49 protein-coding genes and 2 pseudogenes (1 of these 51 only partly in view) are annotated in these 57,671 nt (G+C 64.2%); 20 read left to right on the forward strand and 31 right to left on the reverse strand.

The genetic code is table 11. From position 1 onward, the window contains the following. Nucleotides 1-36 precede the first annotated feature (36 nt). Together AC788_RS13055 and AC788_RS13060 are read left to right on the forward strand one after the other, a co-directional pair. Entirely contained in the window at nt 37-507 is a 471-nt protein-coding gene (locus tag AC788_RS13055) for a MarR family winged helix-turn-helix transcriptional regulator (protein ID WP_049861021.1), read from the forward strand. A gap of 72 nt (nt 508-579) precedes the next feature. After that, a complete protein-coding gene (locus tag AC788_RS13060; protein WP_049861022.1) occupies nt 580-1,302 on the forward strand; it encodes a FadR/GntR family transcriptional regulator in 723 nt (240 codons plus the stop codon). Here the strand turns inward: AC788_RS13060 and AC788_RS13065 are convergent. From AC788_RS13065 to AC788_RS13075, 3 genes and pseudogenes are all read right to left on the reverse strand, one after another. After that, nucleotides 1,268-3,631: an efflux RND transporter permease subunit gene (locus tag AC788_RS13065; RefSeq protein WP_049861134.1), complete on the reverse strand. Its 2,364-nt coding sequence runs from the start codon at nt 3,629-3,631 to the stop codon at nt 1,268-1,270. The two genes, AC788_RS13060 and AC788_RS13065, sit on opposite strands and share 35 nt — an antisense overlap. A 17-nt stretch (nt 3,632-3,648) precedes the next feature. Continuing rightward, nucleotides 3,649-4,662: a WD40/YVTN/BNR-like repeat-containing protein gene (locus AC788_RS13070; RefSeq protein WP_442965542.1), complete on the reverse strand. Its 1,014-nt coding sequence runs from the start codon at nt 4,660-4,662 to the stop codon at nt 3,649-3,651. An 8-nt stretch (nt 4,663-4,670) separates the two neighbouring features. Next, nucleotides 4,671-5,975, reverse strand: a pseudogene (locus tag AC788_RS13075) (MFS transporter); the annotation flags it as partial. 257 nt (nt 5,976-6,232) lie between these two features. On the opposite strand from AC788_RS13075, the gene AC788_RS13080 reads away from it, so the two are divergent. After that, nucleotides 6,233-9,703, forward strand: a complete 3,471-nt coding sequence (locus AC788_RS13080) for a hybrid sensor histidine kinase/response regulator (protein WP_049861023.1) — start codon at nt 6,233-6,235, stop codon at nt 9,701-9,703. Here the strand turns inward: AC788_RS13080 and rmuC are convergent. The 13 genes from rmuC to AC788_RS13145 all read right to left on the reverse strand — a co-directional run bounded on the left by rmuC (nt 9,674) and on the right by AC788_RS13145 (nt 22,268). Further along, complete coding sequence (gene rmuC / locus AC788_RS13085; RefSeq protein WP_177327970.1) at nt 9,674-11,080, reverse strand: DNA recombination protein RmuC; 1,407 nt, start codon at nt 11,078-11,080, stop codon at nt 9,674-9,676. The genes AC788_RS13080 and rmuC overlap by 30 nt on opposite strands. A gap of 182 nt (nt 11,081-11,262) precedes the next feature. Next, nucleotides 11,263-11,556: a hypothetical protein gene (locus AC788_RS13090; protein WP_049861025.1), complete on the reverse strand. Its 294-nt coding sequence runs from the start codon at nt 11,554-11,556 to the stop codon at nt 11,263-11,265. A 223-nt stretch (nt 11,557-11,779) separates the two neighbouring features. After that, nucleotides 11,780-13,216, reverse strand: a complete 1,437-nt coding sequence (gene hydA, locus AC788_RS13095) for a dihydropyrimidinase (RefSeq protein ID WP_049861026.1) — start codon at nt 13,214-13,216, stop codon at nt 11,780-11,782. Between the two features lie 210 nt (nt 13,217-13,426). Beyond that, nucleotides 13,427-14,335, reverse strand: a complete 909-nt coding sequence (locus tag AC788_RS13100; RefSeq protein WP_049861136.1) for an allantoinase PuuE — start codon at nt 14,333-14,335, stop codon at nt 13,427-13,429. A gap of 45 nt (nt 14,336-14,380) precedes the next feature. Continuing rightward, the gene (locus tag AC788_RS13105; protein ID WP_049861027.1) at nt 14,381-15,238 is read right to left on the reverse strand and encodes a MurR/RpiR family transcriptional regulator; all 858 of its coding nucleotides are present in this window, start codon (nt 15,236-15,238) and stop codon (nt 14,381-14,383) included. Between the two features lie 37 nt (nt 15,239-15,275). Beyond that, nucleotides 15,276-16,523 (reverse strand): cysteine desulfurase-like protein, encoded by a 1,248-nt coding sequence (locus tag AC788_RS13110; RefSeq protein ID WP_049861028.1) that lies wholly within the window; start codon nt 16,521-16,523, stop codon nt 15,276-15,278. Nucleotides 16,524-16,560: 37 nt separating this feature from the next. Beyond that, nucleotides 16,561-17,295: an amino acid ABC transporter ATP-binding protein gene (locus AC788_RS13115; RefSeq protein ID WP_049861029.1), complete on the reverse strand. Its 735-nt coding sequence runs from the start codon at nt 17,293-17,295 to the stop codon at nt 16,561-16,563. After that, the gene (locus AC788_RS13120) at nt 17,292-17,969 is read right to left on the reverse strand and encodes an amino acid ABC transporter permease (RefSeq protein WP_049861030.1); all 678 of its coding nucleotides are present in this window, start codon (nt 17,967-17,969) and stop codon (nt 17,292-17,294) included. The genes AC788_RS13115 and AC788_RS13120 overlap by 4 nt, the downstream gene beginning before the upstream one ends. A 51-nt stretch (nt 17,970-18,020) precedes the next feature. After that, nucleotides 18,021-18,797: a transporter substrate-binding domain-containing protein gene (locus AC788_RS13125; protein WP_049861031.1), complete on the reverse strand. Its 777-nt coding sequence runs from the start codon at nt 18,795-18,797 to the stop codon at nt 18,021-18,023. A gap of 382 nt (nt 18,798-19,179) precedes the next feature. Beyond that, a complete protein-coding gene (scpB, locus tag AC788_RS13130) occupies nt 19,180-19,935 on the reverse strand; it encodes an SMC-Scp complex subunit ScpB (RefSeq protein ID WP_049861032.1) in 756 nt (251 codons plus the stop codon). Further along, nucleotides 19,932-20,633: a segregation and condensation protein A gene (locus AC788_RS13135; protein WP_161804301.1), complete on the reverse strand. Its 702-nt coding sequence runs from the start codon at nt 20,631-20,633 to the stop codon at nt 19,932-19,934. The genes scpB and AC788_RS13135 overlap by 4 nt, the downstream gene beginning before the upstream one ends. Before the next feature lie 131 nt (nt 20,634-20,764). Beyond that, nucleotides 20,765-21,394, reverse strand: a complete 630-nt coding sequence (locus tag AC788_RS13140) for an L-threonylcarbamoyladenylate synthase (protein WP_049861033.1) — start codon at nt 21,392-21,394, stop codon at nt 20,765-20,767. A gap of 13 nt (nt 21,395-21,407) precedes the next feature. Next, nucleotides 21,408-22,268, reverse strand: a complete 861-nt coding sequence (locus AC788_RS13145) for a PHP domain-containing protein (RefSeq protein WP_049861034.1) — start codon at nt 22,266-22,268, stop codon at nt 21,408-21,410. A 65-nt stretch (nt 22,269-22,333) separates the two neighbouring features. Between AC788_RS13145 and AC788_RS13150 the strand changes: the two genes are divergently transcribed. From AC788_RS13150 to AC788_RS13170, 5 genes are all read left to right on the forward strand, one after another. Beyond that, nucleotides 22,334-22,930, forward strand: a complete 597-nt coding sequence (locus AC788_RS13150) for a septation protein A (RefSeq protein ID WP_049861035.1) — start codon at nt 22,334-22,336, stop codon at nt 22,928-22,930. A gap of 1 nt (nt 22,931) precedes the next feature. After that, nucleotides 22,932-23,240 (forward strand): YciI family protein, encoded by a 309-nt coding sequence (locus AC788_RS13155; RefSeq protein WP_049861036.1) that lies wholly within the window; start codon nt 22,932-22,934, stop codon nt 23,238-23,240. An 8-nt stretch (nt 23,241-23,248) separates the two neighbouring features. Continuing rightward, nucleotides 23,249-23,926, forward strand: coding sequence for a response regulator transcription factor (locus AC788_RS13160; RefSeq protein WP_049861037.1), 678 nt, complete (start codon nt 23,249-23,251; stop codon nt 23,924-23,926). 180 nt (nt 23,927-24,106) lie between these two features. Further along, on the forward strand, nt 24,107-24,544 hold the full coding sequence (locus AC788_RS13165; protein WP_049861038.1) for a Spy/CpxP family protein refolding chaperone: 438 nt from the start codon (nt 24,107-24,109) through the stop codon (nt 24,542-24,544). Between the two features lie 66 nt (nt 24,545-24,610). Then, nucleotides 24,611-25,945, forward strand: a complete 1,335-nt coding sequence (locus tag AC788_RS13170; RefSeq protein ID WP_049861039.1) for a sensor histidine kinase — start codon at nt 24,611-24,613, stop codon at nt 25,943-25,945. Nucleotides 25,946-25,955: 10 nt separating this feature from the next. Here the strand turns inward: AC788_RS13170 and AC788_RS13175 are convergent, their stop codons facing one another. Further along, the gene (locus tag AC788_RS13175; protein ID WP_049861040.1) at nt 25,956-26,513 is read right to left on the reverse strand and encodes an NAD(P)H nitroreductase; all 558 of its coding nucleotides are present in this window, start codon (nt 26,511-26,513) and stop codon (nt 25,956-25,958) included. Nucleotides 26,514-26,637: 124 nt separating this feature from the next. On the opposite strand from AC788_RS13175, the gene AC788_RS13180 reads away from it, so the two are divergent. After that, on the forward strand, nt 26,638-28,092 hold the full coding sequence (locus AC788_RS13180) for a TrkH family potassium uptake protein (RefSeq protein WP_049861041.1): 1,455 nt from the start codon (nt 26,638-26,640) through the stop codon (nt 28,090-28,092). Nucleotides 28,093-28,113: 21 nt separating this feature from the next. On the opposite strand, the gene AC788_RS13185 is transcribed toward AC788_RS13180, so the two are convergent. From AC788_RS13185 to recQ, 4 genes are all read right to left on the reverse strand, one after another. After that, a complete protein-coding gene (locus tag AC788_RS13185) occupies nt 28,114-28,419 on the reverse strand; it encodes a SelT/SelW/SelH family protein (RefSeq protein ID WP_049861042.1) in 306 nt (101 codons plus the stop codon). Beyond that, on the reverse strand, nt 28,416-30,542 hold the full coding sequence (locus AC788_RS21635; RefSeq protein ID WP_236690520.1) for a FimV/HubP family polar landmark protein: 2,127 nt from the start codon (nt 30,540-30,542) through the stop codon (nt 28,416-28,418). Before AC788_RS21635 ends, AC788_RS13185 begins: the two co-directional genes overlap by 4 nt. An 82-nt stretch (nt 30,543-30,624) precedes the next feature. Further along, a complete protein-coding gene (locus AC788_RS13195; protein ID WP_049861044.1) occupies nt 30,625-31,062 on the reverse strand; it encodes a MarR family transcriptional regulator in 438 nt (145 codons plus the stop codon). A gap of 122 nt (nt 31,063-31,184) precedes the next feature. Further along, nucleotides 31,185-33,326, reverse strand: coding sequence for a DNA helicase RecQ (gene recQ, locus AC788_RS13200; RefSeq protein ID WP_049861045.1), 2,142 nt, complete (start codon nt 33,324-33,326; stop codon nt 31,185-31,187). Between the two features lie 258 nt (nt 33,327-33,584). Here recQ and AC788_RS13205 point away from each other — a divergent pair, with 258 nt between their 5' ends. From AC788_RS13205 to AC788_RS13215, 3 genes are all read left to right on the forward strand, one after another. Then, nucleotides 33,585-34,172, forward strand: coding sequence for a UPF0149 family protein (locus tag AC788_RS13205; protein WP_049861046.1), 588 nt, complete (start codon nt 33,585-33,587; stop codon nt 34,170-34,172). A gap of 9 nt (nt 34,173-34,181) precedes the next feature. Further along, a complete protein-coding gene (locus tag AC788_RS13210) occupies nt 34,182-34,562 on the forward strand; it encodes a YbaN family protein (protein ID WP_049861047.1) in 381 nt (126 codons plus the stop codon). 435 nt (nt 34,563-34,997) lie between these two features. Continuing rightward, entirely contained in the window at nt 34,998-36,356 is a 1,359-nt protein-coding gene (locus tag AC788_RS13215; protein WP_049861048.1) for a TolC family outer membrane protein, read from the forward strand. A 73-nt stretch (nt 36,357-36,429) separates the two neighbouring features. On the opposite strand, the gene AC788_RS13220 is transcribed toward AC788_RS13215, so the two are convergent. Next, on the reverse strand, nt 36,430-37,392 hold the full coding sequence (locus AC788_RS13220; protein WP_049861049.1) for a zinc-binding dehydrogenase: 963 nt from the start codon (nt 37,390-37,392) through the stop codon (nt 36,430-36,432). 139 nt (nt 37,393-37,531) lie between these two features. Between AC788_RS13220 and AC788_RS13225 the strand changes: the two genes are divergently transcribed. Continuing rightward, nucleotides 37,532-39,613, forward strand: coding sequence for a carboxy terminal-processing peptidase (locus tag AC788_RS13225; RefSeq protein ID WP_177327969.1), 2,082 nt, complete (start codon nt 37,532-37,534; stop codon nt 39,611-39,613). A gap of 170 nt (nt 39,614-39,783) precedes the next feature. After that, nucleotides 39,784-40,965: pseudogene (locus AC788_RS13230) on the forward strand (EAL domain-containing protein); the annotation flags it as partial. A gap of 8 nt (nt 40,966-40,973) precedes the next feature. Here the strand turns inward: AC788_RS13230 and AC788_RS13235 are convergent. The 8 genes from AC788_RS13235 to AC788_RS13270 all read right to left on the reverse strand — a co-directional run bounded on the left by AC788_RS13235 (nt 40,974) and on the right by AC788_RS13270 (nt 51,579). Continuing rightward, on the reverse strand, nt 40,974-41,345 hold the full coding sequence (locus AC788_RS13235) for a hypothetical protein (protein ID WP_049861051.1): 372 nt from the start codon (nt 41,343-41,345) through the stop codon (nt 40,974-40,976). Further along, nucleotides 41,342-41,695, reverse strand: coding sequence for a helix-turn-helix domain-containing protein (locus AC788_RS13240; protein WP_049861052.1), 354 nt, complete (start codon nt 41,693-41,695; stop codon nt 41,342-41,344). Before AC788_RS13240 ends, AC788_RS13235 begins: the two co-directional genes overlap by 4 nt. A 115-nt stretch (nt 41,696-41,810) precedes the next feature. Further along, the gene (locus AC788_RS13245) at nt 41,811-42,257 is read right to left on the reverse strand and encodes a YkvA family protein (protein ID WP_049861053.1); all 447 of its coding nucleotides are present in this window, start codon (nt 42,255-42,257) and stop codon (nt 41,811-41,813) included. A 285-nt stretch (nt 42,258-42,542) separates the two neighbouring features. Beyond that, nucleotides 42,543-43,304, reverse strand: a complete 762-nt coding sequence (locus tag AC788_RS13250; protein ID WP_049861054.1) for an FKBP-type peptidyl-prolyl cis-trans isomerase — start codon at nt 43,302-43,304, stop codon at nt 42,543-42,545. Between the two features lie 158 nt (nt 43,305-43,462). After that, nucleotides 43,463-44,398, reverse strand: coding sequence for a pca operon transcription factor PcaQ (gene pcaQ / locus AC788_RS13255; RefSeq protein ID WP_049861055.1), 936 nt, complete (start codon nt 44,396-44,398; stop codon nt 43,463-43,465). 161 nt (nt 44,399-44,559) lie between these two features. Next, a complete protein-coding gene (gene nirD / locus AC788_RS13260) occupies nt 44,560-44,922 on the reverse strand; it encodes a nitrite reductase small subunit NirD (RefSeq protein ID WP_049861056.1) in 363 nt (120 codons plus the stop codon). Beyond that, nucleotides 44,922-47,483, reverse strand: coding sequence for a nitrite reductase large subunit NirB (gene nirB, locus AC788_RS13265; RefSeq protein WP_049861057.1), 2,562 nt, complete (start codon nt 47,481-47,483; stop codon nt 44,922-44,924). The genes nirD and nirB overlap by 1 nt, the downstream gene beginning before the upstream one ends. Before the next feature lie 304 nt (nt 47,484-47,787). Further along, on the reverse strand, nt 47,788-51,579 hold the full coding sequence (locus AC788_RS13270) for a bifunctional nitrate reductase/sulfite reductase flavoprotein subunit alpha (protein ID WP_082223671.1): 3,792 nt from the start codon (nt 51,577-51,579) through the stop codon (nt 47,788-47,790). A 364-nt stretch (nt 51,580-51,943) separates the two neighbouring features. Between AC788_RS13270 and AC788_RS13275 the strand changes: the two genes are divergently transcribed. Beyond that, nucleotides 51,944-53,743, forward strand: a complete 1,800-nt coding sequence (locus tag AC788_RS13275) for a di-heme-cytochrome C peroxidase (RefSeq protein ID WP_049861058.1) — start codon at nt 51,944-51,946, stop codon at nt 53,741-53,743. Further along, the gene (locus AC788_RS13280; protein ID WP_049861059.1) at nt 53,740-54,915 is read left to right on the forward strand and encodes a catalase family protein; all 1,176 of its coding nucleotides are present in this window, start codon (nt 53,740-53,742) and stop codon (nt 54,913-54,915) included. Before AC788_RS13275 ends, AC788_RS13280 begins: the two co-directional genes overlap by 4 nt. Before the next feature lie 20 nt (nt 54,916-54,935). On the opposite strand, the gene AC788_RS13285 is transcribed toward AC788_RS13280, so the two are convergent. Further along, complete coding sequence (locus AC788_RS13285) at nt 54,936-55,421, reverse strand: TlpA disulfide reductase family protein (RefSeq protein ID WP_049861060.1); 486 nt, start codon at nt 55,419-55,421, stop codon at nt 54,936-54,938. 101 nt (nt 55,422-55,522) lie between these two features. On the opposite strand from AC788_RS13285, the gene arsC reads away from it, so the two are divergent. The 4 genes in view from arsC to AC788_RS13305 are tightly spaced (at most 39 nt apart) and all read left to right on the forward strand, a layout consistent with a single transcriptional unit that may run on beyond the window. Further along, nucleotides 55,523-55,876, forward strand: coding sequence for an arsenate reductase (glutaredoxin) (arsC, locus tag AC788_RS13290; RefSeq protein ID WP_049861061.1), 354 nt, complete (start codon nt 55,523-55,525; stop codon nt 55,874-55,876). After that, nucleotides 55,873-56,478: an NAD(P)H:quinone oxidoreductase gene (gene wrbA / locus AC788_RS13295; RefSeq protein ID WP_049861062.1), complete on the forward strand. Its 606-nt coding sequence runs from the start codon at nt 55,873-55,875 to the stop codon at nt 56,476-56,478. Before arsC ends, wrbA begins: the two co-directional genes overlap by 4 nt. 39 nt (nt 56,479-56,517) lie before the next feature. Beyond that, nucleotides 56,518-57,258, forward strand: coding sequence for a type I pantothenate kinase (locus tag AC788_RS13300; protein WP_049861063.1), 741 nt, complete (start codon nt 56,518-56,520; stop codon nt 57,256-57,258). A gap of 13 nt (nt 57,259-57,271) precedes the next feature. Beyond that, nucleotides 57,272-57,671: the 5' portion of a DNA-3-methyladenine glycosylase I gene (locus AC788_RS13305; RefSeq protein WP_049861064.1), read on the forward strand. 272 nt of this gene lie beyond the right edge of the window; the window shows 400 of its 672 coding nt (coding positions 1-400); the start codon lies at nt 57,272-57,274; the stop codon falls past the right edge of the window.

Below are 57,671 nucleotides of genomic sequence, written 5' to 3' on the forward strand. Positions count from 1 at the left end.
GCGCAATGCTCTCGCACTATTGGAAAAAGGATCAGCATGAACACCGAATCCACTCATGACAGGGCAGTCACCGCGGACGACAGCCTGCTGCTGGATAATCAGCTGTGCTTCTCGTTGTACTCGACATCGCTGTTGATGACCAAGGTGTACAAACCCCTGCTGCAAGCGCTTGGCCTGACCTACCCGCAGTACCTGACCATGATGGTGTTGTGGGAACGAGACGGCATGACCGTGGGCGAAATCAGTACGCGGCTGCTGACCGACCCCGGCTCGCTGACGCCCCTGCTCAAACGCCTGGAAGCCGAAGGCCTGCTCAGCCGTACCCGCAGCAAGGATGACGAGCGCGTGGTCATCGTCGAGCTCACGCCCCAGGGCCGGGCCCTGCGCGACCAGGCCGAGTCCGTGCCACTGAACATCGTCAAAGCCAGTTGCCACAGCAGTGCGGAGCTGCGTGCCTTGCAGGCCAGCCTGCTGTCGTTGCGCAAGAACCTGCAACAAGGGCTCTGACAGCCCGCCCGAATACTTGGTGCGCAGGTGCTATCATCGCGCATTACCTGCCCCAAGGACCGAACGCGCCCCATGGATTATCGCAAGCCTTCAGATCGCAAAAGCATGCACTCGCGGATCGTCCAGGAACTGGGGATGCAAATCGTCTCCGGTCGCTTCAAGCCCGACGACCGCCTGCCCGCCGAAGCCCTGCTGTGTGAAGAGTATGCGGTCAGCCGCCCGGTGCTGCGCGAAGCCACCCGAGTCCTGGTGGCCAAGGGTCTGGTGTACTCCAAGCCGCGGGTGGGCTCGGTGGTCAAGCCGCGCCGTGAATGGCACATGCTCGACCCGGACGTGTTGCATTGGGTCATGCAAAGCACGCCGCAGAACGAATTCTTCGCCCTGTTGACCAGCGTGCGCACCATCATCGAACCGGCGGCAGCGGCGCTGGCGGCCCAGCATGCCACCGACGCCGAAGTCGCATCGATCGGCGAGGCCTACCAGCGCATGGAAGCGGCCGGATCGGTCGATGACGTGCTGCAGCCCGATCTGGATTTCCACAGCCGAATCGCCGACGCCACCCACAACGACCTGCTCGCGCACCTGTGTAACATGCTGTCGCTGGCGCTGCGCGAGGCCCTGCGTCATTCCAACCAGCGGCCCAACCTGCACGAGCTGGCGCTGCCGCGGCACAAGGCGATCCTCACCGCCATCGAGAACCGCGACGCCCTGGGGGCCCGGCATGCCACGCTGGTCCAGCTGGACGACGCACGCAATGCACTCAGTGTGGTGCTGGGGCGGGCCGAAGCGCTGTAGGCCGGACCAGCAGCCACGCCAGTGCCGGTAACAACCACAAGGCGCCAAGCATGTTCCACAGCAGCAGGAAGGTCAGCATCAGGCCCATGTCGGCCTGGAACTTGATGTCCGAGAACACCCAGGTCACCACCCCGCATGCCAGGCACAACCCGGTGAACAGGACCGCTCGCCCGGTGGATCGCAACGTCTGGTAGTAGGCCTGCTGCAACGGCAGTCCGTCGCGCAGGTGGCTGGCCAGACGACTGTAGAGGTAGATGCCGTAGTCCACGCCGATGCCCACGCCCAGGGCGATCACCGGCAAGGTGGCGACTTTCACGCCGATCCCCATGAACGCCATCAACGCGTTGCCCAGCACCGAGGTCAGCATCAGCGGCAGAACGATGCACAGGGTCGCGGCAAAGGAACGAAAGATCAGCAGGCACATGACCGCGACGCACAGGTAGACCAGCATCAGGACCTGCGGCTCACGGGCCTGGATCACCTGATTGGTCGCCGCTTCGACTCCGGCATTGCCGGCGCCCAGCAGGAACTGCAGGTCGTCGCGATCATGTTGCGCGGCGAACGCCTGGACCGCGTCCACCACGCGGTCCAGGGTGAGGGCCTTGTGATCGTCGAGATAGATCAGGATCGGCGCCAGCGAACAGTCGGCGTTGTACAGACCCTCTGCCCGTGCGACGGCACTGTTGAGCACGGCCGCGTTGCGGCTCAGGGTTTCCCACTTGAGGTTGCCCTCGTTCATGCCCTTGATCGTCTGCCGCGCCACACTGACCAGGGAAACCGTCGACTGAACCCCAGGGGTGTTGTCCAGGCTCCACATCAGGTCGTCGATGGCCGCCATCGTCGGGTAGGTCGAGCAGCCTTCGACGGGCGTCTTGACCATCACCACCAGCACGTCGGCGCGGGTAGCGTAGTGCTCGATGATGAACCGGTTGTCGGTGTTGTAGCGTGAATCGGGACGCAGTTCGGGCGCGCCCTGATCGAGATCGCCGATCTGCAGGTTCTGGCCGTACCACAGGCCTGCGGCGGCCGCCAGCACTGCCATGACGATCGAGACCGCTGCCACGCGCGGGCTGGCCACGCGTGAAAAGGCGCGCCAGAAAGTTTGCTCGCGCGCACTGTCGGCCACTACGTGTGGCCGAATACCGATGTAGGAAATCACCACGGGCAGCAGGATCAGGTTGGTGAAGACGATCACCGCAACGCCTATCGAGGCACCGATCGCCAGCTCGCGGATGACGCCGATGTCGATGACCAGCAAGGCGATGAAACCCACGGCGTCGGCCAGGATGGCGACCATGCCGGGCAGGAACAGCTGCCGAAAGGTCCGTCGCGCGGCCGTCAGCGCGCCATCGGCAGTGCTCGCGTGCAGGGCGATGCCGTTGATCTTCTGCACCCCGTGGGAGATGCCGATGGCGAAGATCAGAAACGGTACCAGCATCGAATACGGATCGATCCCGAAACCGATCGCGCGCATCAGGCCCAATTGCCAGACCACGGCCACCAGGGTCGCGATCAACACGGCCAAGGTGCTGCGCACGCAGCGGGTGAATGCGTAGAGCAGCAGCGTCGTGATGAGCACGGCCACGGCGAAGAACGCGGCCACTTTCATCAGGCCATCGATCAGATCACCGACCTTCTTGGCAAAGCCGACGATGTGCACCTTGACCTGCGGATTGCGCGCCTGGAACTGCTCGCGAATGCGGTCTTCGAGCTGATGGGAAAACTGCTGGTAATCGAGCGCCAGCAACCTGCCGGGACGTTGCGGATCAGGATAGCGTTCAAGCAGCGGCACCTCGATGATGCTCGAACGAAAATCGTTGGCCACCAGGCGGCCGACCTGCCCCGAGCGCAGCACGTTGCTGCGCAGCGCCTCCAGACTCGCCGCCGTGCCGTCGTAGCGTTGCGGGATCACCTCACCGCCGGCGAAGCCCTCCTCTGTGACCTCGGTCCACCGCACGCTGGGGCTCCAGAGCGACTTCAAGCCAGCACGGTCCACACCTGGCAGGTAGAACACCTCGTCGTGGAGCTGGCGCAGGGTTTCCATGTAGGCCGCGCTGAAAATGTCCCCTTCGGTGGCCTGCACAGCGATGCGCACGCTGTTGCCCAGGTGGGCGAGATCGTCGCGGTGGGCAAGCATGTTCTCGATGAACGGGTGCTGCAGCGGAATCATCTTTTCGAAGCTGGTGGCCGGGCGGATCAATATGGCCTGCCAGCACAGCACGAGACTGATCAGCAGGCACAGGGCAATGACGGCGGGACGGTGATCGAAGATCAGCCGTTCGAGCCACGCCCCCTGCTGCTCGGCGATCGCAGGCCGAGGCTGAAGCACATCACCTTGGGAGCCCGTCACGGTGCCACCGGCGCGCCGTCGCCGTCGACGCGTTCCAACCCGCCCTGCCCGGCCAGTACCCAGCGATCCGGTCCGGCCGCTGTCACGCCTGCCAAGGCGCGACGGTCGGCTCGGCGGTAGAGGCTGAAACGGTGGCCCTGGTCACGACTGCGCAGGACGCTGCCAGCGTTGCCCACCAGCAGGATTTCGCCACTGTCCAGCCGCGCCGCCCCGGCCAGGCCGGACGCCAGCACGCCCTGGGCGTCGCTCACCTCCACCGGTTGCCAGCTGTCGCCGAAATCCTCGGAGCGATACAGGCTGCCGCGTAGGCCGTAGATCAGCAGGGTGCGCGGCTGTCCGGTGTCGATCACGCCGAACCAGGAGCCGGTGTAGGGACTGGGCACCGCGGTCCAGGTCGCGCCAGCATCGGCGGAGCGGTACAGACTGCCCTGCTCGCCGACCACGAACAGACCGCCGTCCGAAATCATGGCGATGCCGTTGAGGTGGTACTGATCGTCGTTGGGCAGGCGCTCGCTGACCTCTTTCCAGGTCTGCCCGCCATCGCGGGTCTGAAGAACCAGGCCATAGGCACCGATGGCGAAGCCGTCGTGGACATCCTGGAACCACACATCCAGCAGGGGTGCTTCACGGCCCGGATCCTCGTGCTGTTTGCGCCAGCTTAGTCCGCCGTCGGAGGTGGCCAGGATCACCGCGTCATGACCCACCGCCCAGCCATGCTGGCCGTCGACGAAGTACAGCGCGGTGAGCAGTTGTCGGGTCGGCACGCGAGCTTGCTGCCAGGTCAGGCCCCGGTCTGCCGAATGCAGGATGTGCCCACGCTCACCCACGGCAACCAACCGCTGACTGGCCTGGACGACGTCGAGCATCAGGCCGTGTTCGGCGCGGCTCGATGCGATGGCGTAGTCGTCTGCGGCGCACACCGGCTGTACGCCCTGCGAGACGATCAGGCACACACCGAGCAGGCAGCCCGCCAATCGACCCCACGACAGCGGCCCGCGCCGGGCGATCACCGACCGCGCAGCCACAGCCGAAAACGCGAGATGAACTCGGGCACGGCGCTGAAGAGGTAGGCATTGACGCCCAGGTTGGCCAGCGACACCACCAGAAACAGCTGGGGGATGGTCAGTTTGGCCATGCTGAGCAGGACGATGGACAGGATCGCCGACACCACCATGAACAGCGCGTTGAGGATGTTGTTGGCGGCGATCACTCGGGCGCGCTGGTCTGCGGCGGTGCGCGACTGGATCAACGCGTACAGCGGCACGATGTAGAAGCCGCCGAAGACACCCAAACCTAGGATGTCGAACAAGACCCACCAGGTCTGGCCCTGTCCCAGCGCCCCGATCCAGGTCTGAGGCGCCGCCGCTGGCACGTGGCCGCTCGAATGCCACCACAGCAGCAGCCCGAACAGTGTCAGGCCAAGCGCGCCCAGCGGGACCAGGCCCATCTCGACCCTGTGCCGGGACAGCCGCTCGCACAGCATTGAGCCCAAGGCGATGCCCACGGAGAACACGGTCAGGATCAGGGTGACCACGGTTTCGTCCCCGTCCAGCCACTGCTGGGCGTAGGCCGGAATCTGGGTCAGGTAGATGGCGCCGACGAACCAGAACCAGGAATTGCCGATCAGCGAGCGCGAGACCGCCCGGGTCTGGCCCAGGCCCAGGCGCAAGGTGACCCAGGTCTGCCGGGCGATATTCCAGTCCAGGACCAGCCCCGGATTGGCGGCGCTCACCGGCGGTATGGCACGGCTGGCGAGATAGCCCGCCAGCGCCACCAGCAGCACGGCGCTGGCCACGACACCGGCATGATGGGCGGACGACATCATCACCCCGGCACCGATGGTGCCCGCCAGGATCGCCAGGAATGTACCCATTTCCACCAGGCCGTTGCCCCCCACCAGTTCTTTGGGGCGCAGTGCCTGGGGCATGATCGAGTATTTGACCGGGCCGAACAGCGCCGAGTGGGTGCCCATGGCGAACAGCGCGGCGAGCATCAGCCACAGGTGGTCGAATGCGAACCCCACCGCGCCCACTGCCATGATGACGATTTCGGCCAGCTTGATGGCGCGGATCAAGCGGTGTTTGGGAAATTTTTCACCGAACTGCCCGGCCAGCGCCGAGAACAGAAAGAACGGCAGGATGAACAGCAGCGCGCAGAGATTGACCCAGACACTGCGGTCGCCTTCGATGGCGAGCTTGTAGAGGATCGTCAGGATCAGCGATTGCTTGAAGATGTTGTCGTTGAAGGCACCCAGGGCCTGGGTCACGAAAAACGGCAGGAAACGGCGCTTGCCGAGCAAGGCGAACTGCGACTGCTGACTCATCGATCCTGTCCCTGAATGATGCCGGGTGGGCTGGCCATGGGGGTAGTGTGACGTGGCGACGAGGCCCTGTACGGCATTCATGACCTGCACTTGAGAGGTGTCTTCGTCGGCGCACAGCATAACCCTATACCGTCCATCGCCCAACTGGATGACAGCGGTTGCGACCATGGTCGGCACTGACGGCGCAGCGCCTGCCGTGCGAGACTGGCGGGTGCCCGTTGCGATGGGCGCCTGCCCGTCCCGTTCCGGAGTCATCGATGTCGTTGTCCAGCGGATTGATCGCCACCGTTGCCCTGGCCTACATGGCCGTGATGTTCGCCATCGCCTTCTATGGCGACCGCCGCAGCGCGCCCTTGCCGCCACGGGTGCGCGCCTGGGTCTACAGCCTGTCGCTGGCGGTGTACTGCACCAGCTGGACGTTCTTCGGCGCGGTGGGCCAGGCGGCCGAGCAGCTCTGGGCGTTCCTGCCGATCTACCTGGGGCCGGTACTGCTGATGCTGCTGGCGCCCTGGGTGCAGCAGAAGATGGTGATGATCAGCAAGCAGGAAAACATCACCTCCATTGCCGACTTCATCGCGGCGCGCTACGGCAAGTCGCAGAGCCTGGCTGTAGTCGTGGCGCTGATCTGCCTGATCGGTGTGCTGCCCTACATCGCCTTGCAGCTCAAGGGCATCGTGCTGGGCGTGAACCTGCTGATCGGTGCCGGTGCCGACGCCACCGGCACCCGCGTGCAGGACACCGCCATGGTGGTCACCCTGGTACTGGCGCTGTTCACCATTCTCTTCGGCACGCGCACACTCGACGTCACCGAGCACCACCGCGGCATGGTCCTGGCCATCGCCTTCGAAGCGCTGGTCAAGCTGTTCGCGTTCCTGGCCGTGGGCATCTTCGTCACCTATGGTCTGTACGACGGTTTCGATGATCTGCTCGATCAAGCCATGCTGGCGCCACGCCTGGAAGCGTACTGGAAGGAAACCATCAACTGGCCCTCGATGGTGGTGCAGACCGGCGTGGCCATGATGGCCATCCTCTGCCTGCCACGGCAGTTCCACGTCACCGTGGTGGAGAACACCGACCCGCAGGACCTGCGCCTGGCGCGCTGGGTGTTTCCCGCCTATCTGATCCTGGCCGGACTGTTCGTGGTGCCGATCGCGCTGGCCGGGCAGATGCTGCTGCCCAGCTCGGTGATTCCGGATTCGTTCGTCATCAGCCTGCCCCTGGCCGAAGCCCACCCGGCCCTGGCCTTGCTGGCCTTCATCGGCGGCGCGTCGGCGGCCACCGGCATGGTCATCGTCGCCAGCGTGGCGCTGTCGACCATGGTCTCCAACGACATGCTGCTGCCGTGGCTGTTGCGTCGGCAGAGTGCGGAGCGGCCTTTCGAAGTGTTTCGCCAGTGGATGCTCAGCGTACGCCGGCTGAGCATCGTGGTGATCCTCTTGCTGGCTTACGTCAGCTATCGCCTGCTCGGCTCCACCGCCAGCCTGGCCACCATCGGCCAGATTGCCTTCGCCGCCGTGACCCAACTGACGCCGGCGATGCTCGGTGCGCTGTACTGGAAGCAGGCCAACCGGCGCGGGGTTTTCGCCGGGCTGGCGGTGGGCATCTTCCTCTGGTTCTACACCCTGGTGCTGCCGGTCGCAGCGCACAGCCTGAACCTGCCGCTGAACCTCTTTCCCGGTCTGGCCTGGATCCACGGCAACCCCTTCGGTTTGCCGATCACCCCGTTGACTCAAGGCGTGGTGTTGTCGCTGGCCGGTAACTTCATCCTCTTCGCCTGGGTTTCGGTGCTGTCGCGCACCCGTGTCAGCGAGCACTGGCAGGCCGGGCGTTTCATCGGTCAGGAGATCAACGCCGGTCCCCATGGGCGCTCGCTGCTGGCGGTGCAGATCAACGACCTGCTCAACCTGGCCGCGCGCTTCGTGGGTGAAGAGCGCGCTCGGCAGAGCTTTCTTCGCTACGCCTACCGCCAGGGCAAGGGCTTCAACCCCAATCAGAATGCCGACGGCCAGTGGATCGCCCACACCGAACGGCTGCTGGCGGGCGTACTGGGCAGTTCGTCGACCCGCGCGGTGGTGAAGGCGGCCATCGAAGGTCGTGACATGCAACTCGAAGACGTGGTGCGCATTGCCGACGAAGCCAGCGAGGTGCTGCAATTCAACCGCGCGCTGCTGCAGGGCGCGATCGAAAACATCACCCAAGGCATCAGCGTGATCGATCAGTCGCTGCGCCTGGTGGCGTGGAACCACCGCTATCTGGAGCTGTTCAATTACCCGGACGGCTTGATCAGCGTGGGTCGGCCGATTGCCGACATCATCCGCTACAACGCCGAGCGCGGCCTGTGCGGACCCGGTGAAGCGCAGGTGCATGTTGCCCGGCGCCTGCACTGGATGCGCCAGGGTCGCGCGCACACTTCCGAGCGGCTGTTTCCCAATGGCCGGGTCATCGAGTTGATCGGCAACCCGATGCCGGGCGGCGGCTTCGTCATGAGCTTCACCGACATCACTGCCTACCGCGAGGCCGCGCAGGCGCTCAAGGATGCCAACGAAGGCCTGGAGCAGCGGGTCGCCGAGCGCACCCATGAACTGTCGCAATTGAACCAGGCGCTGACCGAGGCCAAGGGTCATGCCGAATCGGCGAACCAGTCCAAGACCCGTTTCCTGGCCGCGGTCAGTCATGACCTGATGCAGCCGCTCAATGCCGCACGGCTGTTCTCCGCCGCGCTGTCGCACCAGCCCGGTTTATCGACCGAGGCCAGCCAACTGGTGCAGCACATGGACCATTCACTGCGCTCGGCCGAAGACCTGATCAGCGATCTGCTGGACATTTCCCGCCTGGAGAACGGCAAGATCAGCCCGGATCGCAAGGGCTTCGCGCTCGGCGAACTGTTCGATGGGCTGGGGCCGGAATTCAAGGCCCAGGCCCGCGAACAGGACTTGGATTTCCGCGTGCGCGGCAGCCGCTTGCGGGTGGACAGCGATATCAAGCTGTTGCGCCGCGTGCTGCAGAATTTCCTCACCAACGCGTTCCGCTACGGCCGCGGGCCGATCCTGCTGGGGGTGCGACGCAAGCCCGGCGCCTTGAGCCTCGAGGTGTGGGACCGCGGCCCGGGCATCGCCCGCGACAAGCTGGAAACGATCTTCGAGGAATTCAAGCGCCTGGACAGCCACCAGACTCGGGCCGAAAAGGGCCTGGGGCTGGGCCTGGCAATTGCCGACGGGCTGTGCCGGGTGCTCAGCCATCCGCTGCAGGTGCGCTCCTGGCCGGGTCATGGCAGCGTGTTCAGCGTGACGGTCCCGCTGGCCGGCGTCGACACCCAGAACGCCCTGCCCGCTCCGGCGCCCGTGAGCCAGCCGCTGGGCGGGGCGCGGGTGCTGTGCGTCGACAACGAAGACAGCATCCTGCTGGGCATGCACAGCCTGCTCAGCCGCTGGGGGTGCGAGGTGTGGACCGCGCGCAACCGCCAGGAGTGTGCGGCGCTGCTGGCCGAAGGCAAACGTCCGCAATTGGCCTTGGTCGACTACCACCTGGACGAAGGCGAGACCGGGACGCACCTGATGGCCTGGCTGCGTACTGCGCTGGCGGAGCCGGTGCCGGGCGCGGTGATCAGCGCCGACGTGCGCCCCGAAACCGTCGCCCAGGTGTACGCCGCGGGCTTGGATTATCTGGCCAAGCCGGTCAAACCAGCGGCCTTGCGGGCGCTACTCAACCGGTACCTGGGCCGGCACTGACACGCCGTCGGCATCGGCCTCGGCGCCGGCGTCCTGACGCGCTTCGGTCATGGCGCGTTCGAGCAGGTCGGGCGGCAGGCTCTTGCTGGCACGGGCGCCAAGCAACTTAAGCTGCTCGCTGCGGCTGACCAGGTTGCCGCGCCCTTCGGTGAGCTTGTTGCGCGCCGCGCCGTAGGCCTTGTCCAGCTGCTGCAGGCGGTTGCCGACCTCGTCGAGGTCCTGGATGAACAAGACGAACTTGTCATACAGCCACCCGGCACGCTCGGCGATTTCGCGGGCATTCTGGCTTTGCCGTTCCTGCTTCCAGAGGCTGTCGATGACCCGCAGCGTTGCCAGCAAGGTGGTGGGGCTAACGATGACGATCTGCCGGTCGAAGGCTTCCTGGAACAGGTTGGGCTCGGCCTGCAGCGCAGCGGAGAAGGCCGCTTCGATGGGCACGAAGAGCAGGACGAAATCCAGGCTGTGCAGCCCGTCCAGGCGACTGTAGTCCTTGCCGGACAGGCCCTTGACGTGGTTGCGCAACGACAGCACGTGCTGCTTGAGCGCGGCCTGGGCGATGGCACCGTCTTCGGCGGCGATGTACTGCTGGTAGGCGGTGAGGCTGACCTTGGAATCGACCACCACCTGTTTGTCACCGGGCAGCATGATCAACACGTCCGGCTGGAAACGCTCGCCGTCCGGTCCCTTGAGGCTGACCTGGGTCTGGTACTCGCGGCCCTTTTCCAGCCCGGCATGCTCCAGCACCCGCTCCAGGATCAGCTCGCCCCAGTTACCCTGGGTCTTCTGGCCCTTGAGGGCCTGGGTCAGGTTGGTCGCTTCGGTGCTCAGGCGCTGGTTCAGCTGTTGCAGACGCTCCAGCTCCTTGCTCAGCGAGAAGCGCTCGCGGGCCTCGTTCTGGTAGCTCTCTTCCACACGTTTTTCGAACGACTGGATGCGCTCCTTGAGCGGATCGAGCAGTTGACCCAGGCGTTGCTGGCTGTTTTCGGCGAAGCGCTGTTCGCGCTCGTCGAAGATCTTGCCGGCCAGCTCGGCGAACTGCGCGCGCAGTTCGTCCCGTGAACCCTGCAGGTCGTTCAGGCGCTGCTGGTGGCTGTCCTGCTGTTCGCGCAGTTCAGCCGACAGGCCGGCGCATTGCGCATCCAGACGGCGCAATTCGGTTTCACGGGTGCTGCGTTCGATGCTCCAGGCGTGGGCGGCATCGCGGGCATTGTCGCGCTCGTTCTGCAGTAGCTCGACCTCGCGGCGCAGACCGGCCAGTTCGGCCTGCTTGGCCGAGTTGGCCTGGCTCAGGTCGCTGACCTCGTCGCGGCAGGCATCGAGTTGCGCGCTCAGGCCGTCCTGAGCCAACTGCGCGTTGCTCAGGCGCTCGTCGAGCAAGGCGACCTGGGCCAGGGCGGCAGTGCTTTTGCGCTGCAACTGCCAGGCCAGTGCCAGGCACGGCAAGGCGGCCGCCAGCAGGCCGATCAACAGGCTGGTCACGTCCAGGGCCATGGTTTGCTCTCATGCAGGGTCGATGAGCGGCAGTCTGAGGCCATTGGCCTTTCGGGGCAAACCGGGTGTCAGCTGCGGCGCAGGTGGCTCAACGCGGTCTGGGCGGCCGGATCGCCAGCGCGAGCCGCCTGGCGCAGAAGTTCCTGGCCGATGCGCTGGTCGCGGGCGTTGCCGCAGTCACGGCACATCAACTGGCCAAGCCGGCTTTGTGCGACCACTACCCCTTCGCGTGCGGGTTGCTTGAGCATGCGCCCGGCAAGGTGTTTGACGTTGGCCTTGTGGCCCAGGCGGGGGCTGTCGAGCAGCCAGAGGGCGACCTTGAGAGTGAAACGCTTGGGTGCAGCGGGGGCTGAACTTTTCATGAAAAACTTTGGGCAGATCGGAAAAGCGCGCCACCTTACTCTTTTTTTTCGGCGAATGCGCGGGTCAATGACCGGCGGAACCATCGCATACCGCAGTGCGGCCTTCGCGGGCAGAGGGCTCAGCCGCCCGTCCCGCTCCCACAGGGGGTGGTGATGCCGTGCCAGCCAGTGCAGGGAGTTCAATGGTTCGACGAACGCATGTCTGCCACCTGCTGCAAGGTGTTCACAGCGGCAACTCGGTCTTGCGCCGGCGGACCTGCGCCGGGGCCGGACGCTCGCACGGCAGAAACCGGCCACGGCCCGCTTCGCCGCGAGGCTCGCCATCCCACACCACATCGCCGCGCGACAGCGTCATGGCCGGCCAGGCGCTCAGTTGCATGCCGGCGTAAGGTGTGTAGTCGACGTTGTGATGCAGCATCTCGTTGCTGATCGACACCGACTGCCCTTCATCCCAGATCACCAGATCGGCATCCGCGCCGATGGCGATACTGCCCTTGCGCGGGTACAGACCGTACATCTTCGCCGCGTTGGTCGACGTCAGCGCGACGAAGCTCTGCGGGGTGATGCGGCCGCTGCGCACGCCTTCGGACCACAACAATGCCATGCGCGTCTCGACGCCGGGAATGCCGTTGGCGATCTTGTCGAACGAGGCGTCCTCGCCGTGGGCGCGCTTGCCATCGGGGCCGCCGTAGCGAAACGGCGCATGGTCGGACGAGAAGATCTCGAACGAGCCGTTTTCCAGCCCATCCCAGATCACTTGCTGGTTGGCGGCGTCGCGCGGCGGTGGGCTGCAGATGCATTTGGCGCCTTCGAAACTGTCGTCGCAGCCCAGCGAATCGGCGGTCAGAAACAGGTATTGCGGGCAGGTTTCGGCATACACCTTCAAGCCGTGGTTCTGCGCCCAGCGAATCTGCTCGACGGCCTCGCGACCCGATACGTGGACGATAAGGATGGGCACATCCACCAGTTCGGCCAGGGCAATGGCGCGATGGGTGGCCTCACGCTCCACCAGCATCGGCCGCGAGCTGGCATGGTAGCGCGGCGCACTGAGCCCGGCCGCCAGCAGGCGCTCGGTGAGCCAGGCGATGCAGTCGCTGTTCTCGGCATGCAGCATGACCATAGCGCCCTCGCGGCGCGCCACGGAGAGGGTTTCGAGAATCTCCCGATCACCCAGTTTCAGCGCGTCGTAGGTCATGTAGATCTTGAACGAGGTGTAGCCTTCGGCAATCAGCGCGGGCAGTTCTTCACGCAACACCTCGGGCGTGGGGTCGGTGACGATCAGGTGGAAGGCGTAGTCGATCACCGGTTTGTCGCCGGCACGGCGATGGTAGTCGTCCACGGCCGCGCGCAGGGTTTCGCCCTTCTGCTGGCAAGCGAACGGAATCACCGTAGTGGTTCCGCCGCAGGCGGCCGACACCGTGCCGCTGAAGAAGTCATCGGCCATGACCGAGCCGTCGCCGGTGGGCTGATCCAGGTGCACATGGCTGTCGATGCCCCCCGGGGTCACATGCCGGCCTGCGGCATCGATTTCCTTGAGGCCTGGGGGCAGGTCCAGCGCCAGGGCGGCAATGCGCCCGTCACGAATGCCGATGTCGCTGGTAAAGGTGTCTGCAGCAGTGACCACGCGGGCGTTGCGAATAACCGTATCGAAAGGTTGCATATCAAGCCTCTTCAAGCAGTAGCCGGCCCCAACCGGTATGGTCAACATGTCCCAGCATCTACCCCGCAGGCACCGCAATCCGTGTAGCAGCGGTGCAAGCCGCGTCTGGGTTCACTGCAGTGTGTCAGGCGAACCGCGTCCATCGCCGACGCGGCTCGCGCCGCTGCTACAGAACGGCGCACGCCGTGTCCGATTAACCACGGCGTGAATTCACACCCCAGCGGCATCGCGTTCCAGCCAGGCCTCGGCGATCTGTTCGCGGGTGGCGAACCACACACCTTCATGGCCCTGAGCGTATTCGATGAACTTCTGCAGGGCGCGCACCCGGCCTGGGCGGCCGACCATGCGCGGGTGCAGGCCGACGGACATCATGCGCAAGCCATTCGCGGACTCCTCGTGCAGCACCTCGAAGCTTTCCTTCATGTACTCGAGAAAATCCGAAGCCTGGGAGAGGCCCGGTGAATTCCAGTAACGGAAATCGTTGACGTCATTGGTGTACGGCACCACCAGGTGGCGTTTGCCTTCCACGTCGACGAAGTACGGCACGTCATCGTTGTAGGCGTCCGAGTCGTAGAGAAACCCACCCTCCTCGGCCACCAGGCGACGGGTCCGCACGCTGGCGCCATAGCGGCAGTACCAGCCCACCGGGCGCTTGCCGCAGGTGCGCTGGAAGGATTCGATGGCCAGGCGAATGTGCTCGCGCTCCTGCGCCTCGGTGAGGCGGAACACTTCCTCCCAGCGATAGCCATGGCTGCACACCTCATGGCCCAGCTCGACCGCCGCGCGGGCCACGTCTGGATTCTGTTCGAACGCTACCGCGCAGGCATGGAAGGTGGACGGCACCTTGGCCTTCTGCAAGATCTCCAGAATCCGCCAGATGCCGACCCGCGAGCCGTATTCGTACATCGATTCCATGGCCAGGTTGCGCACGCCATCGGGAAACTGATAGCTGCCCCATTCGGTCATGCTTTCCTGATCGGGATCACCCATGGCCAGGGAGCGCTCGGAGCCCTCCTCGTAGTTGATGACCAGACTGATCGCCAGTCGGGCACCATTGGGCCAGGTACCTTGGGGACGTTGCTGGCCATAACCGACCAGATCTCTGAGGGGGAATGTCACGGTACGGCTCTCCAGCAGGTTGGGCAAAAAGCCGGGCCTGGGGCCTCAGCAGTCGATGTCTTTGAGGGCTTCATGGTCGCGGCCATCACCGAAGGCCAGGCCCATGGCCAGAGTCTGGGCGACGCAGAACGCCGCGGTCAGCGAGCGGAAACCGAGCAGCTCGGCGTCGTCGACTTCGATCATCACCGCAGCGCACTGGCCGATCGGGCTCAGCAGGCTGTCGGTGATGGCCACGATCGGCGTGCCGGCCGCGACCGCCTGATTGCAGGCGTCGATGGTTTCCTGGGCATAGGGCGGAAAGCTGACGGCCACCAGCACGTCGTCGCCATGCAGCGCCCCCACCTGCTCGCGCAGGCTGCCGCCCAGGCCGCTGATGTGCACGGCACGGCGGCCCACCCGGCTCAAGGCATAGCTCAGGTACGCGGCCATGGGAAACGAGCGGCGCATGCCGACCACGAAGGTGGTTCGCGCCTGTTGCAGCAGGGCGATGGACTGTTCCAGCGCCTGCACCTGCTGCCCTTCGGCGAGATGTTCGAGGGAGACGATATTGGCCCGGCTGAAGGCGCCCAGCATCGCGCCCACGTCGGTCGGATCGTCCAGCAGTTGCTCGCCGCGGTAGTGACGGATACGTTCCTTGAAGCTGCCCTGCCCGGCCATTTCCAACGGCGCCTTGCACACGCGCTGCAGGTCGCTGAAGCCACCATAGCCCAAGGCCTGAGCCAAGCGAATGAACGCCGATGCAGGAATCTGCGAACGCGCGGCCAGGGCGGCGACCGTGTTGAGCGCTACGTCATGGGGGTGCTCGATCACGTACTGCGCGGCATCGCGCATGCGCGCGGTGAGTTTGTCCTGGCCGACGGCGATGGCGCTGCGCAGCTCTTCAAGGGTGTGCGGTAATGGCATGGTTCTGTGGCTCGATAGCTCGGTGGCTGGATGACGGTCAGCGGGGACGCAAATCTGCGATGGCGTGGGCCAGGCATTCCACCAGCCGGGTCATTTCGTCGACGGTGTTGTAGTGCGCGATGGAAACACGCACTACCCCGCCCTGAGGCGCCAGGCCCAGTGCTTCGATCAAGTGACGGGCGTAGAAGTCACCAAAACGGATGCCGATTCGCGCGGCATCGACGCGACGCACGATCGCTTCGGACTGCACGCCCTCGACCACAAAACTGATGGTAGGCACCCGGTCACCTGCGGTGACGCGCGGCTTGCCGATGATGCGCACGCCGTCCGACTCGCGCAGATAGCCCAAAAGGATCTCGGCCAGCACGTTCTCCTGCACTTCGAACGCATCGAAGGCTGCCTGCATGATCTGTCGCTCGCTGCCCTCGCCGCCCAGGCGGCGGCCGATGTCCAGCAGGTAGTCGCTGATGCCCATGCAGCCATAGGACAACTCGTAGTTGACGTTGCCCGGCTGCAGTTTGTACGGCAGCACCTCCTGGCCGATGAAGAAATGGTTGAGGCTGGGCAACTCCAGCAACAGCTCGCGCTTGCCCCACAGCACGGCGAAATGGGGACCGAAGACCTTGTAGAAACTGAAGACGTAGTAGTCGGCGCCACTGGCCTGCACGTCCACCAGACGGTGCGGCGCGTACGCCACGGCGTCTACCACCAGCTTCGCACCACAGGCATGCACGCGCTCGGCGACCTGCGCGACCGGGTTGACGCTGCCCAGAATGTTCGACGCGTGGGTCATCGCCACGTAACGGGTGCGCGGTCCCAGCAGGGCTTGGAGGTCCTGCAGTTCCAGCTCCAGACTGGACGGATCCACCGACCACACGCGCAACGTGGCCCCGCGCTCTTCGCACAGACGCTGCCAAGGGCCGATGTTGGCTTCGTGATCGCTGTGGGTGACGATGATCTCGTCGCCCGCCCCGATCGAGGGTGCAATGGCCCGTGCCAGCAATTGCAGCAGCAGCGTGGTCGAGCCGGCCATCACGCACTCTTCGGAGTGGCGAGCATTGATCAACTGGGCCACCGAGGCACGGGCTTCGAGCACCTTCTCACCGGCCTGCACCGACGGCGCGTAGGAGGCGCCCAACTGCACGGCATGGTTGAGCAGGTAGTGGCTGATGCGCTCGGCCACTGGCTTGAGCACTGCCGAGCCGCCGGCATTGTCCAGGTAGCCGTAGCCGTCGGCGAGTGCAGGGAATTGGCGACGAACGTAGTCGATATCGAGGGCAGTCAAAGTGAGTCTCCCGGTTGCTTGTCAGGGGTCAAGCCTGTCAGTGATGCAGGATGGCCTGCAGGAACGCCTGGGTTCGCGGTTCCTGCGGCGCAGTGAAGAATGCCTGCGGAGCGTTCTGTTCGATGATGCGGCCGGTTTCCATGAAGATCACCCGGTCGGCGACCTTGCGCGCGAAGCCCATCTCGTGGGTCACCACGATCATGGTCACACCGGACCGGGCCAGGTTCTGCATCACGTCGAGCACTTCGCCGACCATCTCCGGGTCCAGTGCCGAGGTGGGTTCGTCGAACAGGATCACTCGCGGCTCCATGGCCATGGTCCGGGCAATCGCGACCCTTTGCTGCTGGCCGCCGGACAATTGACTGGGGTACTTGTCGGCGTGGCTGGCCATGCCGACCTTTTCCAGCAACAGCCGCGCGCGGGCCTGGGCATCGCGTCGGTTCATGCCGCGTACCCGCACCGGTGCCAGCGCCACGTTGGCCAGCACCGTGAGGTGGGGATAGAGGTTGAAGTTCTGAAAGACCATGCCCACTTCGCAGCGGATGCCGGCGAGCTTGGCGCCGTTTTCCACGCGTTGCCCGGACACCCGGATGTCGCCACCCTGATAGGGCTCGAGCAAATTGATGCAGCGAATCAGGGTGGACTTGCCCGACCCCGACGGACCGAGGATCACCACCACCTCGCCTTGGGCGACGGTCAGGTTGATATCGGTGAGGGCCTGGAAAGGTCCGTAGAACTTGTCCAGCCGTTCGATTTCGATGACGTTGCTCATGCGCGCTTGCCTCCATTGCCGTTGCGCCGCTCGACCCAGCTGACCAGTTGCACCAGGGGCAGCAGCAACAACAGGTACATGATCGCCGCCCCCACCAGCGGTGTGGGATTGGCCGAGAGCGCCTGGGCCTGGGTGGCCTGCTTGAGCAGGTCGGGCATGGCCACCACCGAAGCCAGGGCGGTGTCCTTCATGACGTTGATGCAGTTGCTGGTCATCGGCGGCAGAACGATGCGCATGGCCTGGGGCAGGATCACGTCGCGCATGGTGTTGAAGAAACTCATGCCTTGGGAAGCCGCCGCTTCGAACTGCCCCTTGGGAATGGCCTCGATGCCGGAGCGGAATATTTCCGCCGAGTAGGCACACGACACCAGCGACAGCGCGGCCGCCGCCGCGGCGAAGGACGACAGCCGAATGCCGACAAAGGGCAAGGCGTAGTAGATCAGCACCAGCAGGACCAGTAGCGGAATCGAGCGCAGCACGTCGATGTAGACCCGTGCCAGCCAGCGCACGGGGGTGTAGCCATACAGCCTGAGCATGGCCAGCAGCAACCCGCCGACCAGGCCCAGCACGATACTCACCACGCCCAGTACAATGGTCACGCCAAGGCCGCGCAGCATCAACGGCAGCGCATCGACGAACACGTCCCAGTTGAAGAAAGTGTGTAGCAACTCCATGAACGGATCCCTTGGTCGTGAGCCGGTAGCGGGCGGGGCGAAAGGCTGAACTTACTTGGGTACGTCGACGACCTTCACGGTGCTGGAATCGTCTGCGGCAGCTGCACCGAACCACTTCTTGTGCAGGTCGGCGATCACGCCGTCTTTTTTCATCTCGCTGATGATCGTGTTCACGCGTTCGCCTTCGGCCCAGCCCTTGGCGTGCATCAGCGAGTATTTTTCGCCAGTGGGGATGCGCGCGACCACGGCATACTGCGGCTTGTCCTTGATGTAATAGAGCACGGCGGGAATGTCGCTGATGTAGCCGTCCATGCGCCCGGACGCCAGGTCGAGCATGGCCGGCGACAACCCTTCGTAGCGCGAGATGTCCTTGAACTTGTACTCGCCCTGATGCTGGGCGGCCCACATGTCGCCGGTCGAACCAGTGTCCACGCCCACGACCTTGCCGCTCATGTCGGCCAGGCCTTTGATGCCGGACTTGGTCAGCACCGAGAGCGACTGGTCGCTGTCGTAGTACGGCTGGGCGAACCCGACCGATTCCAGGCGTTTGGGGGTGATGGTGATCGAAGAAATGGCGATGTCCGCCCGCTTGGACTGCACGGCGCTGAACAGACCGTTGAAGGGAATGTTGACGAACTCCACGGTCTTGCCGGCGCGCTTGGCCACTTCCTTCACCACATCGACTTCGAAACCGACGATGTCGCCCTTGGCGTCCTGGAACTCCCAAGGGACATTGCCAACGTTGGCACCGACGGTCCAATCGGCAGCCAGTGCCGAGGCCGAAAATGCAGTGGCCACAGCCATGCTCAAAAGTACTTTCACGCTCATGTTCAGCTCCCCGATTCACGTCAGTGCCAATGGCGGCCTGGGTACTTGCGCAGGCCTGTCGAGAACGAGACTAGGAGCAAGAATCAAATAATTCAAGGTTTAATTTTATTGAATTAAATGCTTCATTGGAGGGCAATCCATGTCCGCATTGGTGCGTCTGGCAGAGGTAGGAAATGTGTGGGGCGGCGGGTGTCGTTCAGGTATTGCGGGCCTCTGATGCACTCAAGCAGAGCATGGATCGCGACTGCACCGCAGCTCAACCTGACACACCGCGCTGCTTTCTTCGCGACCGATGACCGCTCCTACCGTAAAAGCGCGATCCACCGGAAGACAGCAATCTTCTGTAGGAGCGGTCAGTGGCCGCGAAAAGCGCAGCGCGGTATCAGCGATCGTCGTCAGTCTTGGCAGGATCTTCGAGCAGATCATCGAAGTCGATCTTGAGCCCCTGTTCCATCGAATCGAGTTCCACCAGCAACGAGCGGAAGCTGGTCTCGTCCTTGGGCGGTGCCTCGCCCTCACCCTCGGCACTGGCATCGGCCAACGCCTGCAGATGGGCAGGGACCGGCGCGTCTTCGTCGTGGTCGTCGAGGACCGACTCAGGTTCCATCTCGCGCAGAACCGCCAGCGGCGGCAATTCGTCGAGACTCTTGAGGTTGAAGTGATCGAGGAAGGCCTTGGTGGTGGCGAACATCGCCGGCCGGCCCGGCACGTCGCGGTAACCCACTACACGGATCCACTCACGCTCCACCAGGGTCTTGACGATATTGCTGTTCACCGCCACGCCGCGCACGTCTTCGATCTCGCCGCGGGTGATGGGTTGGCGATAGGCGATCAGGGCCATGGTCTCCAGCAGGGCACGGGAATAGCGCTGCGGCCGTTCTTCCCAGAGCCGGCCGACCCAGGGCGCGTACTTCTCGCGGATCTGCAGACGGTAGCCGGACGCCACCTCGACCAGTTCGAACGCGCGCTTTTCGCAGGATTTGCCCAGCACCTCGAGGGCCTTCTTGAACACCGCCGGCTCCGGCCGTTCGGCCTCCTCGAACAGCTCATGGAGGCGTTCCAGGGACTGGGGTTTTCCGGAGGCCAGCAGAAAGGCTTCAAGCAGCGGCGCCAGATCGCGCGGGTCAGTCAAGTTCATTGTTCGGCTCGGGCACGCACATGGATAGCGGCAAAGGCGTCATTCTGCACCAGTTCGATCAGTTGCTCCTTCACCAGTTCGAGGATGGCCATGAAGGTCACCACCACGCCGAGCTTGCCTTCCTCGACACCGAACAGCTCGACGAAAGGCACGAAGCCGCCACCGCGCAGGCGTTCGAGCACCTGGCTCATGCGCTCGCGCGTCGACAGCGCCTCACGGCTGACCTGATGGCTTTCGAACATGTCGCTGCGCCGCAACACGTCGGCCATGGACATCAGCAGCTCTTCCAGGCTGACCTCGGGCAGCAGCTTGCGTACCTTGGCCTGGGGCGCATCGAGCTTGGGCACGTAGAGATCACGGCCCACCCGCTTGAGGGTGTCGATCCCTTCGGCGGCCGCCTTGAAGCGCTCGTATTCCTGCAGGCGGCGAATCAGCTCGGCACGCGGATCGTGCTCTTCGTCCTCGACCACGGCGCTGCGCGGCAGCAACATGCGCGACTTGATCTCGGCGAGCATGGCGGCCATCACCAGGTACTCGGCGGCCAGCTCCAGGCGTACGCTCTTCATCAACTCGACGTAGCCCATGTACTGACGGGTGATTTCCGCCACGGGAATGTCGAGGATGTCGATGTTCTGCTTGCGGATCAGGTACAGCAGCAGGTCGAGCGGACCTTCGAACGCCTCCAGAAACACTTCCAGCGCATCCGGCGGGATGTACAGGTCCTGCGGCATCTGGGTGAACGCCTGGCCATAGACCAGCGCCAGTTGCAGTTGCTCGGGCGAGCCTTGGGCAAGGCTGGACGACGGCTCTTCGACCGCGCTCAGGTCACTCACGCCATGGCCGCAAACGGAGCCGGGTCGCCGCAACCCACACGTATCACCTGCGGATCGCCGTCAGCCAGGTTGATCACGGTGGACGCTTCGGTCCCGCCGAAACCACCATCGATGATCAGGTCGACGTGTTTTTCCAGCAACTGACGCATCTTGTACGGATCACTGAGCGGCTCGCTGTCACCGGGCATGATCAAACTCACACTCATCAGCGGTTCGCCCAGCTCTTCCAGTAAAGCCAGGGCGATCGGATGACTGGGCACGCGCAGGCCGATGGTACGGCGCTTGGGGTGCAACAGCAGGCGCGGCACTTCGCGGGTGGCACTGAGGATGAAGGTATACGGCCCTGGCGTATGCGCCTTGAGCAGGCGGAACGCCGCGGTATCGACCTTGGCGAACAGCCCCAGCTGCGACAGGTCGCAGCAGATGATCGCAAAGTTGTGTTTGTCGTCCAGCTGGCGCAGGCGGCGCACCCGCTCCACCGCGCTCTTGTCGCCAATCTGGCAACCGATGGCGTAGGAGGAATCAGTGGGGTAGATCACGATACCGCCCTTGCGAATGATCTCGACCGCTTGCTTGATCAACCGCGGCTGCGGATTCTCTGGGTGGATCTGAAAGAATTGACTCACGTTGGCATCCTGTTCAGGCGGAGATTGACGGATCGTGCTTGAACCGCGCGGACAAAGGCGGCAGGTCCACCGGCAAGGGTCGATAGACACCGATTTCGCCCCAGGCGCCCGGACCATGGAAATCACTGCCGGCGCTGACCATCAGGCCGAACTCGCGAGCCAGAATGGCCAGCGTGCCGACCTGCTCGGCCGCCTGCATGCCGTTGACCACCTCGATCGCATGACCTCCGGCCTGAATATAGTCGCAGATCAGCTTGCGCCGCTTGCTGCGGGTGAAATCGTAGTGCAACGGGTGCGCCAGGCTGATCCAGGCCCGGGCTTCGCGCAATGTGCGCACTGTGTCCTCGAGGGTGGGCCAGTGCTGCTTGACGTCACCCAGCTTGCCGGCGCCCAGCCACTTGCGGAACGCCTCCTGGCGGTCCTTGACGTAGCCCTGCTGCACGAGGAAATCGGCGAAGTGCGGGCGGGCCGGCGCATTGCCGCTGTCGCCCAGACCTTGCTGGATGGCGCGTGCACCTTCCAGGGCACCGGGCATGCCCTTGAGCGCCAGGCGCCGGTCGATTTCTTCGGCACGCAGCCAGCGACCGTGGTGCAGGCTGTCGAGCGCGGCGACCAGAGGCGGCGCATCCAGAGCGAAATTGTAACCGAGCACGTGGATGGTCGCGCCGCCCCAGGTGCATGACATCTCGACACCACTGACCCACTGCATGTTCAGTGCTGTCGCGGCCGCACGGGCCTCTGGCTGGCCTTCCAGGGTGTCATGGTCGGTCAAGGCCAGGGTCTGCACGCCGTGATCGAAGGCTCGCTGCACCAGGACGGCAGGCGCAAGGGCGCCGTCGGAAGCGGTGCTGTGGCAGTGCAGGTCAACATTCATAGTGGCGCTTTCGCAGTCATTGATGTTTGTTATTATGCCGCCACATCCTGCTTCTGGCTGCCATTGTGAAACAATTGATCGATTTCATCCCGCTGCTCCTGTTCCTCATCGTCTACAAGACCGACCCGCACATGGTCGACCTGGCCGGTTACAGCTTTGAACTGGGCGGCATCTTCAGCGCCACCAAAGTGCTGATCGCCAGCTCGGTGGTGGTCTACGGTCTGCTGTTCATCAAGCAGCGCAAGCTGGAAAAAGGCCAGTGGTTGACCTTGATCGCCTGCCTGGTGTTCGGCACCCTGACCCTGGCCTTCCATAGCGAAACCTTCCTCAAATGGAAGGCACCGGTGGTCAACTGGCTGTTCGCCCTGGCGTTCGCCGGCAGTCATTTCATCGGCAAGCAACTGCTGATCAAGCGCATGATGGGCCATGCCCTAACCCTGCCCGACCCGATCTGGGCGAAACTCAACGTGGCGTGGGTGGTCTTCTTCCTGTTCTGCGGCGCTGCCAACCTGTTCGTGGCATTTACCTTCGAGCAGTTCTGGGTCGACTTCAAAGTGTTCGGCAGCCTGGCCATGACCTTGCTGTTCCTGGTGGGCCAGGGCATCTACCTGTCCCGTCACCTGCATGATTCCGATCGTACAACACCGAAAACCGAGGATTGACATGCTCTACGCCATCATTGCCACCGACACGCCCAACTCCCTGGAAAAACGCCTGGCCGCACGGCCTGAGCATCTGGAGCGTCTGAAGCAGCTGGAAGCCGCCGGCCGTCTGGTCCTAGCCGGTCCACACCCAGCCATCGACAGCAATGACCCCGGCGAAAGCGGGTTCAGCGGCAGCCTCATCGTTGCCCACTTCGAGTCGCTGGACGAAGCCCAGACCTGGGCTGGCGCCGACCCGTTCGTGGCCGCCGGTGTCTACCAGGACGTGCTGGTCAAACCTTTCAAGCAGACCCTGCCTGCGCCTGAATGAAGGTTTAGATGAGCGACCTGTTACTGATCGACGACGACATCGAGCTGTGCGAGCTGCTGAACAGCTGGTTGAGCCAAGAAGGTTTCCAGGTCAGGGCCTGCCATGATGGCAGCAGCGCACGCAAGGCCCTCGCCGAGCTGGCACCGGCGGCCGTGGTGCTCGACGTGATGCTGCCCGACGGCAGCGGCCTGGAGCTGCTCAAGCAGTTGCGCAGCGAACACCCTGACCTGCCGGTGCTGATGCTCTCGGCACGGGGCGAACCGCTGGATCGCATCCTGGGCCTGGAGCTGGGCGCCGACGATTACCTGGCCAAACCCTGCGATCCGCGGGAGCTGACGGCTCGCCTGCGTGCTGTCCTGCGCCGCAGCCACCCGGTGGCGGTGGCAGGACAGATGGAACTGGGCGACCTGTGCTTCAGCCCGGCTCGCGGCGTGGTCAGTATCGATCAGCACGATATCAACCTGACCGTTTCCGAAAGCCGCCTGCTCGAAGCGCTCATGCGCCAGCCGGGCGAGCCACTGGACAAGCAGGAACTGGCGCAGATCGCCCTGGGCCGCAAGCTCACCCTCTATGATCGAAGCCTGGACATGCACGTCAGCAACCTGCGCAAGAAGATCGGCCCCCACGCCGACGGCCGGCCGCGGATCATGGCCCTGCGCAGCCGTGGCTATTTCTATGCGCAGTAGCTGGTCGGCGCATCGCACCGATCGCGCCGTCCACTTCGGCGCCTGAACGCGCAGGGATTTGTCAGTAACGACCGCGTCATCCCTTTACACAAGCTTTACGCGGCCTTGACCGCGCCTGACCTTGATCTCCCTAAACTGGCCACATCCGGTAACGACCGGGAACCAGACAGGAGATTCACCATGCGCAAGACCACCCTCGCAATGCTGTTCGCCGCTACCCTGCCGACCCTGGCCATGGCCATGCCCCAAGGCGGCCCCGAGGGTTTCGGCCCAGGCCCAGGCAAAGGCGGCCCAGGCCCTCGTGGCGGTGAGCCGTTCGCCCAGCTCGACCTGACCCACGAGCAACGCACCCAGGTCGGCAAGCTGATGGGCGAAGAACGCCATCAACAGCGCGAGATCACCAAGAAGTACCTGGACAAGCTGCCAGCGGCCGATCGCAAGGCCATGGAAGATGAAATCAAGGCCAACCACGACAAGGCTCAGGCCGACGTACGTGCCGTGCTCAAGCCCGAGCAGCAGAAGCAGTTCGACGAGATGAAGAAGAAAGAGGACGAACGCCGCGCCGAATGGGCCGAATTCCAGGCCTGGAAAGCCCAGCAAGGCAAGAAAACCCAGTAATATCGGCGCACGCCCCCAGCCCGGTACGCTCACGCGTACCGGGCTTCGTTCATTGAGGAATTTGCCTTGCGTTCACTGTTCTGGCGCATCTTGGCCAGCTTCTGGCTGGCCATCGCCCTGGTAGCCGGCCTCTCGGTGCTGCTGGGCCACATGTTGAACCAGGACACCTGGATCCTCAGTCGGCATCCGGCGGTCAAGCATTTCGCCCAGGACTGGGTGGAGCGCTATGAAAGCAAGGGTGGCGAAGCTGCCCAGGAACTGCTTGAACAACGCAAGCGGCGCTACCGCATCGACACCCAGGTGCTCAACGAGGCTGGCGAAGCGGTCGTGCCGGGAACCTTCCCCCGTCGCGCGGAAGCCTTCGAGGCGCGCCACAACGACAACGACCGCGACCTGCCATGGCGACGCCTGACAGCGGAATACACCAGCCCCACCACGGGCGACACGTACCTGCTGATCTACCGCATCCCTCACCCCGAGCTCGATTCCTGGCATCGCGACTCCCTGCTCATGCCCATCAGCGCACTGGTGATCGCACTGGTCGTGCTGACGCTGTTCAGTCTGATGGTGACCCTGTCGATCACCCGCCCGCTGAGCCGGCTGCGCGGCGCCGTGCATGAACTGGGGCAGACCACCTATCAGCAGAACAGCCTGGCGCAGCTGGCCAGTCGTCGTGACGAATTCGGTGTGCTGGCGCGCGACTTCAACCGCATGGGCTCACGCCTGCAGAGCCTGATCGGCAGCCAGCGCCAGCTGTTGCGCGACGTGTCCCACGAACTGCGCTCGCCCCTGGCTCGGCTGCGCATCGCCCTGGCCCTGGCGGAACGCGCCGAGCCCGCTCAGCGCGACCTGCTGTGGCCACGCCTGACCCGCGAGTGCGATCGCCTGGAAGCGTTGATCAGCGAGATTCTCGTACTGGCGCGGGTCGACGCGGAACAGGCCACCGCTGAAGACGTGGATTTGCCAGCCCTGCTGCACGCCGTACGCAAGGACGCGCTGGTGGCCGTGCCGGAGCAACCCATCGAACTGGACATTGCCCCGCACCTGGCGTTGCAGGGCTGGCCGACCATGATCGAACGGGCCGTGGACAACCTGCTGCGCAACGCCCTGCGCTTCAACCCCGGGCCGTTGCCGGTCGTGCTGTCGGCGCAACAGGTGGATGGCCGGGTGCGCATCAGCGTCCGCGATCACGGCCCGGGGGTGGCGGAGGAACATCTGGCGCGCCTGAGCGAGCCGTTCTTTCGCGCGCCAGGGCAGACCGCGGCGGGCCATGGCCTGGGTCTGGCCATAGCCCGCCGCGCCGCCGAACGGCATGGCGGCAGTCTGCACCTGGAAAACCATGCCCAGGGCGGCCTGATCGCGACCCTGGACTTGCCACCGGTGCCGGTGGTGGGGGCCTAGCCGAGTACGATCAGGCGCCCCACGCCTGCACGAAGTCGGCGGGAGCCAGGGCCGGCGCTTCGCGCAGTTCGCGCACAGGCGTGCCCAGGTACAGGAAGCCGATGATCTGCTCGCCTTCGCTCAGGCCCAGCTTGTCCGCGACATAAGGCGCGTAGGACAGCTCGCCGGTACGCCAGACGCCACCCAGCCCCTGAGCGTTGGCCGCAAGCAGAATGCCATGAGCGGCGCAGCCGGCCGCCAGCAGTTGCTCGCTCTGTGGCACCTTGCGATGCTCCTGCAGGCGAGCGATCACCACCACGACCAGCGGCGCGCGCAAGGGCATGTTGCGGGCTTTCTCCAATGCTGCCTCGCCGGCCTCGGGGTTAAGCGCGGTGGCCTCGGCCAGCACTTCGCCGAGCCGCTGCAGGCCCTCCCCCTCGACGGTGAGAAAGCGCCACGGCCGCAGCTGGCCGTGGTCGGGCGCGCGCAGCGCGGCCTGGAACAGCACTTCGCGCTGCGCAGCGGTTGGTGCAGGCTCCATGAGCCGGGGAGCGGAAACACGATTGAGCAAAACCTCGAGCGCCTCCATGGGCAACCTCCTGTGGAACGATAAGCCGCTATTCTAGACCCAAGCGGCCTCCGCCTGCCGGGTTTACATGCTGTGGCCCGCAGGTAGAATGGCGGCCCTTTCCTTCATGGCCAGAGCTGACCCCATGGCGTTGCCGACCCTGCGCATCATCGGTTTCATTATCGGCATCTTCCTGATCACCCTGGCCGTGAGCATGGTCGTGCCCATGGGCACGCTGGTGGTGTTCGAACGCACCGAAGACATCCAGTCGTTTCTATGGGCGAGCCTGATCACCTTCGTCGCCGGCCTGATGCTGGTACTGCCGGGACGCCCCGACAACGTCAACCTGCGGCCGCGCGACATGTATCTGTTGACGGTCAGCAGCTGGGTGGTGGTCTGCGTGTTCGCCGCCCTGCCCTTTTTGCTGACCAACCACATCAGCTACACCGACGCCTTCTTCGAAAGCATGTCGGGGATCACCGCCACCGGCTCGACGGTGCTCAGCCACCTGGACGAAATGTCCCCCGGCATCCTCATGTGGCGCTCGATGCTGCACTGGCTCGGCGGCATCGGCTTCATCGGCATGGCCGTGGCGATCCTGCCGCTGTTGCGCATCGGTGGGATGCGCCTGTTCCAGACCGAATCCAGCGATCGCTCGGAAAAGGTCATGCCGCGCTCGCACATGGTCGCCAAGTTCATCGTGCTGGTGTATGTCGGCTTCACCGCGCTGGGCACCCTGGGCTTCTGGCTGGCGGGGATGAGCCCGTTCGATGCGGTCAACCATGCGATGTCGGCGATCTCCACCGGCGGTTTCTCGACCTCCGACCTGTCCCTGGGCAAATGGCAGCAACCGGCCGTGCACTGGGTGGCCATCGTGGTGATGATCCTGGGCAGCCTGCCCTTCGCCCTCTACGTCTCCACCCTGCGCGGCAACCGCCAGGCCCTGCTGCGCGATCAGCAGGTGCAGGGCATGCTGATCCTGTTGGTGGTCACCTGGCTGGTGCTGGGCACCTGGTACTGGGCCACCACCGAGCTGCCGTGGTGGACGGCCTTCCGCCACGTGGCGCTGAACGTCACCTCGGTGGTCACCACCACGGGCTTCGCCCTGGGCGACTACAGCCTGTGGGGCAACTTTTCCCTGATGCTGTTCTTCTACCTGGGCTTCATCGGTGGCTGCTCGGGCTCCACGGCAGGCGGGATCAAGATCTTCCGCTTCCAGGTCGCCTACATCCTGCTCAAGTCCAACCTCAATCAGTTGATCCATCCGCGCGCAGTGATCAAGCAGAAGTACAACGGCCATCGCCTGGACGAAGAGATCGTGCGATCGATCCTGACCTTCTCGTTCTTCTTCGGCTTCACCGTCGGCATCATCGCGCTGGCGCTGTCGCTGCTGGGCCTGGACTGGATGACTGCGCTTACCGGGGCCGCCAGCACGGTCTCCGGCGTCGGTCCCGGCCTGGGCGAGGTGATCGGCCCGGCTGGCAACTTCGCCACCCTCCCCGACGCGGCGAAGTGGATACTGGCCGTGGGCATGCTGCTGGGCCGACTGGAAATCATCACCGTGCTGATCCTGTGCATGCCGGCGTTCTGGCGGCACTGATCGGGGTCAGCCGGGCAGCATTCAGGAAGCTGGGCGCGCAGGCTCGTTGTGGCCAAGGTCACGGGCCGGATCGATCAGGTCGCGAATGCGTTGCTTGAGCACCTTGGCTTCGGGGAAGCCACCGTCGGCCTTGCGCTCCCAGACCTGCACGCCGTCACAGGTGATGTGAAAGGTGCCCCCACTGGCCGGCGCCAGGGCGACCTGGCCCAGGTCCTCGCCGAAGGTGCTGAGCAGTTCCTGAGCCAGCCACGCGGCACGCAGCAACCACTGGCACTGGGTGCAGTAGGTGATCACCACCTGGGGCTTGGCGACGGCGGCCTCGCTCATGCCTCACCCATCCGCGCCAGCAACTGGCGTGCCGCCTGTTTGCTGGACTCGTCGCCGTCCTCCAGCAGTTCGTGCAGCAAGGCGCTGGCTTCGCCTGCATCGCCCTCGTCGAACAACTGCTGGGCCTGATCGAGTTTCTGCGCCGACGCGTGCTGCTGTTCCAGGTCATCGAAATCGACGGTCAGGGCATCCAACTCGGGCAGATCGCTGTCGGCGATGAAGCTGTCGAGGAATTCGTTGTCGATGTCTTCCTGACTCTTGCCGGCCGGGACGTCCTCGGTCTGGGGCTCTTCGATTGGCGGGAGCTCTTCGACTTCGGCGAAATCGCTGAGAAACTGCTCCTCGGGCATCTCGAAGACTTCCGGCAGTTCCTTGAGGTTGCTGGTGAACTCCGGGTCCATTGCCTCTTCGGCCATGGGCACGGCAGCCGGCTTGCTTTTGGGCGCCGGCGTGTCACCGAAGGGGCTGACCAGCGCCCAGTCGGCATCCATGGACAGGTCATCCAGGTTGAGCTGGAATTCATCGTCCTGCTGCGTCGTTGGCGCGGCTTCGGCCGGGGAGTCGAGTGCATCCAGATCGAAATCGGACAAATCGAAGTCGGCTTCCGGGGCAGATTCGGTCGCAGGCGCGGGCTGGGGCTCGGAGTGCACAGGCGCGGCAGCCGCCGCAGCGGCGGCACTGGCGGCCAGCACTGCCGCCGTGGCTGTGGGTGCCAGACTGGCAGGGGCCGTGGCGGCTGGCGACGAAGGTGCTGGAGCTGGTTGAAGATTGGGGAAGCGGCCGCGTATCTCGCTCAGCGTCTGTGGGTTGAAACCAGCCGACAGGAGCAAGGCCTCCTGTTCGGCAAAGCCCTTGGCATTGCCCTGCTGACCGAGCACTTCGAGCATGCGCACGCGCAGGTCGGTACGCTCGGGCTGCCTGGCCAGACCGTCGCGCAGAATACCCAAGGCCTCATTGAAGCGCCCGTAGGCGATATAGATGCTTGCCCCGTCCAGGGCGTCGGTGGCCGTCGGGGCTTCCCGGCGTGGCACCGGCGCAGGCTCGGCGCGCTTGGGTGGCGCGGCTTCCACGACCGAGGGTGCTGCGGCAGTGGCCGGTGGCGCAGGCTGAACCGGCTGGGTCACCACCGGTTCGAAAGCCTCAAGCAATGCCGCCGACTTGCGTTGCCGCTGGCGACGCAACAGCAGCAACAGCGCGATGATCAGCAGCAAGGCAGCCACCAGCGCCAGGATATTCAACCAACCACTACTGTCTTGCGCGGCCGTGGGCGCTGGCGTGGCGACCGGCGCAGGCGCCGAGACCGGTGCAGCGGGTGCTGGCGACGCTACGGGCGCAGGGGTCGCAGTTGCAGTCCCGGGTACGACAGCGGGGGGCGATGCGGCCGGCGTTTCAGCCAACCGCGCCTGCAACTGGGCGACCTCCTTGTCCTTGTCGGCGACCTGCGCCTCAAGGCTCTGCAGGCGCGCCTGCACGTCGTCGAAATTCTTTTGCAGTTGCTGGTTTTCCAGCGCAGCCGCTGCCAGTTGCGCAGCATCCTGCGAAGGCCCCGGCGCAGCGGCCTTGGCAGATGCCTGTCTGGCCGGCTCGTTCGCAGGCTGACTCGAGGTGCGGGGCTTGGCCGGCGCTTCAGCGGGCCGCTGGGTGTTCGCTTGTGCCACCGGCGTACGCTGCGGCGCGCGGTCGGCCAGGCCCGGGCCCATGCCCGGCGGATCGAGCAAGACCGTGAAGGCCCGCAACAACTGCCCGTTTGGCCGACCGACCTGGATCACGAAGCTCATGAACGGCTCGGTGACCACCTTGCTGGAACTGACGTGAATGACCTTGCGGCCACCACTGAAATCGGGCGTGAACTTCAGGTCGTTGAGGAAGAAGCTGCGTTCCACCCCAGCCCTGGCGAACTCTTCGGCTGTCGCCAGGCTGGCACTGATGTCGTCCTGTTCCAACCCGGCCGTGTCGAGCAAGGCGATGTCGGCGCGAAACGGCTGGTTGAGCGACGAGCGCAGTGTCAGCTCACCCAAGCCCAGGGCCGACGCGGCCGTGGAATAGCACAGCGCCAAGGCCCATACCGGTGCCATAAGACGAAGTGAGGCGAACCTTGAACGCGACGGTATACGCACTTGCATGGGAATCCCTTGAAGACCGACATCCAATAACTTTATAGCCTGTGCAACCCGCTTGCTCAAAGCGGATGACGGCCCGTTGACTTCAGGATTTCTTTTCCAGATTCGCCAGGATGCGGCTGTGTACCCGCATGGCGGTGCTCAGTTCTTCTTCGTCGACGCCCGTGAACAGTTCGACACGCAAGGCGTTGGCGATGGTTTCGATCTGCTCGATCAGCGGCCGTGCCGGCGGGCAGAGCATGAGCTTCTTGGCGCGGCGGTCTTCGACCACGGCCTGGCGCTCGACCAGGCCCTGGGCTTCGAGGCTGTCCAGCAGCCGGGCGAGGGTCGGCCCCTCGACGCCTACGCTCTGTGCCAGCTCGCGCTGGGTCGGAGGTTCGTCGAACCGCGCCAGGTGCAGCAGCACCAGCCAACGGGCCTGCGACAATCCCAATCCGGCCAGCCGGCGGTCCAGTTCGGCCCGCCACCCACGGGACATGTGCGCCAGCTGCATTCCGAAGCGATGTTGATCAGTTAACGGCATAGATCTCTCTTGAAAAAACAGCCTCGCGCAAGCAGCGCCTGCGTGAAGGCCGGAGCTGATGATTAGTCAGCTAATCATGACCTTAGCCCACAGGCAAGACTCATGCCCATTGACAGCCTCGTTCACACTTCGAATTCGGACTGCAACGCTGCGCGTACGCAATACAGCACGCCCTCGGGCACACGACCGGCGAATTTCCCTGCAATCTCGGCGACAGCGGGCAATTCCCCCTCGCCGTCGAGAAAGGCGTCCTGTACTTCGCTCATCAATTCTTCGGGAAGGTCCAGCGCCTGCTCCAGCGACAGTTGCTGTTGGCCAATCGCTTCGGCGAGCAGGCTGTAGACATTCTTCTCACTGCACTGTAACTGGCCGGCGATCTGCAGCGGCGTCATACCCGCACGGGCCAGGCTGATGAGCTCGTGGCGGATATCGGCCACCTCGCGTGGCGCTTCTCCGCCGCTGGAACCTGCCAGAACCTGCAGGAAGGCTTCGCCATAACGCTCAAGCTTGCGTGCGCCGACGCCGCTGACCCGGCCCATTTCGGCCATGCTGGTCGGCTGGCTGCGGAGCATTTCCAACAAAGTGGAGTCAGGGAAGATGACATAGGGCGGTACTGCATGCTCCTGGGCCAGGTTGCGACGCAAGGTACGCAGCGCTTCCCACTGTTCGCGCTCTTCGCCGCGCACCAGTTGGCTGGCCGGGCTGGCCGAGCCGCTGCCACGGGTGGAGGACGTCTGCGGCTTGAGCTCCTTGCGCAGCGCAAGCGTCACCTCGCCGCGCAGCAGCGGACGGCAGCTGTCGCTCAGGCGCAGACCGCCATAGCCTTCCAGGTCGATGTCGGCCAGACCGCGCGCGACCACCTGGCGATACAGCGAACGCCACTCTCCTTCCGAGCGGCCCTTGCCGACACCGAACACCGCCAGCTTGTCGTGGCCGAAACTGCGCACCTTCTCGGTGTCCTTGCCCAGCAGCACGTCCACCAGATGGCCAACGCCATAGCGCTGCCCGGTGCGGTAGATCGCCGACAGCGCCTGACGGGCCGGCTCGGTGGCGTCCCAGGTCTGCACGCCGTCGACACAGTTGTCGCAGTGACCGCAGGGCTGGGGCATGTCTTCGTCGAAATAGGCCAGCAGCGCCTGCCGACGGCAGCGGGTTTCTTCGCACAACGCCAGCATGGCGTCGAGCTTGTGATGCTCCAGACGCTTGTGCCGCTCGTCGCCTTCGGAATTCTGCAGCATCTGCTTGAGCATCAGCACATCCTGCAGCCCGTAGGCCATCCAGGCATCGGCCGGCAGACCATCGCGACCGGCGCGACCGGTTTCCTGGTAGTAGGCCTCCAGCGACTTGGGCAGGTCCATGTGCGCCACGAAGCGTACGTTCGGTTTGTCGATGCCCATGCCGAAGGCGATGGTGGCGACCATGATCAAGCCTTCCTCGTTGAGGAAGCGCTTCTGGTTGGCGGCCCGCGTCGCCGCCGGCAGGCCGGCGTGGTACGGCAGCGCCGGAAAGTTGTTCTCGCACAGGAAGGCGGCGACCTCGTCGACTTTCTTGCGTGACAGGCAATAGACGATGCCGGCGTCGCTGCGCCGTTCGGCGAGAAACGCCAGCAACTGTTTGCGCGGGCTTTCCTTGGGCACGATGCGGTAGAAGATGTTGGGCCGGTCGAAGCTGGAAAGAAAACGTTCGGCATCCTGCAGGTGCAGACGGGTGACGATCTCTTCACGGGTGCGCTTGTCGGCGGTGGCGGTCAGGGCGATCCGCGGCACGTGGGGAAACTGTTCGGCCAACTGGCCCAACTGCAGGTATTCGGGACGGAAATCGTGGCCCCATTGGGAAACGCAGTGGGCTTCGTCGATGGCGAACAGGGCAATGTCCAGGCCGCGGAGAAAATCCAGCATGCGCGGCTGCACCAGACGCTCGGGCGCCAGGTACAGCATCTTTATTTCACCACGGCGAATGCGCGCGGCCAGCTCACGCTGCTCGTCGGCACTGAGCGTGGAGTTGAGCGCCGCGGCGGCCACCCCGAGCTCCTCGAGGGTGGCGACCTGGTCGTCCATCAGGGCGATCAGCGGCGAGACCACCACCGCCAGGCCGTCGCGCAACAGCGCCGGCACCTGAAAGCACAGTGATTTGCCGCCACCGGTGGGCATCAATACCAAGGCATCGCCACCGCGGGCCACACGCTCGATAATGGCACCCTGGCGACCGCGGAAGCTGTCGTAGCCGAAGATGTCCTTAAGAACGCGTTGAGCCTGTTCGAGCATGGGTCACTCCAGAAATCGTAAAACCACCCGGGCCGCACAGGCTGGATGAAAACCGCTTTCGCTGCATCCGCCATTGCGTAAGCGCGGGTTACCACCCCGTGGATTCGGGGCCTGAGCGAAAGACCGCGGCAGTATACCCCAGTGCCTGCAGCGTCGCGCGGCAGCCGGACATCCTGCCATTTCACCCCTTGGGTGGCGCACAAGGCCTAACAAGGCCTAGAATTCACTATCCGCATAGTCTTCCAAGGTAACCTGTTAATGTCCTTCGCCGAGCAACTGACCCGCCTGCAAGCCTTCCTCGACGCCGATGAGCTGCATGACGAGGCGCTGGACTACGTCGCCGCCCATGGCTACCTGACCGCCCTGTCGATCTGTTCCGAAGACGTCCCTGAGCGTGAGTGGATCGATGCCCTCTTCGCCGAGCCGCCTCACTACAGCGACGACGCCCAGCGTGAAGAGATCGAAGGCACCCTCATCCAGCTCAAGGCGCATATCGCTCGCCAGCTGGCCAGCGACGAAGAGTTCGAGCTGCCGTGCGATCTCGATCTGGGCGATGAGCCGGACGATTCCGACCTGCGCGGTTGGTGCATCGGTTTCATGGAAGGCGTGTTCCTGCGCGAAGCCGCTTGGTTCGAAACCGCCGAGGACGAAGTCAGCGAAATGCTCCTGCCGATCATGGTCGGTTCCGGCCTGTTCGACGAGCAACCGGAGTTTTCCGACATTGCCGCCGATGCCAACCTCATGGACGACATGATCGTGCAGATCCCCGAGGCGCTGACGGCCCTCTACCTGCTGTGCAACGCCCCGGATGAAAAACCGGCGATTCTCAAGCCGCGCCATCACTAAGCAACGGCCGTGGCTCAAGCCCGGCCAGCCTGGCTGCGCTACCTGCTGCTGGGCATTGGTTGCGCAAGCGTCTGCCTGGGCGTCATCGGCATCTTCCTACCGATCATGCCCACCACCCCATTCCTCCTGCTGGCGGCTGCGTGTTTCGCACGAAGCTCGCCGCGCTTCCACGCCTGGCTGCTTGGCCATCCACGGCTGGGGCCTTTGCTCAAAGCCTATCTGAACGGCAAAGGCATTCCCTTGAAAGCCAAGGTGCTGGCGATCGGTTCGATGTGGATCAGCATCGCCGTGTCGTGCTGGCTCGTGCCATGGCCATGGCTGCGAGTGCTGATGATAGCTGTGGCGCTGGCAGTCACTGTTTATATCGCTTTGCAGAAAACACGCACATGACTCCGGTCATTGGCGACGAATGGTCATGCCCTGATAAAACCTTAATTAAATCAATTAGCTAATCTTTAATATAAGTCTGGATCAACGGTGATACAGACGCCTAAAAATGACAGTTTTCCGTCACTATTTTGACTCAAGCCTCCCGCCTTAGCTTTGGCGCAGCCTGCCACCCCCCAAAACGCTGGCCCTAAGCCTTGTACCCCACGCAACCCCGCTCCCTGCTTGCTCTTCAGCCGCTATGAAATCTATTTGCCATCATCGCAAGGAATGATGGCATAACTATTTTTTGCTCTATATCATGTGAAAATTCCGTTGAAAGCGCTGCCCTCGGTGCCTCGATTGCGCCTATCACAAACCTTAAACGGACTTTTAAACAAGTTGTTCGCCAACATTCTGGCGTATGCCTGACTTCAAACATAACGGAGAAGCACCCGAATGCGCGTTTTCACCCCCATCTGCAGCGCGATCTTGTTGGCCATGGCGTGCTCGCACGCGCAAGCCATGTCACTCACCCAGGCGATCCAGAGCACCGTGGATAACCATCCTGAGCTGGCATCCAACATCAACAGTCGCCTGGCCGCGGATGAGGACACGAAAATCGCCCAGGGCGCCTACCGCCCCAGCGTTGATTTCGTTGCCGGCTACGGTCGCGAGCGTTCGGACAACCTGAACACCCGCGCCCGTGGTGACCATAACAAGGAAACGCTGAACTACACCCAGTCGGAACTGCGTCTGCGCCAGATGCTGTTCGACGGCTCCAGCGCTTCCAGCGAAATCAGCCGGACTCGCTCCACCGCTACGTCCCGTGCCTACTACGTCCAGGCCACCGCCCAGGACCTGGCCCTGCGCGCCGTTCAGGTGTACCTGGATGTACTGCGCAACCGCGAATTGGTGACCCTGGCCAAGAACAACCTGCAGGCGCACTTGCGCGTCAACGACCAGATCGGCCTGCGCAGCGAGCGCGGCGTCGGCAGCACGGCTGACGTCGACCAGTCGCGTGCCCGTCGCGCCCTGGCTGAGAACAACTACAACACCGCCCAGGTCAACCTGGCCGATGCCGAAGCTGCGTTCTTCAGCGCCGTGGGCCGTATGCCCGACGAGCTGGAACCCCTGCCTTCGATCCGTGGTGAACTGCCAGGCGACCTGAACGCCGCGCGCCAGTCCATGATGGAAAACAATCCGTACCTCAAATCGGCCCAGGCCGACGTGCAGGCTGCCGAGAGCCAGTATGAAGGCGCCAAGTCCGCGTTCTACCCACGGGTCGATGCCGAACTGGCCACCGGAGCCAACAACAACCTGTCCGGCGAGCGCGGTCACAACAACACCGACTGGCGTGCAGGCGTGAGCATGAGCTACAACCTGTACCGTGGCGGCAGCGACAAGGCTCGCCTGCAGGGTGACGCGCACCGCATCAACCAGGCCATGGACATCCGCAACAACGCCCTGCGTCAGTTGAACGAAAACCTGGCGCTGTCGTGGAACGCGATGAAAAACGCCGGCACGCAAATCCCGTATGCCCGCGAATACGCCGAAACTACCACGCGCGTGCGTGCGGCCTATCAGGACCAGTTCGGTCTGGGCCAGCGGACCTTGCTCGACGTGCTCGACAGTGAAAACGAGCTGTACACCGCCAACACCCGCTACGCTGAAGTCCGCTACACCGAGGAATACTCGATGTATCGCGTGCTCTCCAACATGGGTGAGCTGCTGGCCAAGACTCGCGTCGTGCTGCCGGCCGAAGCCGTGGCGCTGACCGAAGTGAAGAGCGAAGCGCGTCTGCCTGAAATGCGCTGATTGCCGCCATGGCGAAACCCGTGGCCTCTCGTTCGCAGCCGGTCACGGATTTCGTCCAACGACAGCCCTGGGCTCAGCTCAGGGTTTCGTCGATCACCAGTACCACCTTCCCCGAAATCTGATTGCTTGCCAGCGCTTCGAACGCCGCTTCGGCGTCGGCGATCGGGAACGTCTTGGCCAACTGCGACTTCAAGCGCCCTTCTGTGAACAATGGCCATACCTGCTGGCCCAGGTCACTGAGCAGGTCGGCCTTGAACGCATCGTCACGGCTGCGCAACGTTGAACCCTGCAAGCGCACGCGCTTGGTCAGCACCTTGGCCAGGTCGAACTGCGCCTCGCGGCCGCCCATCAGGCCGATCATCACCCAGCGTCCATCCAGCGCTACCACGTCCAGGTTCAGCTCGCTGTAATTGGCGCCCACCGGATCGAGGATCACATCGAACGGGCCCAGGTCCTTCAACCCTTCCAGGCCGTCACCTCGCACCACGCCGCCCTGTGCACCCAGTGCTTCGCAGTAGGCCAGGCGCTCGGCGGAGCCGACGCTGACCCAGGTCGGGTTGCCGAATGCCTTGCACAGCTGGATTGCCGCCGAGCCGATGCCACTGGCGCCAGCATGCAGCAGGACCTTCTCGCCCGGTTGCAGATCGGCCAGCTGGAACAGGTTCAGCCACACCGTCGCGTAGACCTCGACGATGCCTGCGGCCTCGTGCAGGCTCAGCCCCTCGGGCACGGGCAGCACGTGACGGCCATCGACCACCACCTCCTCGGCCATGCCACCCCCGGCCAGCAACGTGCATACCCTGTCGCCAATCTGCCAGGACGAACCGACGCCGACCTCGCTGATGACGCCTGCACACTCAAGGCCCAGAATATCGCTGGCGCCCGGTGGCGGCGGGTACAGGCCGGCGCGCTGCATCAGATCGGCCCGGTTGAGACCGGCCGCGGCGACGCGAATCTTCACTTGACCTACGTCACACGTCGGGCTCGGCCGTTCGCTCCACTCCACATGTCCTTCCACGCCTTGCAATGCCTTCACGGTGCCTCCATAGTTGAGTCATGACTGAGCCCGACGCCTTGGCGCCGGGCTTTTCGCATTATGCGTCCGGCTTCAACGGAACCGGCGAATTCAAAGACGGCCTAATATGCGTGATCAATTGCCCCCACGTCGAATCAGCATGAAGCATTTCATTCCCGGCAGTGCCCTGGCGCTGTGTATCGGCCTCGGCAGTTTGTCGATGTCCGCCAATACCTTGGCCGCCAACAGCTGGGACAAACTTCAGCCGGATCGCGACGAAGTGGTGGCCAGCCTCAATGTGGTCGAGCTGCTCAAGCGCCATCATTACAGCAAGCCGCCGCTCAACGATGCGCGCTCGGTCATCATCTATGACAGCTACATCAAGCTGCTCGATCCCTCGCGCAGCTATTTCACGGCAGCCGACATCGCCGAGTTCGACAAATGGAAGACTCAGTTCGACGATTTCCTGAAGAACGGCAACCTGGATCCCGGCTTCATCATCTACAAGCGCTATCTGGATCGGGTCAAGGCCCGTCTGGACTTTGCCCTGGCTGAACTGAACAAGGGCGTCGACAAGTTCGACTTCACCACCAAGGAAACCCTGCTGGTCGATCGCAAGGACGCCCCTTGGCTGAAGAACGAAGCGGAGCTGGACGACCTATGGCGCAAGCGCGTGAAGGATGAGGTGCTTCGTCAGAAGATCGCCGGAAAAGACGCCGCGCAGATTCAGGAAACCCTGTCCAAGCGCTACAAGAACCAGCTGGCTCGCCTGGACCAGACCCGCGCCGAAGATATCTTCCAGGCGTACATCAACACCTTCGCCCAGTCCTACGATCCGCACACCAACTACCTGTCGCCGGACAATGCGGAAAACTTCGACATCAACATGAGCCTGTCGCTCGAAGGCATCGGTGCGGTCCTGCAAAGCGATAACGATCAGGTCAAGATCGTGCGTCTGGTACCTGCCGGTCCGGCCGACAAGACCAAGCAGGTCGCCCCTGCCGACAAGATCATCGGCGTCGCCCAGGGCGACAAGGAAATGGTCGACGTGGTCGGCTGGCGCCTGGATGAAGTGGTCAAGCTGATTCGCGGCCCGAAAGGCTCCACCGTGCGCCTTGAAGTGATTCCGCACACCAATGCGCCCAACGATCAGACCAGCAAGATCGTCTCGATCACCCGCGAAGCGGTCAAGCTCGAAGAGCAGGCGGCGAAGAAGTCGATCCTCAACCTCAAGGAAAACGGTCGCGACTACAAGCTGGGCGTGATCGAGATTCCAGCCTTCTACCTGGACTTCAAGGCGTTCCGCGCCGGTGACCCGGACTACAAGTCGACCACCCGCGATGTGCGCAAGCTGCTCACCGAGCTGCAGAAGGAAAAAGTCGACGGCGTGGTCATCGACCTGCGCAACAACGGCGGCGGCTCCCTCCAGGAAGCCACCGAACTGACCAGCCTGTTCATCGAGAAAGGCCCGACCGTATTGGTGCGCAACGCCGATGGCCGTGTCGACGTGCTCGAGGATGAAAACCCCGGCGCGTTCTACAAAGGCCCGCTGGCGCTGCTGGTGAACCGTCTGTCCGCTTCGGCCTCTGAGATTTTCGCCGGTGCCATGCAGGATTATCACCGCGCTCTGATCGTTGGCGGACAGACCTTCGGCAAGGGCACGGTGCAGACCATTCAGCCGCTCAACCACGGCGAGCTCAAGCTGACCCTGGCCAAGTTCTACCGGGTTTCCGGACAGAGCACCCAGCATCAGGGCGTGCTGCCGGACATCGCCTACCCGTCGATCATCGATACCAAGGAGATCGGCGAGAGCGCCCTGCCCGAAGCGATGCCGTGGGACACCATCCGCCCGGCCATCAAGCCGGCCAGTGATCCGTTCAAGCCGTACTTGGCCAAGCTGACCGCCGATCATGACGCGCGCACCGTCAAGGATCCGGAATTCATCTACATCCGCGATCGCCTGGCCCTGGCCGAGCAGTTGATGAAAGAGAAGACCGTGAGCCTGAACGAGGCCGATCGTCGTGCCCAGCACAGCGACATCGAAGCCAAGCAACTGGCGTTGGAAAACACCCGTCGCAAGGCCAAGGGCGAAGAGCCGCTCAAAGAGCTGAAGAAGGAAGACGAAGACGCACTGGGCGCCGATCCGGACAAGACCAAACCGGAAGACGACGCTTACCTGGCAGAGACCGGGCGCATCCTGCTCGACTACCTGAAACTCAATACGTCGGTGGCCAAGCACTGATCCACGGAAGTAATGACTGCAACGTGACACCTGCGTCATCAAACCGAAATGAAGCTGTCGTGAAATAGGGACCCGCTGCGTAAGCAGCGGGTCTTTTTTTGCGTCTGGCCCGGTGCTTTCAACCTGTTTCACGCATCAGTCAGAACGACCTTCAGCAAGGTAGCGTACCGATGACCGTCATTGAACAGCTCAGCGCCCTGGACACCATTCTGGCCCAAGGCGGTGTGCACAGCTTGTTCCAGCCCATCGTGTCACTGTCCCAGCGACAGATCCTGGGCTTCGAGGCATTGAGTCGAGGGCCGTCGAACAGCCCGCTGCACTCGCCGATCAATCTGTTCGCCGTCGCCCGCCAGGCCGGGCGGCTCAACGAGCTGGAGATGATGTGCCGCGAAACCGCCTGCCGCCGCTTCAGCGAACAGCGCCTGGACGGCAAGCTGTTTCTCAACGTGTCGCCTGAGTCGCTGCTCGAACCGCTGCACGAAAACGGCCGCACCTTGCAGTTGTTGCAACGCTACGGCATCAGCCCGAACCAGGTGGTCATCGAACTCACCGAACAGACCCCTACCGACGATTTCCAACTGCTGTTCAACGCCCTGCATCATTACCGTGCCATGGGGTTTTCCATTGCCCTGGACGACTTGGGAGCAGGCTATTCGAGTCTGCGCCTGTGGTCGGAATTGCGCCCGGACTACGTGAAGATCGACCGTCACTTCATCGATGGCATTCACCAGGACGCCCTCAAGCGTGAGTTCGTCGGCTCCATCCTGCAGATCGCCAAGGCCTCCAAAGCCCAGGTGATCGCCGAGGGCATCGAGCTGGAGGAGGAGTTGCTGGTGCTCATCGAGATGGGCGTCGACCTGGTCCAGGGCTATCTGCTCTGCCGTCCTCAGGAGCAGCCGCCACGGGATGCCCGGGCGCTGATTCCTGATCTGGAAGACAGCCATCCTCCCCTGGGCGGAGACGGCGGCGACCTGGCCGCGCTGATCATCGAACAAGCCGCGGTGCAGCGCGATACCTCGACCCGGCAAGTGCTGGAAGCCTTCCGCCTGCAAGCCGACCTGAACACCCTGGCCGTGGTCGATGACGAGGGCCATCCCTGTGGCATCGTCCATCGGCACGCACTGTCGGATGCACTGCTCAAGCCCCTCGCCGCCGACCTGTTCGCGCGTAAGCCGATCAGCCGACTGATGAGCAGTGAATTCCTCGCGGTCGACATCAAGCAGTCCCTGCAACAGGTCAGTCGCCTACTGACCGGGCGTGCACGGCAACGGATCGAAGAGGACTTCGTGATCGTTCAAGGTGGGCGATACCTGGGCTTGGGCCGACTGATCGACGTACTCAGACTGATCACCGGGCCGGCCTAGACCGCCGTGCTGGACGGGTACGCATACTCGAACACGCGCACCACTTCCGAGGCGTGCCAGGCGGCAGCCGCCACGCCATCCGATGGACCGGAGAAGCGCCCGAGCTTTTCAACGCACTCGAAAAAGCCGGGACGCGGCAGCCGGCTGGCGCCTTGGCTGATCACCAGCGAGCTGCGCAACGGTTGGTCCGCGCGGGCATCGAGCATGGCCAGGTATTCCAGCGCCGCCGTCAGGGTCTGCATGGCAGGCGTGGGCAATGCCAGACGTTCGAGCAGCGCGCGGTAGGTGAGCAAGTGGCGCTGGTGCCGTGCAACGTCGAGCTCGCTCAGCAAGCCCTCCCATTGTTGCCGACTGATGCGCACGCTCACGACTCGCTGCTCCAGCCCGGCACCCCCAATTCCCAGGCAAGGCTGCGGCGGATGGCAGCATCGGGCTCGCGCTCGCCGGTTTCGATCATCGACAGGTAGGAAGGACTGATGCCGACCGCGCGGGCCAGACTGTCCAGAGGCACGCCCTGGGTCTCGCGCAATTCGCGCAGGCGCTGGAAGCTGGGAGGTGGGACGTGAGCGGCCGTAGCAGCCGGTTCGCTGGACGCTTCGGTGTCTGAAGACTGCTCGACCGAGCTGCCTGCGGCGGCAGCCAGAAGCCGTTGATACTCGGCCCATGGCACCACCGCGTATTCCGGCTGGCCGTCGCGGCTTATCACCTGAACCCCCATTGCATCCTCCCGCACGATGGCTGCCTACATCGGATGATGCAAGCGTAATGCGGGGATGTTAACAGGGGATCGCCGACTTCGGGGCGTTAACTGCGCACCGAAGTCGGCAGATGTATCAGCGGTGGGATTTTTCCAGCTCGAGCTCCTGCTCCGAAGCCGGCAGGCGTTCGACGACCCGCAGCTTCTCCGGAGACTGCCGCTCGCGCCAGGCACGGAAGGTGTCCAGTTCACCGGACAGGGTTTTCATTACCCAGGCCAGGACCGCGATGTCGTCCAGCATGCCGACGCCCAACAGCCAGTCGGGAATGGCATCGATGGGGCTGACGAAGTAGACCAGGCCAGCGACGATGGACAGCAACGCCTTCGGGCTGATGTTGCGGTACTCGCCCCGCCAGTAGGCCAGGCACAGGGCCTGGAGCAGTTGCACGTCTTCCTTCAGGGCGCCCAGCCGATAGCCCTTGCCCTTGCGCGCCACGGCGAAGATCAAGGCCGGCAGGCGGCCCCGACTCAGGATGCGTTCGGCAATGGGCAGAAAACGGGTGAAATTCCAAGGTGCCTTCATGAGCCCTCCGGTGCCGAATGGTGGTTTCAGGTTATCCACAGTATTTGTGGATAACCTTGTGAACAGAGCCGCTTTTCGCGCCTGACCCGCCCGGTTTTCAAGGGCTGAGGTCAAATCGGGCGTTTTTTACTCACACAAAAAAGCCACGAAAATTCTTGACGCAGTGTTCCGAAAACGGCTAGTGCAGCTTCATCTCAGACCCATTGGCCAAGGCCCGGTTCAAACGAAAACGCCCCGTCGAGACGGGGCGTTTCATCAAGCCGTGACGCTTCGCAGCAATAGCGCTTACTTGGCGGGTGCGGCTTCTTCGACTTCGGCATCGTCGGTTTCGGCAGCAGCGTCGGCAGCAGCCTTCGCAGCGTCCTTGATGGCGATCAGCTCGAGGTCGAACACCAGCACCGAGTTGGCCGGAATGGTCGGGCTCGGGCTCTGGGCGCCGTAGGCCAGATCGGCCGGGATGAACAGCTTGACCTTCTCGCCGACGTGCATCAGTTGCAGGCCTTCGACCCAGCCTGGAATCACGCCGCTGACCGGCAGATCGATCGGGGCGCCGCGCTCGATGGAGCTATCGAAGACCTTGCCGTCGATCAGCTTGCCTTCGTAATGGACGGTAACCACGTCGGTCGGCTTGGGCTGAGCGCCGTCGGCCTTCTTGATGACCTGGTACTGCAGGCCCGAAGCGGTGGTGACCACGCCGTCTTTCTTGCCATTTTCCTCGAGGAACTTCTTGCCGGCGGTCTGGGCCTCGGCGTTCATCTTGGTCATGCGTTCTTCAGCGCGTTTCTGCAGATCGGCGAAAGCTGCGACCAGCTCATCGTCCTTGATCTTCTGCTCTTTCTTGCCGACGGCGTCTTCGATACCCAGCGCTACGGCCTTGGAGTCGAGATCGTCCATACCTTCCTGAGCCAGGCTCTTGCCCATGTTCAGGCCGATACCGTAGGAAGCTTTTTGCGCCGGGGTTTTGAGCTCGACGCTGGTCTGGGAATCGCAACCTGCGAGGACCAGGGTGACCAAGGCAACTGCCGCCGCCAACCGATGCTGTTTCATGCTATTTCCTTGTTCATGCGCCATAAGGGCAATCGAGTGAGGCCGCGAGCTTATCAGGCGGCCACGACCAATGGCTACCGGCATGAGAGAGGCAAAAAGCCGATAAGTTCAGGCCAGCAAAAGGAAAGTGGCTCGGCAGCGGCTCTATGAAAGATGTGTCATGGGAAGGTGGAGGACTGCTCATACTGCGCAGCCACTTCACGCACCACCTCACACAGCCATTGCGCCGGCATCGACAGCTGCAGCGCGGCGTTGCGGCAGATGCCCACCGAGCCGCCCGGCTCGTGCACACCCAGATCCAGTTCGTACAACTGGCCGGTGGCGATGTCGCGTTGCACCGCATCGCGTGGCGCGACCCAGATGGCATCGCTGCTGGCGACGTAGCGTCGACTGAGGGTCGGCGAAAGCGTTTCCAGACGTTGCGCAGACGGGGTGATCGCGCATTGCACGAACAAGCTGTCGGCGTGCTTGCGGATGGTCGTCCCAGCCAGCGGCAGTACCCACGGGCAGGCGCCGACCTGTTCGGCGTCCAACGGGCGCACTTCGAGCAGCGGATGGCCCGGACGTACCACCAGGGTCATCGACTCGCTGTACAGGTGCTCGAACGACAGGCCCTGGATCTGCGGGCTGTCGGTCATGCGGCCGATCACCAGGTCCAGTTCGCCCACGTGCAGTTGCGCCAGCAGGTAGGCCCCCGGCCCGGTCGCGACGCTGACGACCAGCGCGGCATGGCGCGCGTGCAGGCGGCAGAGCACTTCCGGCAACAATTGGCTTTCGACGGTGGACAGCACACCGATGCGCACCTGGGGCGCTTCGTGCGGCTCGCCGCGCAGGCTGCTGACGCCGTCGCGCAGGGCCTGCACGCAGGGGCCGGCGTAGCGCATGAAGCGCACGCCTGCGGCCGTCAGCTCGACCCCGCTCTTGTCGCGCTCGAACAGGCGGGTCTGCAACAGGTCTTCGAGTTCCTTGAGGGTCTTGGAAATCGCCGGCTGGCTGATGGACAAGGTGTCGGCGGCCTTGGCGAAGCTGCCCTGACGGGCAATTTCGAGAAAGCACAGCAGGTGGCGGAATTTGATGCGGCTGTCGAGGTTCATGGCGCCAATCGTAGCATTGGGCCTTGGGGTTTGCTTTGGTAGTGAGGGCCTCTTCGCGGGCAGAGCCCGCTCCCACAAAGAACTCGAGTGCAACGAAAATCCAATGTGGGAGCGGGGCGGGCGGCGAGCTCTCTGCCCGCGAAGAGGCCAGCAAGACCTACCTACAACCTGCCAATCTCCACCCGATCCCCATTCAAGCGCACCGGCCAGACCCTGACATGCTGATCCGGCGCTTCCAGACAGCGCCCGTCGCTGAAGCAGTAATGCTGCTTGTACAGCGGCGCCGCCACCACCAACTCCCCCTGCAGGTACCCGACGATTCCACGGCCCAGTACGTTGGCGCCCGAGCGCGGGTCGTGGTTGTCGATGGCGTGCAGTACCCTGCCCTCGCCTGCTTCGGGCAGGTAGAACAATGCGATCTGGTCACCGTCCAGCCACACCACCACACCGGAATTGGCGATCAGGTCCGACCGCTCGCACACTGCTTGCCAAGTCATCGCCTGCACAGCTTCGATTGCCTGCATCACACCACCTCCTCGACCATCGGGATCAACGTCACGACATCGCCCGCATGGGCGGGGCGGCGTTGGCCGCGTTCCTTGACGAACTGCACGCCGGGGTCCGCGCGTTTGTCATTGACGAAGGTGCGGAAGCGCTTGAGCTTTTCCGGATCCTTCAGGGCGTTGGCCCATTCGCATTCATAGTGATCGACCACCCGCTGCATCTGCGCTTCGAGCTCAGCGCCCACGCCCAGGCTGTCTTCCAGGACCACCTGCTTGAGGAATTCCAGGCCGCCTTCCAGATTCTCGCGCCACACCGAGGTGCGCTGCAGCTTGTCGGCGGTGCGGATGTAGAACATCAGCACGCGGTCGATGTAGCGGATCAGTTGCTCGTCATCCAGGTCGGTGGCGAACAGCTCGGCGTGACGCGGCCGCATGCCACCGTTGCCGCAGACGTACAGGTTCCAGCCCTTTTCCGTAGCGATCACGCCGATGTCCTTGCTCTGCGCCTCCGCGCACTCGCGGGTGCAGCCCGATACCGCGAACTTGAGCTTGTGCGGCGAACGCAGGCCCTTGTAGCGGTCCTCGATGCGCAGGGCCATGGCCACGCTGTCTTGCACGCCGTAGCGACACCAGGTGCTGCCCACGCAGGACTTCACGGTGCGGGTCGACTTGCCGTAGGCATGCCCGGTTTCGAAGCCCGCTTCGATCAGTTCGCTCCAGATCTCCGGCAGCTCGTGCAACTGCGCGCCGAACAGGTCGATGCGCTGGCCACCGGTGATCTTGGTGTAGAGGTCGTATTTCTTCGCCACCACGCCGATGGCGATGAGCTTGTCCGGGGTGATCTCACCGCCGGGAATGCGCGGCACCACCGAGTAGGTGCCGTTCTTCTGCATGTTCGCCATGAAGGTGTCATTGGTGTCCTGCAGCGGCACCAGCGAGGGGTCCATGATCGGCTGGTTCCAGCACGAGGCGAGGATATTGCCGACGGTGGGCTTGCACACGTCGCAGCCCACGGCGCCGCGGCCGTGGCGGGCGAGCATGTCCTCGAAGCTGGCGATGCCTTCGACACGGGCCAGCGCGTACAGCTCGGCGCGGGTGTAGGCGAAGTGCTCGCACAGGCTCTTGTCGACCGTCACGCCACGGGCCGTCAGTTCATGCTCGAAGACCTGCTTGAGCAGCGCCGCGCAGCCGCCACAGCCGGTGCAGGCCTTGGTCTGCGACTTGAGCGCCGAGAGATCGCCGCAACCGCCGTCGATGGCGGAACAGATCGCACCTTTGCTGACGTTGTGGCAGGAGCAGATCATGGCCGTGTCGGGCAGCGCGTCGGCGCCGAGAACCGGTGCGCCGTCGGACAGCGGCAGGATCAACGTCGACGGGTCGGCCGGCAGGGCGATGCCGTTCTGCGCGTATTGCAGCAGGGTGTCGTAGTAGCTGTTGTCGCCGACCAGCACGGCGCCGAGAACCCGTTTGCCGCTGGCGTCCACCACCAGGCGCCGGTAGCTGGCGTTGGCTTCGTCGATGAAACGGTAGCTCTTGGCGCCCGGCGTGCTGGCATGGGCGTCGCCGATGGAACCCACGTCGACCCCGAGCAGCTTGAGCTTGGTGGACATGTCGGCACCGCTGAACGCCCCCGGCGCTTCCCCGGCCAATTCGCAGGCGACGTTGCGGGCCATGCTGTAACCGGGCGCTACCAGACCGAAGATGCTGCCGTTCCAAGAGGCGCACTCGCCGATCGCATACACCGCCGGGTCGCTGGTGCGGCAGTGCGGGTCGATGACGATACCGCCACGAGCGGCGATCTCCAGCCCGCTGGCGCGGCCCAGTGCGTCTTGAGGGCGGATACCGGCCGAGAACACGATCAGGTCGGTTTCCAGACACTCGCCGCCGTCGAAATTCATCCGATAGCGATGGGTTTCGCCGGCCTCCACGTTCTGCGTGGCGCGCGAGGTGTGCACGCCTACCCCCAGGGCTTCGATACGCGCGCGCAATGCTGCGCCCCCTTCGCCGTCCAGCTGCACCGGCATCAGCCGCGGGGCGAACTCGACCACATGCGCTTCCAGCCCCAGCGACTTCAAGGCGTTGGCCGCTTCCAGGCCCAGCAGCCCGCCGCCGACCACCACACCACGGCGCGCCCCGGCTGCCGCGGCGCGGATCGCGTCCAGATCATCCAGGGTGCGGTAAACCAGTCGCGCGTTGCCCTCACAGCCTGGAATCGGCGGCACGAACGGGAACGAACCGGTGGCCAGCACCAGCACGTCGTAGGCATGCCGCCCGTTGGCGGTGACCACTTCTCGGGCCTGACGGTCGATCTCGATCACCGGCTGGCCCAGGTGCAGGGTGACGCCGTGCCTGCCGTACAACTGGGCGTCGCCCAAGGCCAGGGTTTCAGCACACGAGCCGCCGAAGTATTCGGACAGGTGCACCCGGTCATACGCCCGCTGCCGCTCTTCGCCGAAGACGTGGATCTCGTAGCGATCGACCGCGTTGCGCTCGATCAACTGCTCGACACAGTGATGCCCCACCATGCCGTTGCCGACCACGATGAGTTTCTGCCGGGGCTTGAGGTTCACGAGCGCGTTCATGGGTATCTCCTGGCACGTTGCGGTGTCTTGACCATCGGGCAAAAAAAAACGCCTGGAGCGAATGCTCCAGGCGCCTTTGCCTGATCGTCGAAATGAGGGTGTCCGGTGGGGTGATCGTCGTTGAGCACCGGGGACTTGTCAGGGTGGAAGCAGGTTGCGTGCCAGGGTTTGTCTGGGGAGTGTCAGTTGGGGCCTCTTCGCGGGCAGAGCCCGCTCCCACAAGGATTTCAGTGTGGGAGCGGGCTCTGCCCGCGAAGAGGCCCTCCCTGATACAAAGCCCCACCCCAGTGCACACCGCACCCTTTCAGTACACATCCCGCACATAACGCCGATCCCGGCTCAACTGCGCCAAGTAAGCCTCGGCCTGCTGCGTGCTCATGGCGCCGTGTTCCGCCACCACGTCGCGCAGCACTGTGTCGACATCCTTGGCCATGCGGCTGGCATCGCCGCAGACATAGAAATGCCCGCCCTGCTGCAACCATTGCCACACCTGGGCGCCCTGCTGGCGCAGGCGGTCCTGGACGTAGATCTTTTCTGCCTGGTCACGGGAGAACGCCGTATCCAGCCGGTGCAGATGCCCGCTGCGCAGCCAGGCGTGCAGTTCGTCGCGGTAGTAGAAGTCGCTGTGTTCGCGTTGCTCGCCGAACAACAGCCAGTTGCGCCCGTGATGACCCAGCGCCTGGCGCTCGTGAAGGAAGGCGCGAAACGGCGCTATGCCGGTGCCCGGGCCGACCATGATCATCGGCGTATCGGCCTGGCTGGGCACGCGGAACTGACGGGTCTTTTGAACGAAGATCGGCACCAGCGCCGCTGCCGAGCGATCGGCCAGGAAGCCCGAGCAGACGCCACTGCGCACGCGCTCGTTGCACTGGTAACGCACGGTCGACAAGGTGATGTGTACCTGATGCGGGTCGGTGCGGGCGCTGGAGCTGATGGAGTACAGCCGCGGCTGCAAGGGCTTGAGCAGGCCGAGCAGTTCCTGGGTGGTCAGCGTCACCGGAAAGGCTTCGAGCAGGTCGATCAGTTGCCGCCCCCACAACCACTGCTGCAGTTGGCCTGCATTGTCCGGTTCGAGCAACGAGACCAACAACGGATCAGCGCAGCGCTCGCTCAGAAATGCCAGCCACTGCGGCGTGATGCGCGTGATGTCCAGATGCTTGTGCAAAGCCACCGCCAGCGGCTGCTCGCCGTGCCCCTTGAGCAGTACCCGCTCGCTGCTGTCCAGGCCGAGGCAGGCCAGCAGTTCCTCGACCAGGCTCATGCAGTTGCTCGGCCATACGCCAAGGGCATCGCCCGCTTCATAGACCAGGCCGCTGTCCTTCAAGTCGAACACCACATGGCGCACTTCCTTCTCGGTGCCAGCGGCGTTGAGCACCTGATTGTGCAGGACCCGCGCCAGCCAGGGTCGCTGACGGGTATACAACGCAGCTTCTGCCGCAACCGAACCGGCCACCGATTCAGCCACTGAACTGGACGCGGGTCCGGCAAGCAGCAGACTGGCGTCCTGTATCCAGCGCTCGGCAGGTGCCTGATCGTCAGGCTCGCACTCGACGCGTTCGAGCAGACGCTCACCGCCCAATTGGGTCAGCCGCTCGTCCAGCTTGCGGGCGAAGCCGCAGAACTGTGCGTAACTGGAGTCGCCCAGCGCCAGCACGGCATAGCGCAGGTCTGCACAGGGCTCGGTCTGCGTGGCCTGCAACTGGGCCCACAGGCGCGTGGCATTGTCCGGTGCATCGCCATCGCCGAAGGTGCTGGTGATCAGCAACAGGTCACGGGCGGCGAGCAGCTCGGCCGGGGTGATCTCGTGCAGGCCACGCAGAGCGACCGATGCGCCACGCTCGCGCAGGGTCTGCGCGCAGCGTTCGGCGATGGCCTGCGCGGTGCCGGTCTGCGAAGCCCAGAGCACCTGGATGGCCACCTGCCCGTCGCTTGCCGCGACACCGTCAGGCGCGTCGGCATCGAGGTTCTGCAGGGCGATTTTCGGCGAGCCGACGCGTTGCAGCGCCACGGCGGCGAACTTGAACGCCGGCTGGTGCGACAGCGGATCGGTGGCGTCGCTGGTCACGGCATTGATCGCCAGATCGCTGCCGTACACGTCGTTCCAGTGAAACGGCGCGAAGCAATTGCCCGGCCGTACCCGGTCGCTGAGACGGGCCGGCAATACCGCTTGGCCGCGCCGCGAGCGGACCTGCACCTGATCGGCCTCGCCGATGCCCAGACGCTCGGCGTCGTCGGGATGAAGCTCGATGAACGGCCCAGGGTCGAGCCGGTTCAAGGTGGCGACCTTGCCGGTCTTGGTCAGCGTGTGCCACTGATGCTGCAAGCGACCGGTGTTGAGCACCATGGCGAACTCGGCGTCGGGCTGATCGGCCCCTTGCAGGTGCGGACGGGCGAAGAACCGAGCACGACCGCTGGCGGTGGGAAAGCGCACACCTGCCTCGGTGAGGTAGCGAATCGGGCTGCGCACACCCTCCTGCCCTGGCAGCGCGGGCCATTGGCGTGGCTGCTGGCGCAGTTGCGCGTAGCTGGCGCCGCGGATGTCGTAACCGCTCTGCGGGTTGTCGAAGCGTTGCAGCTCTTCATAGACCTGCTCGGCGCTGGTGTAGTCGAAGCCCTCGGCGAAGCCCATGGCGCAGGCGATCCTGGCGATGATCTGCCAGTCCGGCAGGGCTTGCCCCGGTGCGTCGACGGCCTTGCGCATCAGGGTCATGTTGCGCTCGGAGTTGATCATCACCCCTTCGGCCTCGGCCCACAGCGCGGCGGGCAGCAGCACGTCGGCATAGCGGTTGGTCTCGGTGTCGAGAAAGGCATCCTGGGTGATTACCAGCTCTGCGGCCTGCAGGCCATCGATGACCTGCTGGCGATTGGCGACACTGGCCACCGGGTTGGTGCAGATGATCCAGCACGCCTTGATCGCGCCCTCGCCCATCTGCCGAAACAGGTCGACGGTGCCGGCGTTGCCTTCTTCACGCAAGCTGCCGGGGGCAATGCCCCAGAGTGTTTCGACGTAGGCCCGATCGGCCGCCACCAGCAGCGAACGCTGGCCCGGCAGGCCTGGGCCCATGTAGCCCATTTCGCGCCCGCCCATCGCGTTGGGCTGGCCGGTCAGGGAGAACGGTCCGCTGCCCGGACGGCAGAGGGCGCCGGTGGCCAAGTGCAGGTTGCACAGCGCGTTGGTGTTCCACGTGCCGTGGATGCTCTGGTTCAGCCCCATGGTCCAGCAACTCATCCAGTTGGCCGCGCCACCGATCCACTGCGCGGTCTGACGGATCGCCTGTTCGTCGAGGCCGGTGATCTCGGCGACTCGGGCTGGCGTGTAATCGGCCAGAAAAGCCGGCATGTCCTCCCAGCCTTCGGTGTGCGCGGCGATGAACGCCGGGTCGGTCGCGCCGTTGGCGTGCAGCAGGTGCAGCAGGCCGTTGAGCAGCGCCAGGTCGGTGCCCGGCTCGATCTGCAGGAACAGGTCGGCCTTGTCGGCAGTGGCGTTGCGCCGTGGGTCGACGACGATCAGTCTGGCGCCGGCCTTGAGGCGATCGAGCAGGCGCAGGAACAAAATCGGATGACAGTCGGCCATGTTCGCGCCGATCACCAGAAACACCTCGGCCTGATCGAAATCATCGTACGAGCCGGGCGGGCCATCGGCGCCCAACGACAGCTTGTAGCCACTGCCAGCGCTGGCCATGCACAGCCGCGAGTTGGATTCGATATGCCGCGTGCGCACGTAGCCCTTGGCAAGCTTGTTGACCAGGTACTGGGCTTCCAGCGACATCTGCCCGGAAACGTAGAAGGCCAGGGCATCGGGGCCATGCTCATCGAGGACCTGCCGCAAGCGGCTGCCGGCTGCCGCGATGGCGGCGTCCATGTTCGACCGTACCGGCTCGTGGTCACGGTTCTCGCGCAGGTAGGCGTGCTGCATGCGCCCCGGATCGCTCAGCGGCTGGGCGCAGGTGCTGCCCTTGGTGCACAGGCGTCCGGCGTTGGCCGGATGCAGCTTGTCGCCGCTGACCTTGACCACGCGGCCGCTCTCGACAGTCATGACGATACCGCAGCCGACGCCGCAGTAGGGGCACACGCTACGCACTGAAGTGGCGGTCATCGACCCTCCTCGCTGCTGGCGACAAAAACAAAAACGGCGCCAGCTGCCTGCGCTCATCAGAGCGGGCAGCACGGCACCGTTGTCGTGTGGGAGGCAATCGGCATCGATTGCATTGTGTAGTGCGCAGGCTTGCAATCCATGCGCCACAATCACCTGAACCGTAGCGAAGAAAGGAAGGAGCCGGTCGCAGGTCCGGCGTATCGACCGCGACCTGCACCCTTTATGTGCGTCGCGCACCACCGGCTGGCACCGATGCGACGGGCGCCTGCGCTCTATGGAAAGATTGCCGGGACTAGACTAAAGGCCAGTTGCCATCACTGGGTTTTTCAGGCATAAAGCCGCGCTTATCACAAGGACCGTGCCCATGCGCTTGCTCATTCGAGGCGTGATGATCGTGCTGGTGGCCGCGCTGTTGGCCGTCGCCGTCATCGCCTACTACATCGCCTACCCCAACCTGCCGGCCTACAGCCCTGCGCGCGACCTGCACTACCTGCAGGACTGGAGCGACGCCGACCGCGACACCTACTACTTCACCCCCCAGGGGACCCAGGTCAAGGGCCTGCACTACGACTGGTTCGTCAACCTGGAACAGCCGTTTTCCACGCAGCGTTTCGCGGCGCCGGAAAACCTCGGCCGTTTCGGCTTCCTGATCGAACCGGGCCACGCCCAGAATCCGCACGACTTGCCCATAGGCTTCACCCGGCACCCCGGCGAAAACGGCGACACGCAGTTTCTCGACATCAGCTGCGCCGCCTGCCACACCGGTGAGTTGCGCTTCAACGGTACGGCGCTGCGGGTAGACGGCGGCACCGCGCAGCACGTGCTACCCGCCACGGTGCCGACCCTGCGCGGCGGCGACTTCGGCCAGGCCCTGGCGGCGAGCATGGCGGCCACCTACTACAATCCCTGGAAGTTCAAGCGCTTCGCCCTGGCGGTGCTCGGCGAGCAAGGCTACGAGGCCGGGCACGACGCCCTGCGTGCAGCGCTCAAGGCCTCGCTGAACAGCATCCTGCACACCGCCTGGAACGACACCCATCGCGGCCTGTACCCCGTCCAGGAAGGGCCCGGCCGCGCCGATGCGTTTGGCCGCATCGCCAACGCCACCTTCGGCGACGCCATCAGTGCCGACAACTATCGCGTCGCCAACGCGCCGGTCGACTATCCACACTTGTGGGACATCTGGACCTTCGACTGGGTGCAGTGGAACGGTTCGGCCCAGCAGCCGATGGCGCGCAACATCGGTGAGGCGCTGGGCGTGGGGGCGACCCTGGAGTTCTTCGACGCCCACGGCCAGCCCCTGATGGGCGACGAACGCTACCCCTCGAGCGTGCGGGTCATGGACCTGTACCGCATCGAACAAGCCGTGGAGCGTCTGCCCGCGCCGCAGTGGCCCGAAGCGGTGCTGGGCCAGGTCGATCTGACCCGTGCCGCCCAGGGCCGGCAGCTGTTCCAGGAAAACTGCGCGGCCTGCCACGTGCCCCCGGTGGACCACAGCGGACCGCGCCCCGTGGCCAAGCTGCAGATGCGCTCGGTCGACTACATGGGCACCGACCCTACCGCTGCCAACAACATCGCCGATCATCGTTTCGATGTCAGCGCGCTGAACTGGGACGTGCAGGCCCTCAAGACCATGAACGTGCAGTTGGAAGACCCCAACGAGCCGCTCGACCTCAAGCACATTTCCGTGGCCAAGGCACTGGCCTACGTCACTGCCTTCGTCGAGGCGCGGGCCTACCGCCAGGCCGGCATCGGCCCGCAGGAACAGGCACGGCTCAACGGCTTCGGCATGGACATCGGCGTGCGTGAACTGCGCGCGTACAAGGCCCGGCCCCTGGCCGGCGTCTGGGCCACCCCGCCGTTCCTGCACAACGGTTCGGTGCCCAGCCTCTATCAACTGCTGTCGCCTCAGGACGAGCGCTCGGTGACCTTCTACCGTGGCAACCTGGAATACGACCCGGCGCACCTGGGTTATCGCAGCGAAGCCTTCCCCGGCGGCTTTCTCTACGACACGCGCCTGACCGGCAACGCCAACAGCGGCCATGAATTCCGCGACGGCCCGCTGGGTGCTGGGGTAATCGGTCGCCTGCTGCAGCCCGAGGAGCGTTGGGCGCTGCTCGAATACCTCAAGGTCCTGGGTGGACCACTGGAGAAACGACTGCCATGAACAACCGTCCCTCGATCGATTCGACGCCGCCCGGCCCCATCGGCCGCTTCTGGCTGCGTCTGGGTACCTGGCTGTTCAAGACGGTGCTGGGGCTGATTGCCCTGGGCCTGCTGGGCTGGCTGCTGGCCACGCTGTGGTACGCCTGGACGTTCTCCGGACCGGTCTCGGCCCAGGAGCAGATCCCCGCCGGCGAAGCGGCAATGACCCAGGACATCATCCAGACCGCCATCCGCATCGTCGACCAGCACCGCGAACCCACCCGCTACCTGCGCGACGCCCACGCCAAGGCGCATGGCTGCGTGCAAGCGCAGGTCAGCGTGGCCACCGATCTGGATCCGGCACTGCGCCAGGGTGTGTTCAGCGAACCGGGCAAGACCTGGCAAGCCTGGATGCGGCTGTCCAACGGCAACGCCTATCCGCAGTTCGACAACATGAAGGACGCACGCGGCATGGCCATCAAGCTGCTGGGCGTGCCCGGCGATCAGCTGCTGCCCAGCCAGCGGGGACGCGGCGAGCAGGATTTCGTCATGTTCAACCATGCCAACTTCTTCGTCAGCGACGTGGCCGAGTATCGCCAGAACGTGGCGGCCCAGGCCGACGGCAAGAAGGTGATGGCCTTTCTGCCAGGCTGGGATCCGCGCCAATGGCAGGTGCGGCACCTGTTCATCGCCCTGGCGACCTTGTCCGAAGCACCGCCCAGCCCGCTGCTGACCACCTACTTTTCCGTGTCGCCGTACAAGTTCGGCAACCTCAACGCCAAGTTCCGCGTCACCCCGGAAGCGGGAACATGCCCGGCCTATACGCCACCGGCGCAGAATCGCGACGTGCCCAACTTCCTGCGCTCGGCGTTGTACCAGCAGCTGTCCACCGATCGTCAGCCGGCCTGCTTCGCCCTGCAGATCCAGACACAGGACGCCACGCGCTACATGCCCATCGAAGACACCAGCGTGCGATGGAAGGAAAGCGACGCGCCCTTCCAGACCGTGGCCCACATCCAGGTGCCGGCTCAGGATTTCGACACACCCAAGCAGAACCTGATGTGCGACAACCTCAGTTTCAGCCCCTGGCACGGGATCGAGGCGCATCGCCCCATCGGCGGCATCAATCGCCTACGCAAGGCAGTGTACGAGGCGGTCAGCGCCTATCGTCTGGAACGCAATGGCGTCAGGTGAGCACGGTCCTGGAGCGCAACTCAGTTGCCGTTGCCCTGCAAGGCCGCCAGACGCGCCTTGATGCCAGCGGCGGTCTGCTCGCCCATCAATTGCTCGCGCAGCTTGCCCTGGTCATCGATGATGTAGGTGACCGGCAACCCCTGGCTGCGCGGCAGGGCGAAACGCGGCGCCGGGTCCTGGGCCAGTACCGGGAAATCGATCCCCAGCGTCTGGGCGGCGGCGCTCAATTCCTCACCCTGGAGGTTGTCGAAGTTCACCCCAAGCACCCGTACGCCCTGCCCTTGCAGGCTCTGCGAAAGGGCATTGAGTTCGGGAATCTCGCGGCGGCAGGGTCCGCACCACACCGCCCAGTAGTTGACCACCAGCCAGTGCTTGTCCAGCGTCTTGGCGCTGACCGGGTTGCCATGCTGATCAGGGCCGTAGTCACCCCCACAACCACCCAGCAGCGCGACCGCCAACAGCAGGCCCGCCAACGGTGCGAAGCGGGCCTTGATACGCCATTTCATGGATCTACCCTTCCTCATTCCTGCAGCTATGCGAAAAAGGCGACCGATCATCGCCACGTGGTTAGAATACCCGCCACTGGATGCCGGAGGCGACTTTTCCCATGACCGATCTGACCCTTTACCATAACCCGCGCTGCTCCAAATCCCGCGCGGCGTTGGAGCTTCTGCAAGCCCGTGGGCTCGAGCCCGTCATCGTGCGCTACCTGGAAACGCCTCCCGATGCCGCCACCCTGCACACGCTGCTGGGCAAGCTGGGCATCAGTGCCAGGGCACTGTTGCGCACCGGTGAAGAAGAATACAAAACCCTGGACCTGGCCGACGCCACCCTGGGCGAGGAACACCTGGTGCAAGCCATGGCCGCGCATCCCAAGCTGATCGAGCGGCCCATTCTGGTCAACGGCGAACGCGCGGTGATCGGCCGGCCACCGGAAAACGTACTGGAGATCATTGCGTGAACACACCCTACATCCTGGTGCTCTATTACAGCCGCCATGGCGCCACCGCCGAGATGGCCCGCCAGATCGCCCGCGGCGTCGAAGCCAGTGGGCTGGAAGCGCGCCTGCGCTGCGTGCCGGCGGTTTCGACCGAGTGCGAAGCCGTGTCACCGTCGATCCCCGAGCAGGGCGTGGTCTACGCCAGCCTCGACGACCTGAAGAACTGCGCCGGCCTGGCCCTGGGCAGCCCGACGCGCTTCGGCAACATGGCCGCGCCGCTCAAGTACTTCCTCGACGGCACCAGCAGCCTGTGGCTCAGCGGCGACCTGGTCGGCAAGCCGGCCGGAGTGTTCACGTCCACCGCCAGCCTGCACGGCGGTCAGGAAACCACCCTGTTGTCGATGCTTCTGCCCCTGCTGCACCACGGCATGCTCATCACCGGGTTGCCCTACAGCGAGTCGGCCCTGGTGGAAACCCAGGGCGGCGGCACCCCCTACGGTGCCAGCCACCATGCCGGTGCCGATGGCAAGCGCGTGCTCGACGAGCACGAGAAAACCCTGTGTCGGGCACTGGGCAAACGCCTGGGCCAGACCGCACAGCTGCTGAGCACTGCGCGTGGCTAAGTCCGATCGTAGAGTGCATCGCACGATGGCGGGCCACGCTTGAGCATCCACGCCTACACCAAGTACCCCGCCATGGCGTTCGGCGACGAGTCGCCGCTGGCCTGGATCAGCGAACACATCCGCGAGCACTATCAAGGCCATCGGCACACCTTCGTGGTGGCTATCGCCGGCAGCGTCGCCGTGGGCAAGAGCACCCTGTCCACGCTGCTCAAGGAACGGTTCGAGGGCTGGCCGGAAGCACCGCGGGTCGAGGTGGTCAGCACCGATGGATTCCTGTATCCCAACCGGATCCTGGAGGAGCGTCAGTTGATGCCGCGCAAGGGCTTCCCGGAGAGCTACCGCACCGACGACCTGAAGGCCTTCCTGCATGATCTCAGGCAGGGCGTTCGTGGTTTGCAGGTCCCGGTCTATTCCCAGGCGATCAAGGACATCGACGAGCACTTCCACCTGATCGACCAGCCGGACATCCTGATTCTGGAGGGGCTGAACATCCTCCAACTGGACCACGCCCACGACTTCTCCATCTACCTGGATGCCCCTACCGCCGACATTCGTCACTGGTACATGGAACGCTTCATGAGCCTGACCACTCTATCGGGCGACGCTGCACAGGCGCGCGCCGACTATTTGTGGGAAGAGGTCAACCTGAAGAACCTCACGGAAAACATCCTGGTGACCCGCGATCGGGCGCAGATGGTTCTGCACAAGGCACCGGACCACCGCATCGACGAGGTCTGGCTGCGCGAAGGCGACCTGCCCGTGCATTCATCCAGCAGTTGAGGACACCGGTTCCATGCAAGACTACAAGTGGCTGAACGAGTACTGCCTTAATCGCTTCGGCTCGCAGAAAGCGCTGGAGGCGCGTCTGCCCACGGCCAAGTCGCCGACGCAACTGCGCAAGATCAGCGCCGACCGCTACCTGTCGACCATGGCCCTGCGGGTCTTTCGGGCGGGCCTCAAGCACAGCCTGGTCGACTCGAAGTGGCCTGCCTTCGAAGAAGTGTTCTTCGGCTTCGACCCGGAGAAGATCGTGCTCATGGGCGCCGAGCGCCTGGAACGGCTGATGCAGGACACCCGCATCATTCGCCATTTCGGCAAGCTCAAGAGCGTCCCGCGCAACGCCCAGATGATTCTCGACGTGGCCATGGAACACGGCAGTTTCGGTGATTTCATCGCCGACTGGCCGGTGGAAG

Origin of the sequence: Pseudomonas sp. RIT-PI-a, assembly GCF_001187875.1 — a bacterium.
Lineage (GTDB): Bacteria > Pseudomonadota > Gammaproteobacteria > Pseudomonadales > Pseudomonadaceae > Aquipseudomonas > Aquipseudomonas coleopterorum.

Bases quoted from the DNA above. Each gene is read 5' to 3' on its own strand.
- scpB (WP_049861032.1), bottom strand. From the start codon at position 19,935: ATGAACTTGACTGACCCGCGCGATCTGGCGCCGCTGCTTGAAGCCTTT.
- AC788_RS13145 (WP_049861034.1), bottom strand. From the start codon at position 22,268: ATGAATGTTGACCTGCACTGCCACAGCACCGCTTCCGACGGCGCCCTT.
- pcaQ (WP_049861055.1), bottom strand. From the start codon at position 44,398: ATGAACCTCGACAGCCGCATCAAATTCCGCCACCTGCTGTGCTTTCTC.
- AC788_RS13090 (WP_049861025.1), bottom strand. From the start codon at position 11,556: ATGAAAAGTTCAGCCCCCGCTGCACCCAAGCGTTTCACTCTCAAGGTC.
- AC788_RS13195 (WP_049861044.1), bottom strand. From the start codon at position 31,062: ATGCCGTTAACTGATCAACATCGCTTCGGAATGCAGCTGGCGCACATG.
- AC788_RS13245 (WP_049861053.1), bottom strand. From the start codon at position 42,257: ATGAAGGCACCTTGGAATTTCACCCGTTTTCTGCCCATTGCCGAACGC.
- AC788_RS13115 (WP_049861029.1), bottom strand. From the start codon at position 17,295: ATGAGCAACGTCATCGAAATCGAACGGCTGGACAAGTTCTACGGACCT.
- nirB (WP_049861057.1), bottom strand. From the start codon at position 47,483: ATGAACGCGCTCGTGAACCTCAAGCCCCGGCAGAAACTCATCGTGGTC.
- AC788_RS13080 (WP_049861023.1), top strand. From the start codon at position 6,233: ATGTCGTTGTCCAGCGGATTGATCGCCACCGTTGCCCTGGCCTACATG.
- AC788_RS13160 (WP_049861037.1), top strand. From the start codon at position 23,249: ATGAGCGACCTGTTACTGATCGACGACGACATCGAGCTGTGCGAGCTG.
- recQ (WP_049861045.1), bottom strand. From the start codon at position 33,326: ATGCTCGAACAGGCTCAACGCGTTCTTAAGGACATCTTCGGCTACGAC.
- AC788_RS13175 (WP_049861040.1), bottom strand. From the start codon at position 26,513: ATGGAGGCGCTCGAGGTTTTGCTCAATCGTGTTTCCGCTCCCCGGCTC.
- AC788_RS13205 (WP_049861046.1), top strand. From the start codon at position 33,585: ATGTCCTTCGCCGAGCAACTGACCCGCCTGCAAGCCTTCCTCGACGCC.
- AC788_RS13120 (WP_049861030.1), bottom strand. From the start codon at position 17,969: ATGGAGTTGCTACACACTTTCTTCAACTGGGACGTGTTCGTCGATGCG.
- AC788_RS13105 (WP_049861027.1), bottom strand. From the start codon at position 15,238: ATGCCATTACCGCACACCCTTGAAGAGCTGCGCAGCGCCATCGCCGTC.
- AC788_RS13180 (WP_049861041.1), top strand. From the start codon at position 26,638: ATGGCGTTGCCGACCCTGCGCATCATCGGTTTCATTATCGGCATCTTC.
- AC788_RS13285 (WP_049861060.1), bottom strand. From the start codon at position 55,421: ATGAAATGGCGTATCAAGGCCCGCTTCGCACCGTTGGCGGGCCTGCTG.
- AC788_RS13055 (WP_049861021.1), top strand. From the start codon at position 37: ATGAACACCGAATCCACTCATGACAGGGCAGTCACCGCGGACGACAGC.
- AC788_RS13215 (WP_049861048.1), top strand. From the start codon at position 34,998: ATGCGCGTTTTCACCCCCATCTGCAGCGCGATCTTGTTGGCCATGGCG.
- nirD (WP_049861056.1), bottom strand. From the start codon at position 44,922: ATGCAGGCAATCGAAGCTGTGCAGGCGATGACTTGGCAAGCAGTGTGC.
- hydA (WP_049861026.1), bottom strand. From the start codon at position 13,216: ATGCAACCTTTCGATACGGTTATTCGCAACGCCCGCGTGGTCACTGCT.
- AC788_RS13250 (WP_049861054.1), bottom strand. From the start codon at position 43,304: ATGAAACAGCATCGGTTGGCGGCGGCAGTTGCCTTGGTCACCCTGGTC.
- AC788_RS13275 (WP_049861058.1), top strand. From the start codon at position 51,944: ATGCGCTTGCTCATTCGAGGCGTGATGATCGTGCTGGTGGCCGCGCTG.
- AC788_RS13225 (WP_177327969.1), top strand. From the start codon at position 37,532: ATGAAGCATTTCATTCCCGGCAGTGCCCTGGCGCTGTGTATCGGCCTC.
- AC788_RS13060 (WP_049861022.1), top strand. From the start codon at position 580: ATGGATTATCGCAAGCCTTCAGATCGCAAAAGCATGCACTCGCGGATC.
- AC788_RS13165 (WP_049861038.1), top strand. From the start codon at position 24,107: ATGCGCAAGACCACCCTCGCAATGCTGTTCGCCGCTACCCTGCCGACC.
- AC788_RS21635 (WP_236690520.1), bottom strand. From the start codon at position 30,542: ATGCAAGTGCGTATACCGTCGCGTTCAAGGTTCGCCTCACTTCGTCTT.
- arsC (WP_049861061.1), top strand. From the start codon at position 55,523: ATGACCGATCTGACCCTTTACCATAACCCGCGCTGCTCCAAATCCCGC.
- AC788_RS13280 (WP_049861059.1), top strand. From the start codon at position 53,740: ATGAACAACCGTCCCTCGATCGATTCGACGCCGCCCGGCCCCATCGGC.
- AC788_RS13155 (WP_049861036.1), top strand. From the start codon at position 22,932: ATGCTCTACGCCATCATTGCCACCGACACGCCCAACTCCCTGGAAAAA.
- AC788_RS13185 (WP_049861042.1), bottom strand. From the start codon at position 28,419: ATGAGCGAGGCCGCCGTCGCCAAGCCCCAGGTGGTGATCACCTACTGC.
- AC788_RS13270 (WP_082223671.1), bottom strand. From the start codon at position 51,579: ATGACCGCCACTTCAGTGCGTAGCGTGTGCCCCTACTGCGGCGTCGGC.
- AC788_RS13125 (WP_049861031.1), bottom strand. From the start codon at position 18,797: ATGAGCGTGAAAGTACTTTTGAGCATGGCTGTGGCCACTGCATTTTCG.
- AC788_RS13240 (WP_049861052.1), bottom strand. From the start codon at position 41,695: ATGGGGGTTCAGGTGATAAGCCGCGACGGCCAGCCGGAATACGCGGTG.